We start from the raw sequence: 57,671 nt of genomic DNA on the forward strand, positions 1-57,671 counted from the left end.
ACTAAACTAGGGTATAAGGTTGCTATTTGTGATTTAACAGAGGCGGAGCTTTCATCAAATGGTGATACGTTCATTAGAAGGAAAGAAGCTGAAGCAGCCGACAAAATTTTAGGAGTTTCAAAGCGTTTTAATTTATCATTGCCTGACCGTGGGCTATACTTGTCAGAAGAGGCAATAAAACAAGTAGTTGCATTAATACGAATGACAAAACCTAGTATTGTATTTTCTCCATATGAAGTGGATCGACATCCTGATCATGGAAATTGTACAAAAATTATCGAAGAAGCGGTTTTTTCTTCAGGCATTAGAAAATTTAATGTAAATACGAATCATGATGCTCATAAGGTTAAACACGTTTTCCAATATATGATCAATGGTTTCCATCGTCCGAATTTCATTGTTGATGTTTCCGAAACAATTGAAATAAAAAAAGCAGCACTTGAAGCGTATGAAAGTCAATTTACGCAAGGTCCAGATGGTGTAGTAACACCACTAACAAACGACTATGTAAATAGTGTTATTGCAAGAGAAAAAATTTTTGGTAAAGAAGTAGGCATTCCATATGGAGAAGGTTTTCTAAGTAAGAAACCAATTCTATTAAATGCAGATTGGTTAGTTTAAAAAGAAATGAAGAAGTTTAGGAGAGATAAAATGAAGTTAAAAATTGGGATCACATGTTATCCTACTGTAGGTGGTTCTGGCGTCATCGCGACTGAGCTAGGTAAGTTATTAGCAGAACTAGGACATGAAATTCATTTTATTTCATCAAGTATGCCGTTTCGTTTAAATAAAGTGTATCCTAATATTTATTATCATGCAGTTGAAGTAAATCAATATTCAGTTTTTCAATACCCACCATATGATTTAGCTTTGGCGAGTAAAATGGCTGAAGTTGCAAACCGTGAAAAATTAGATATTTTACATGTACATTACGCGATTCCGCATGCAATATGTGCTGTTCTAGCAAAACAAATGATTCATCATGATATTAAAATTGTAACGACATTACATGGTACTGACATAACCGTTCTAGGCTATGACTCCTCTTTAACAGAGTTAATTAAATTTGGTATTGAAAAATCCGATGTCGTAACAGCTGTATCGAATGATTTAATAAGTCAAACAAAGGAATTAGTGAATCCTGATAAAGAAATACAAACAGTATATAATTTTATTGATGAAAGAGTGTACTATAAAAGAAATTGTCGAGCTTTAAAAGCTGAATACGGAATTCAAGAACATGAGAAAGTAATCATACATATATCTAATTTCCGACAAGTAAAACGAACAAAAGATGTTGTTGATGTATTTAACAAAGTTCGAAAAGAAATTCCTTCCAAGTTACTATTAGTAGGTGACGGTCCAGAAATATCTAGCTTATGTAAATTAGTTAGAGAGCTTGGCATTGAAAAGGATGTTTTATTCCTAGGTAAACAAGAAAATGTTGAAGAATTGCTTTCAATGAGTGACATAAAACTTCTCCTTTCATCAAAAGAAAGCTTTGGTTTAGTATTATTAGAGGCTATGGCTTGTGGTGTACCATGTATCGGAACTCGAGTTGGTGGAATACCCGAAGTAATTGAACACGGTGAAAACGGTTATATTTGTGAACTTGGAGATATTGATCAAATCGCATATTATACACTTAATTTATTACAAGATGAAAAGTTATATAAACAAATTTCAAAACGCGCAGTTGAAATTGTGAAAGAAAGATTTCACTCAAATCAAATCGTATCACAATATTTATCTATTTATAATGAGCTAGTAGGAATGATTTAATATGGAACTATTCGAAAAAGCAAAGCCAATATTAGAGAAACTAATAAAAAATGGTTTTGAAGCTTATTTTGTCGGGGGTTGTGTAAGAGATAAAATAATTCAAAGAAATATAGGGGATATTGATATCGCTACTTCTGCCTTACCAGAAGAAGTTATGTCCATATTTCCAAAAACTGTTCCGACAGGGCTACAGCATGGGACGGTTTTAGTGATTCATAATGGTGAACAATATGAGATTACAACATTCAGAACTGAATCTACTTATCATGATTATCGAAGACCTTCTGAAGTGACATTTGTAAAATCGATTGAAGAAGATTTAAAACGAAGAGATTTTACAATGAATGCAATCGCGATGACATCGAATAACGACATAATCGATCCTTTCAATGGTGCAAATGATATAAACGATGGCTTAATACGTTGTGTCGGGGATGCTAAAGAAAGATTCCAAGAAGATGCTCTTCGAATGTTAAGAGGCATTCGTTTTGTAAGTCAATTAGATTTTCATTTAAATGATGAAACGTTTAATGCTATTCATTCAAATAAAGAATTAATTGAAAATATTGCAATTGAAAGAATTTCAGTTGAAATAGAAAAAATGTTGCTAGGAAAGTCACCTAAAAAAGCAATCGAACTTTTAATAAAAACTAAGTTATTAAATCATCTTCCAAGTTTTCAATATTGCACTACTCAATTTTTAGAACTATTAGAACTTCCAATCCAATCTTTAAAAGATGTCGAAGAATTTTGGGCTTTAATTTTATATAAATGCAATTTTGAAAATCCTGAAAAGATTTTACGAAGTTGGAAGATGTCCAATGGTCGAATTAAACAAATATTAAACATTTATGATCTGCTAATTGAAACGAAAATTGAATGGAGCAATACAAAGTTATATCAAGTTGGATTAACGGATGCAATAAAATATGAGCGTTTACAATTAGTTTTAGACCACTTGAATGCAAATGAACTAGATGACAAACATTTAAAGAATCTATATAATAAATTACCGATTTATTCAAAGTCCGATTTGAGCTTTACAGGTAATGATTTATTAGAATGGTCACAAATAAAAGGCGGACCGTGGTTGAAAGAAGTAATAAGCGAAATAGAATATCTTATTGTTGAGAATCAGCTTGAGAATAACCAACTTGCTGTTAAGGAGTGGTTTGGAAATTGGCTTCAAAAGTAAAAGAAAGAATTTTACAGTTATTTACAGAAAATAGTAATGAATATTTATCAGGACAGTTTTTGAGTGATGAATTAGGAATTTCACGTACTGCAATATGGAAATACATGAAAGAGCTACAGGAAGAGGGAATAGAAGTCGAAGCGGTAAGGAAGGTCGGTTATAAGATAACAGGAAAATCAGATCGATTGACTTCAACTGATATTCAACTTGGTTTAGAAACGAAAAAGTTTGGACGAAACGTAGTCTATCATGAAGAAACAAATTCTACTCAAACGATCGCAAACGAATTGGTTTTAAATGATGCACCAGAAGGTACGATTGTTTTAGCTGAACGTCAATTATTAGGTCGTGGAAGATTGCAGCGAAACTGGTTAACTTCAGATGGAAAAGCAATTGCTATGAGTGTTATTTTAAGGCCAGCTATTTCACCAAGGGTAGCACCGCAATTAACATTATTAACTGCTGTCGTTATTGCCTCAGCAATTGAAAAAGTGACTGGGTTACATCCTAATATAAAATGGCCAAATGATATTCTAATTAATAATAAAAAGGTTTGTGGGATCTTAACCGAAATGCAAGGGGATGCTGATTGCATTAAAAGTGTCGTGATCGGTATAGGGATCAATGTCAATCAAGTTGAAGAAGATTACCCTTTAGAACTATCGGATATCGCAACATCCTTACGCATTGAAAAAGGACAAACCTATATGCGAGCAAATTTAATTCAAGTCATTTTATCTGAATTTGAGAAGTTCTATGAAATATTTTTGGAAAAAGGATTTAAACCGATTAAACTTTTATGGGAAAGCTATGCGATTTCACTAGGGAAACAAATCAAAGCAACTACTTTAAATGAGGAAATCGTCGGTAAAGCCATTGGTATTACGGATGAAGGTCAATTACTAATTGAAGATCATTTAGGAAATGTTCATACAATTTATTCAGCAGATATATCAATTAATAAATAATTGATAAAATTTAACAATGTTTATACAACTCTCTTTCGCCCTAGGAAGAGAGTTATTTGTATACAAAAATTTGTCCCAATTTTATTTGTAAATAATACCAAGTTTTTTCTTTACTAAATTGGTATTCTTACTATAAACTGTATGGGGAGGGTCATGGTTATTTCTTTTGACTCTTCATGGGTGGTATCTGAATAGGGTCAAACAAACTTTAGTATCCTAAGAAGAACTACACCAAGCCTTAAAAAATCTAATTTAAAAATGTGTTCTGCCTTGATCCTATAAGGACTGGGACAGAGGAATGAGCTGGTTTACAATTTTCCTTTGTTCTCTTTTTGAGCAAAGGTTTTTTATTGTAGCCCCCATTTCCTCTTCATTTAAAAGGAGGAAAAAAGATGAAAACAACAAAAGATTTTTTGAAAATGAAAGAGAATAATGAACCAATCGTGATGATTACAGCTTACGATTATCCTTCAGCATTGTTATCTGAGGCAAGCGAAGTAGATATGATCTTAGTCGGTGACTCACTTGGAAATGTTGTCCTTGGGTATGATTCGACAATAAAAGTGACTGTTAATGACATGATTCATCATTCAAAAGCTGTTAAAAGAGGGGCGAAAAATACATTTATCGTTACTGATATGCCGTTCATGTCATACCACTTCTCAAAAGAAGAGGCCTTGCGCAGTGCTTGTCGCATAATGCAAGAAGGAGATGCACACGCTGTAAAGCTTGAAGGTGCAGATGATAATGTATTAGAAGTAATCAAAGCTTTAACGATCGCAGGTGTACCAGTTGTAGCTCACTTAGGATTAACTCCTCAATCAGTTGGTGTACTAGGAGGGTACAAAGTTCAAGCTCGTGATTCCGAAAGTGCGATGAAATTATTTAATGACGCAAAGAAATGTGAAGAAGCAGGAGCATTTGCAATCGTACTTGAATGTGTTCCTAAGCAAATTGCAAAGGATATCACTAAGGACCTTTCAATCCCGACAATAGGAATTGGAGCTGGCGTTGATACTGATGGCCAAGTACTTGTTTATCATGATTTAATAACATATGGTGTCGGTCGCGTGGCGAAATTTGTAAAACAATATGCAAATGTATCTGAGACAATTGAAAATGCAATTGCATCTTATGTACAAGAAGTTAAATCTAGACAATTTCCAGATACGAAACATTCGTTTACAATGAAAGAAGAACAGTTAAAGGCATTATACGGGGGAAGTTCGCAATGAAAGTGTTTAACACAATAAAAGATTTAAGAAATGAACTTAAAAGTCTCAGAAAAGGTGAAAAATCGATTGGATTTGTACCGACAATGGGATTTTTACATGAGGGCCATGTTTCATTATTAGAAGAAGCTAGAAAAAATAATGATATCGTTGTTTTGAGTATTTTTGTTAATCCTACTCAATTTGGTCCAAATGAAGATTTTGATCGATACCCGAGAGACTTTGAACGAGATGAAAAAATTGCACTAAATGCTGGAGTAGATTGCCTCTTTTATCCAACAGTTGAAGAAATGTATCCAAATGATTTAAAATCAACATTGAAAGTTACAAAGCGAGTAGATGTTCTTTGTGGTGAAAAAAGGCCTGGACATTTTGATGGCGTTGCATTAGTTGTATCAAAATTATTGAATATTGTGCAACCAGACCAAGCTTATTTTGGATTAAAAGATGCTCAACAGGTCGCTGTAATTGAGGGACTAGTTGAAGATTTTAATATACCTGTTAAAATTAATCCTGTTCCAACTATTAGGGAAGAAGATGGATTAGCTAAAAGTTCAAGAAATGTATATTTATCAGAAAATGAAAGAAAAGAAGCACCATCTTTATATAAAAGTCTACAAAAAGCAGTTGAGGATATAAATAATGGGAAATTAGATCCTGAACAACTGAAACAAAGTATTATTACTACAATACAAAAAGAAACATCTGGAGAAGTAGATTATGTAAGTATTTATTCTTATCCAGAATTAGAAACGATAAATAAAATAAATGGAAAAATTATTATTGCATTAGCAGTGAAGTTTACAAATGCTCGTCTAATCGATAATATTATTGTTTCTATTTAGCTAGAACAACTAGGGGGAAATGACATGATTCGCACGATGATGAGAGCAAAGCTTCATAGAGCAACTGTAACAGAAGCAAATTTAAATTATGTTGGTAGTATTACGATTGACCAAGATTTAATGGATGCTGTCGATATACTTGAAAATGAAAAAGTACAAATTGTAAATAATAATAACGGTGCTCGTCTTGAGACATACGTAATTCCAGGGAGACGTGGAAGTGGTATAATTTGCCTTAACGGAGCTGCGGCACGATTAGTCCAAGAGGGCGATAAAGTAATCATTATTGCTTATGGTCAAGTTGAAGAGGAGAAGCTTGCTCAACATGAACCAAAAATTGCATTTTTAAATGATACAAATGAGATTGTCGAAATGATTGGTAAAGAAATCGCTGGGACAATTAAGTAATAAAAAAACGGGGCCTTTCGACTAGATTTTTTAGGCTTTAGTAAAGCTTGAAGATGAACATAGTTTACAAAAACGTTTAGTCTGGAATCCCCTTCTTTAGGGTGTGTAGACGAAAGTCTAAAAAAATTGATTTCCAGACTGATTGAAAGCAAGCGTCTGGCAGGCAGTTTTAGAATCCCCTTCTTTAGGGGATTTTTTTGTTATTTGTATTGTTTAATCCATTTTATACAAAATAATCATATACAGAGAACTTGGAGGTGGCAACATATGAATAAGTTTGTGGTCGTTGACCTAGAAACAACTGGAAATAATAATAGAGGTCAAGATCGAATTATTCAAATTGCAGCCTTTTTATTAGAAAGTGGAGAAGTTATAGAACAATTTTCGAGTTTTATTAAACCAAATATGGCCATCCCAGCATTTATTTCAGAATTAACGGGGATATCTGATGAAATGGTTCAACATGCACCTCAATTTGAGCAAATCGCTGATGAACTATATCCAATGTTTCAAGATGCCTATTTCGTTGCCCACAATGTTCATTTTGACTTAACTTTTTTACAAAAAGAATTCGAGCGAATTGGATTACCAAAAATTTCACCATTAGCTCTAGACACAGTAGAGTTAACGAGAATTTTGTTTCCTACATTAACTAGTTATAAATTATCTGATTTAGCGAAAGTATTTAATATTCAACACGAAAATCCTCATCAAGCCGATAGTGATGCTGAGGTTACAGCTGAATTATTAACCATTTTATTAAAAAAACTAGAAAGCTTACCTTATGCTTCTCTAAAAATTTTAGAAAAACTTAGTAATAGCTTTAAAAGTGACATTACATACTATATATCCGATCTACTTCAAAGAAAATCTGAAGCAATTTCAAAAGAAGCGAGTCAGTTTGAAGAATTTAGAAGAATTGCGATTAAAAAAAGAAACTTTAGTTTGCCACAAGAGGAAGAAGATTTCGTAGATTTTGATGAACATCTTAAACGAGAGCTTGCCGATCAAATGGCTGTGGAAATCCCCAATTTTACGAAAAGAAAAGAACAATATGATTATATGCATGATCTATTCAATGCTTTTCAACATAAAAATATCATCCTGGCTGAAGCTGGCACAGGTGTAGGTAAGACACTAGGGTATTTAATTCCATCAGCATTTTTTTCAAAACAAAATGGAAAACAAGTTGTAATCAGCACTAGTACAATTGCATTACAGAAACAGCTATTGAAAAAACATGTAAAAACTCTTGGAAAAATCATACCATTTCAGTTGAAAATTGCATCGATTCAAAGTAAAAGAAATTATCTATGTCTCCAAAAATTTGAATATGTTGTTGGAGAACAATTTGATGATAATTACGATAGCATTTTATCAAAAGCAATGATCACAGTATGGTTAACAGAAACTGAACATGGGGAATTAGATGAATTATCACTTCCATCAGGAGGCCTGCATTTATGGGACCGGGTATGTTGTAATGATGAAAGTGAAAATAAAAGAGCAAATCCATGGTTTCATAAATGTTTTTATCAAAGGGCAAAAAATCAACTAATGTTAGCCGATTTAATTATTACGAATCACGCTTATTTATTGTCGACATTAAAAAATAAAGACCATTTAATTAATTCAGTTAAAACATTTGTTATTGATGAAGCACATGCTCTTGAAGAGACCGCTTCAAAAACCTTTGGTACCACGTTTTCTTGTTTAAAATATTATCAATATTTGAGTCGATTAAGTACAACTGATAGTAATGAGATTGTTCACCGTTTATACAAAATAGATGAAGGTATATCTAATAGGGAAACATGGTGGAAAAAAGTTGATCATTTAGTAAAAGAAATTAAGTATGAATCAGATGAGCTTTTTAGATTATTACGAGATTTTATTTTAACGAAACAAAATGAACTCGATAAAGAAAATATCAGACAATCGATCACACTTAGCAAAAAGAATACATCAAGCCAAAATTGGAAGGTTATTCAAGAATGTGCTAATCGATTAATTCATGCAAATAATACTTTGTTTACGGGTTGTGAGCAGTATTTAGAGCTAATTGATGCGACGAATGGTTCGGCATATCATCGTTCAATCATTTCGGAATTCAAAATGATTTTTGAACAATTAAGAGGCATGAAAAACGGTCTTTATGAAATATTGTTCGATCAAAATGAACAGTATATATGCTGGATGGAAACTGAAGCAAAAGGTTCATTTCACACAACAATGCTTTATAGTGAGAAAGTAGATAATGCTGATTTAATAAAACAATTTTTAATTGAAGGAAGAGAATCAATAGTTCTCACTTCTGCTACGATGTCGATTGATGAATCATTCGCATTTATAAAGTCATCATTAGGAATTGAAAAAAACAATGTAATCGAAAAAATTTATCCAGTTCCAAATGATTTTGCACAAGGAATGAAAGTCTATATTCCAAATGATTTAATGGGAATAAAAGAGATTTCACAAGAAGATTATGCATTGCAAACATCAAATACTATTCGTAAAATTGTTAATCAAGTAAAAGGAAGAACATTAGTTTTATTTACAGCCTTTGATTTATTAAAACAAACATATGATCATTTAATGCATGATTTAGAATATTTGAATTCGTCCGTTTTAGCTCAAGGTTTCTCTCCTGGAGGAAAACAAAAGTTAATAAAACAGTTTTTACAATCTAAACAAACAATTTTGTTGGGGACAAATACTTTTTGGGAAGGAATTGACCTACCTAATGAAGAATTAGATTGTTTAATCATTGTACGATTACCGTTTACAAACCCTGAAAAGCCTATGTTTATTGCTAAATCAAATTTACTAAAAAAATCTGGAGAAAACTCTTTCTCAAGTTTAGCTTTACCGTTAGCGGTATTTAAGTTTAGACAAGGTTATGGCCGTCTAATTCGAAATGAAAAAGATCAAGGTTCATTATTTGTTTTAGATAATCGAATAATAAATACAAATTACGGATCTGAATTTTTAAAGTTAATACCAAATAACAAAATAAGAATTAATACAATCGATGAATTATTAAAAGATTTTTAAAAGTTTTCAACATTTAGCATGAGAATAATAGGGGATTCGGGCTAGACGTATGGTATAATGACATAAATTGTAATGTATTTCATAATACATTTTTAGGAGGAGCAACATGAATTCAAATATTGAAGTATTATCAACAACTAAAATCGAATACACGAAGGATTTATACAAAATTGTTGATAGTTTAAATCGTACTTTAAAAGAAAAAGATCTTATGTTTGGACTAGCATTAGATAAAGAAAATCAAGAATATGCAGTATTTACAATTTATAGAACATAAATGAGGTATATATGAAAAAATGGTTAGTCATCCTTGGATTAAGCATCATTTTACTATCATTATTTTTAGTTTCTACATATCAATCAGCGACCTCTAAGGTAAACGATGATAAAAAAAATGCCGAAGAGCTTGTGGTAAAACAAGGATATTTAAAAACTGTGCAACATTCCGATTATTACCACGGAAAAGAACAGGCGATTGTTGTGAGCGGCAAAGACAATGCAAATAATGAAATGATAGCTTGGATACAGGATGGAAATGTTATTACACGAAAGAAAAGTGAAGGATTGACCCAAAAACAAATCATTGACAAAGTGGTCAATGAGAGAAGCCCAAAAAAAATACATAAAGTAAAGTTAGGAATAGAGAACAAAATACCACTTTGGGAAGTAGTATATATAGACCAAAACGGCCGATATAATTTTTATTACGCTGCTTTCGAAAATGGAGAGCTTTTAAAACGTTATAGTATTTAGGGGGAACGTAAGAAGATGAAACTAGCAAAAAGAGTAAGTGCACTAACACCATCTACAACATTAGCTATTACAGCAAAAGCAAAAGAGATGAAAGACCAAGGAATTGATGTAATCGGTTTAGGTGCAGGTGAACCTGATTTTAATACACCTATTGAAATTATTGAAGAAGCTTATTCAGCAATGCTTAAGGGTCAAACAAAATATACTCCTTCAAACGGCTTACCGGCTTTAAGAAAAGCAATTTGTGATAAATTATTAAATGATCAAGGATTAACCTATTCTCCTGGAGAAGTTGTCGTTACAAATGGTGCTAAACACGCACTTTACACACTTTTCCAAGCGATTTTAGATCCTGGACATGAAGTAATTATTCCGACTCCATACTGGGTAAGTTATCCTGAGCAAGTAATATTAGCAGAGGGTGTGCCAGTATTTATTGAAGGATACGAGCACCAACAATTTAAAGTAACACCTGAACAAATTGAAGCTGCAATTACTGAAAAAACAAAAGCGATCATTATAAATTCACCAAGTAATCCTACTGGTATGATTTATTCTGAGCAAGAGTTAAAAGCAATTGGAGATATTTGTTTAAAACATGATATTTTAATCGTTTCCGATGAGATCTATGAAAAATTAGTATATGATGGTGTAAAGCATGTTTCAATTGCTTCATTAAGCCCTGAACTTAAAGAGCAAACGATCATTATCAATGGTGTATCAAAATCCCACTCAATGACGGGATGGAGAATTGGGTATGCTGTAGGTAATAAAGAAATAATCGACGCAATGACAAATCTAGCTAGTCACTCAACTTCAAATCCTACTACCATGGCACAAATCGCAACGATTAAAGCATATGAATTAGGTGATGGACCAGTTGAAGAAATGAGAGTAGCATTTGAAGATCGTTTAAATAAAACTTTTGAACGCTTAGTTTCAATACCTGGATTTAGCTGCGTTAAACCTAGCGGTGCATTTTATTTATTCCCAAATGTGACTGAAGCTGCTAAAATGGCTGGTTATCAGAATGTAGATGAGTTCTCAACAGAGTTACTTCAAAAAGCTAATGTTGCTGTAATTCCTGGTTCTGGATTCGGTTCACCTGATAATATTCGCTTATCATATGCAACATCACAAGAGCAGTTGGATAAAGCATTAGATCGAATTGAGCAGTTTATGAAAGCAAGTATCCCAAGCTAAACTTTAAATTGTTCGACGATAAATCCATTTTGACTAAACAACTGATCGGTGAAAATGATTATGTTGTGAAGAACATGGACTCTGCTATAAATAAGTGTTGAAAGTGTAATGCATTTACACAATTTATAAACAGACTATCCATAATTAATTAATTTATTAGATGGTTTTTAAATTAATAAATAGTTATACTAAAATAGAGGTGTGATAAGCACGCCTCTATTTATTTTTATTTGGTAAGCTTCTTTTACTGTTTATTTCATGTAATCATGCTATACTATGCTAGAGGTGTTCGAAGTGAATAATAATAGCATTTTAAACTGGATACAACTTGGAAATATAAGTATTCCAAATATACTTCTTAGTAGTTATTCTTCTTTTGGCATTAGTGAAGAAGAACTTGTCATGATTCTACAGCTTTACTCATTTCAGCAGCAGGGTCATACGTTTCCAACACCTACTCAATTAGCACAGATTATGTCAATAAATGAACAAAAATGTATGGAAGTTATACGCGAACTTCTTAAAAAAGGTCTATTAGAAATAACCGAAGAAATTGACGATCACAATTTACGATGTGAAGCATATTCACTTGCACCATTATGGTTAAAGTTAATTAACCATAATGAGAAGAACGATCAACAACCAACAGAAGCGCCTACCTTCCCTTCAATTATTGAACAAGCTGAGGAATCAATTTATTCAGTGTTCGAAAAAGAATTTGGTAGACTTTTATCTCCGTTTGAAATTGAAACGTTAACAATGTGGATGGACCAAGATGATCATAATGAAAAATTAATAAAAACCGCATTAAAAGAAGCTGTTATTAGTGGAAAGTTAAATTTTCGTTATATAGATCGTATTTTATTTGAGTGGAAGAAAAATGGAATAAAACAAGTAGAACAAGCAATTAACTATAGCAAGCATTTTAGAAAAAAAGAAACAAGAGAACCACAAAACGAAACAAAGTATACAGGATCAATTCCTTTTTATAATTGGCTTGAAAAGTAAAGCGAGGACTTGTTCCTCGCTTTTGTTTAGTAAGGAGTGTTTTGAAATGATAAATAAACAACAAATAGGTGAAGCTCTTAAAATAATAGGTGATATGTTCCCTGATGCACATTGTGAATTAAATCATAAAAATCCTTTTGAATTAGTAGTAGCGGTAGCTTTATCTGCGCAATGTACTGATGTTTTAGTAAATAAAGTGACAAAAAATCTTTTTGAAAAGTATAAAGAACCCGAGGACTATTTAAAAGTTCCATTAGAAGAACTTCAAAACGACATTCGTTCAATAGGTCTTTTCAGAAATAAAGCAAAAAATATTCAGAAATTAAGTGAAATGATTATTAATGATTTTAATGGAGAAGTGCCACGTACAAGAGAAGAACTAGTGAAATTGCCTGGTGTCGGTAGAAAGACTGCTAATGTAGTAATGTCTGTCGCATTTAATATACCAGCAATTGCTGTAGATACTCATGTAGAGAGGGTTTCTAAAAGACTAGCAATTTGTCGTTGGAAAGATTCAGTTCTTGAAGTGGAAGAAACACTAATGAAGAAAGTACCAATTGATGATTGGGGAGTAACGCATCATCGATTAATATTTTTTGGAAGATATCATTGCAAGGCGCAAAGACCGAGTTGTGAAGTGTGTCCGTTACTAGAAATGTGTAGAGAAGGAAAAAAACGGATGAAGGTGAAAAAAGAAAATGTCAAATAATATTCATAAGGATTTTAATGTTGCACCATTTTATCGTGAACATACAAATAACCAGATGATCAATGATGAAATTAGAATTAGTAATATACCATTTTTTTATGAAAGTCAGCACGTACTTGGTACGAATAGTTTTAAACCATTCGAAAGCGATGAGATTATAAAGGAAATGTTTGAAGAGTGGAAAACGGAATCTGTCTATATATCTAACTACTTTAAAGAGCGAAATCGTAAATTAGCATATGAGCCAATGGTTAGGGGATTAGCAAATTTTATTTCAATTCTTACTTGGATTAATGGTCAAATCCTATCTAACTTAAATAATATATTACTTGAGTTGGAAAAGCTTGCAGTTAAGCCGATCAATCTCAATGAGCGTATTAGTTTTGTTGTAAATCAGCCAGATCACTATCACTCATTTATACAACTATCAGGGTTGTATACGGAATTAGAAAAACTTTATTATAAGAAAAAAATCACCTCCTCAAAATGAGGAGGTTTCTTTATGCTGTTGAAAAAAGTGCTTCGCTATCAAAAATAGCCATTATTATAGTTTGTTGGTATTCCACAAAAAATTTATGAAAACAAATAAATAACTTCATCAAAATAGATTGCTTAGTAGGATCTTAAATACTGACTTTTATCTATTTTAAACTACGAAAAAACCTCCTCAAATAGAGGAGATTTCTTTTTATTTTATGCAATAATATTACGTTCCAACTTATTAAATCGATTATTAGAATATGAATCGGTATTAAATGAAGTCTGATTCGAACCTGGTTTTGATGGTTTATTTGGGTCCGGAGTTGTCGGAGGTGTTGTTGGATTTGTACTTCCATCACCATTACCACCCGTTCCAGTACCATCTCCGTTACCAGTACCAGTACCATCTCCGTTACCAGTGCCAGTACCAGAGCCATTTCCGTTACCGGTGCCAGTACCAGAGCCATCTCCGTTACCAGTGCCAGTACCAGAGCCATTTCCGTTACCAGTACCATTCCCGTTTCCGTTACCAGTACCATTCCCGTTACCATTCCCGTTACCAGTACCGTTTCCGTTACCAGTACCATTCCCGTTACCAGTACCGTTTCCGTTACCAGAGCCATCTCCGTTACCAGTACCATTTCCGTTATCCGTACCATTTCCATTGTCTGTGCCATTGCCGTTATCTGTACCATTACCATCACCGTTATTATCAGCTGGTGGGGTAGTTTCATCTTTAGTCGTTGTTAAATCGACTGTAACAGTAACTGGGGCACTCTTTGTTTGACCATTTGTTGCGATAATTGTAATTTTTACTGTTTTACCTGGTACGATTCCATTAATTGTTGCTGATGTGCCATTAATTTTTTGAGTTGCACCTTTAACACCATTTATATCATAGCTCACTTCAAAAGTTGTAGAAGCAAGTAAATCAGAAGCATATTGCCAATTTAATGAAATACTGCTTGATTTTTCGTCATATTTTGCAGTAACACTTTTAGCAGGATCTAATGTATCTGGTGTTGGTAAGTCATCCATTTTTTCTCCACGAATGTATAATTCATCTTGAACGTTCACAACTGAACTTGGTTTATGGAACTCAGAAGAACGATCACCAGTAGCGGATAACATATCTCTTGCAATGTATTTAGCAATATTTGTTGAAGTTTTACTTAAATAATGATCTTTTTGATTTTTCTCATATCCAGTCCATACTGCTACAGTAACATCTGGTGTATAACCAACAAACCAACTATCACGAGTAGCGTTTGAAGGGAAGCCATATTTATCTTTTACTTCTTGAGGGTAGTTTGTCGTACCAGTTTTACCTGCCATATCAAGGCCAGGTACGTTTGCTCTACCACCAGTACCTCCTGGAGCTTTAACAACATCACGTAGCATATCAGTAATCATATATGCAGTGTAGTCGCTCATAGCTTGTTTTGGTTCAGGAGCTAACACTTTTTCAGTTTTGTCTTGATAAATTATTTTTGTAACCGCATGTGGCTTTATGTAAACACCACCATTACCAAAGGCTGCATATGCACCAGCCATTTGCATTGCAGATACACCAGTGAATCCACCAATTGCATGAGACTCATAAAAACTATCTTTTTGGAAGTTAAATCCAAGTCCATTACCAAACTCACGAGATTTATCTAAACCAACAGCCTGCATTGTTTTCAGAGCCGGTATATTTCTTGAACCGATTAATGCTTGACGAATTGATAATTTACCTCTATATGATTTATCAGCGTTTCGGATAGGGGTCCCATCTGAATATTGATATGGTTCATCAACTAGCTGATGATTAGTAGACCATTTTAAATCTTGAATTGCAGGTCCGTAATCTAAGATTGGTTTGATCGTAGAACCAGGTTGTCTTTTAATATCTGTTGCAAAGTTTAGTCCGCCAGTTGTTGTGTTTCTACCTGCACCTACAGCTCTAATTTCACCAGTTTTAGTATCAGTTAACACAAAACCAGTTTGAAAAGCATCACTTGGATAAAATTCAGAACCACGATTAATGATTTCATCTGCTTTAGCTTGAGATTTTGGGTCAAGCGTTGTTTCGATTGTTAAACCATCGGTATTTACGTTGGCATCGCCATATTTTTCAACTTCATCGACAACTACATCAATGAATGCCTGATATTTTGTTTGCTCACTTTCATGAAGCTTAACTAATTTTTTCATCGGTATTGCCGTTGCATTCGCGTATTGCTCTTTTGTAATATAACCATATTTCTTCATTTGGCTTAAAACAACATTTCTTCTAGCTTGTGATTGAGCTGGGTGTTTTGCCGGGTTGTAGTTATTTGGACTTTGTACCATACCAGCAAGTGTAGCTGCTTCAGGTAACGTAATTTTTGATAAATCTTTACTAAAATAAGTTTCACTTGCTTTTGCTACACCGTAAACTCCTCGACCTTTTAAACCATTTGAGAAATAAACTTTATTTAAATACATTTCTAAAATTTGCTGCTTAGAATATTTTTGTTCAAGTTGGAATGCTAAGTACCATTCCTGAACTTTTCGTTTAATTGTTTTTTGTGGTGATAAGAATGAATTTTTAACAACTTGTTGTGTAATCGTACTACCACCTTGAGATCCAAATCCACCTGTAATATTTGCTAATACAGCTCCAAGTACACGGCGAATATCAACACCTTTATGCTTATAGAAGCGTACGTCCTCTGTTGCAATAAATGCATCCTCTACTACTTTAGGAATCTCGTTATATGAAACTTTTGTTCTTTGTTCAGTTCCTAATTCAGCAATTACATTCCCATCTCTATCTAAAATCTTTGAAGATAGAGGTACTTTTAATTTTGATTCATCTAGTGCAGGTGCGTCACTTACTAAATAATAAAACGCTCCAACACCTCCAAGTATACAAAGTACTGCTAATGTCAATATTGTTAAAGTAATCTTTTTCCATAAACCTTCACGTTTTTTTGGTTTTTCTGTTGGAGGCTTTTCCATCTGTTTTCGTTCTTGTCGTGAACTATACTCTTTTGCCATTTTTTTTGTTTCTCCTGCCTTTCAATCGAACTTAATGAATATTAAACTTCAAAAAGTTCATCGATACATTTTAAGTAAGGAACGATTATTGGATAACTTGATTTTAGTAATGTTCCAAACTCTTTGCATTCTTCTCTAGAAATTGACTTTCTTCCACCATTTGTTTGCCTTTTCCAAAAGGTAAGAATATCAGTTGCCTTCATAAAATAAATTTCATTATATAATGAAAATTTTAATATGACAAACGAAATTCCACCATGATTTAACACATTTTCCATATGCTCTACTTGGTGTAAATGGAAATTTTGCAAAGGAAAACTAGTCTTATTATTTGTTTCCTTGGCTTCAAAGTCAATGTATTTCCCCTTATAAACGCCATTATAGTCAGTTGTAGACGGTTGCTTAAAATAAGCCTCTCGAATAACTGCTGCGCTTCTTTTTGGATAATCTACTTTAACGATTTGTACAGGTGTTGGTTTCTTATGTATGTTTGCGATGTTATTTGCTAAATAATACGTATTAGAAGCATTTAAATCATCTTCAAGGGACATTCCACGGTTACTATAGGTATTGCTAGATTTTACTTGTGTTTCACTATTTTCTTGGCTTTTTTGAACTACATTATTTCTTCGATTTGGGTACATTATTGTCATAAAACCAACTCCACCTTAAATTACATACAACTCGTATTATAGCACTAAAACAGATGTTCGTGTAAAAAAATACCAGATTGCTTGGGGTGAGTCAATGAATACAAACCATGAAAGCTGGAAGGGTTTTATAAATAATAGACGAGAAGAACACATTTTATCACAAGATGAAGCTAATCTAATTGAATTAATAAAAAAAGAAACAACCAAATTCAATGCAGATAATATCTCGAGAACTAACGCATATCAGGATTACTTTTTTAGACTAAATGAGGTAGAGTGGTCTTTTCTTGCAAGCATGGTATCCCGTAATGCAGGCTATAACATGACGGATCTAGCAAACCCAATTTTTATGAATGGCCTAAGCGAAAAACAAAGAAAACAGCTCTTCATAACGTATGAGAGAGCAAATTGGATTATTTTTTTAGATGCATTTCCACAATTGCTTCTATTTGAATATTCAAAAATGAATAATAAACCTCTATTTTATTTGTTAAAATATTTTTCAGTATCGACCTTTATGGAAATAGAATGGGAGAAATATTGGACAGATCGAGATAAAAAGAGACTCGTCTACTCATTAATTATTAATGAACAAAATATGATTGAAAGACCAGTAATACAAAATAAATTTTTTAAAAATGAAGTTTTTAATACTATCGCATTTAAACTTCAAGAGCAATTGAAATTAAGTTATGTAATCTTCCCAACAAACAGTGGAGAGCTATACGGACTTGCTGTTTACCAATTTGAAGATTTAACAAAACGGATCCAAATTGGAAGACAATTATATTCAATCTTATTTCATCAAGACTTAAATAATGGGTTTATTAATTTTGCTAAACAAACGAATCATACTGGGAGTAGAAGTGATTATGAGAGTCTAGTAGGCATTGCCAACTCAAGCAATCCTAAATTAAGGGATGTCTATCCCATCATTCCACATAAGCGCTCAGTAGAAGATGACTGGTATTCTAATAGTAAAATATTAACCGAGTGGTATGAAAATGAAGAAATAATAAATGGAGATAGTTTTAAAGAATCAATTTTAATAAAACAAGAATTGTTGAGTTCATTATTAAAATTGAAAGGGTTATTCCAATAAATAAAATAAATGGTGGGAAAAGGCAATAATAATAATGAAGAATCCACTTAAATAACCTAATATTCAATGCTAGCTATGGCTGTCGAAAAAGTCGGCAGTCTTTTATTTTGTTTAATTTGTGTAAACGCTTTTCTACTATATTATAGATTTCGAGGATTATCACTTTAAGTAGTCCATTCACACTTTTCTCATTTGAGTCTTTGGTCTATCCGATCAACACAATTCTAATGTGAAAGTCATCATTAAATTATAAAATAGAAGAAGTATTTAGTCTAAAGCTATTATTCATAAAACAACAAGGGATTATAAATAAAAAAGAGTGTAGAGAATTAATATGGATCTCTACACTCTAAACTAACATTTAGTGATAGCTTTTTACGTTAAATCTTGGTTAATAAATTTCACTTTATCAACTGTTTATGTAGCTGGGAAATTAGGACCATCTAATTTTGGATTGCCTGTTTGTTGATTTTTACTTTTTTCTTGCTTTTTCTTTTTTTCATTTTTGTTTTTTGCCATTTGTAACACCTCCATGATATTTACCTTTCCCAATTCTGCGTCTCGTTACAAATTTTTTTGTCGAAATTATAGAAGAAAATAGCTTTATTCACTTTGTTTAGCGAATTAGTTCTAGTTTTGTCAATGAAGAAGGAGGAAGAAGTGTAGCCGTTGAATTTAGTTTATAAAGAAAATTAAGAAAACTTGGAAGAGGAGTTGAACTGTATGGAATTAATTCAAAGAGATGATTTTTTTCGAGCAATTGATGAATTTTTAAATGAGGTTGAGTTTATTGAACACTCTCTGGCGATAAGAATTAATCAAAAATGTGAAGAAGAAAAGAATTTACTTTTAAATAAGGTACAGTCAACAACAGTGCATCTTCATCATTTTGAAAACAAAGTTAGTCAAGCTAAAGAAGGTGGAAGTTGGATTTCTACACCATTATTGGGAAGGCATTTGGCATTTAATATTTAATGGAAACATATATATAAGTATTTACACTTAATAAAATGAATTAACTAGAGGAATTAAATAAAGCGATACACTTTTACGTTTAAGTAGATGTGTATCGCTTTATTTCTTATCTCTATGATTTCAGCTTACTAAATTGGCTTACATGCGCCAAAACGTTCAAGTTCTTTAACTAATTCTCTGTAATGTTGAATAGTAACTTCACCATTAAGGTAATTTTGCTGTAAAAAGTCCATTAATTGATTAAAGTCAGTTGGTTCGAAACTTTTTGATGAAATAAACTTGTTCTTTAATTCTTGTAAAGTCATTGTTACCCCTCCAACATTAAATTTAATTAACTTAACAACCTGCTATTCCTAAATAAAATGTATCATAAATATTTAAAATTTAAATTTTTTTAAAAATTTAAACTTCCGACATAAAGTGACAAAAGCTGCATAAATTTAATAAGTAACAGAATAGGCATTTGTAACATATTAATAAAAAAGAATACTAATAATGGGTGTGAGAATATGAGACAGAAAATGTTTCCTCCAAATCACTCAGATAACAGTTTTGAGTGGTTTAGAAACCAAAATCAAGTAGTTGATGAGAAGTTTAATTATCCAGAAATGAATCAATATACTAATGAAATTCAACGATACTATGGGAATACAATTCAACCGTATTCACAAAATCCTACAATAAATACACAACTAACGCCAGCAGCTCAAGCTCAAACACAAATGCAAGCAACGCCGATGATTGAACCTTTACCATACGGAGGACCATCAACACAACCTGGAAGTTCTGTTCAACAAGGTGAATATTCAGCTCCGCAAAATTTTACAATGCAGCAACCAACTGTACAATATAACCAAGGATATCAATATGATCCAAATTATTATTCAATCATGCAAAATCAATATCCATACATGCCAATGAACCCTTCGCAATTCGGTAATCAAACAAACTATTATATGCACCCTCAAAGTCAACAATATTCAATGCCACCACAGAATGCTCAAATGAATCAACAAGGGCCATTTGCAACTCCCGCAATGTTTGCGCCTAGTACACCTTATCCAACCCAACCAAAAAAGATCAATCAACAGAATAATGGTCAATCTTTTCAATTTTCATCAATCTTAAATCAGTTTAAAAATAATTCGGGTTCATATGATGTACCAAAAATGATGTCAACTGCAGGACAAATGATGAATACGATGAATCAAGTTGGTGGGCTATTTAAACAAATTGGAGTTTTCTTCAAATGAAAAAAGCCAGAAATCCCTGGCTTTTTTATTGTGTTCTTTAGTCATTCCTCGATAAGGAATGTACAAGTTTATACCGATCTGCTCTATATACAGTTAATTCGAATTCTAAAACTTTACCACTTCTTAAAAAAGTTGTACGATAAATTGCTAGTACCGGACAATTTAATGGAATTTCTAATAGTGTTGCTTCCTCGTCAGTAGGCATTCTAGCTTGTATTGATTGATCTGCATATTGAATAGGATCTGGAATATTAGCATGTACATAATCAAAAAATGATTTTTCTAAAACACTTTTGTTTAAGTTTGGTGCAATTTCACAAGATACATATATACTTTCAATAGACATTGGAATTGAATCTGCAGATCGAACTCGTTTAATAAAATAAATTGGATCATTTTCTTTTATTTTTAGATTGTTTGCTAATGCTTTATCTGACTTTAAGATTTCAAATTCAACAATTTTACTACTCGGTTTTAAACCTCTTTCGACCATTTCCTCAGTATAACTATTTAGTCTACTAATTTTTTTTTCAACTTTTTGGCGACTAACAAACGTTCCTTTACCTTTTTGCCTATAAACAATTCCTTCTTGAACTAAATTATTTAAAGCTTGTCGAACTGTCATTCGGGAAATTTGAAATTTTTCAGAAAACTCTCTTTCTGACGGAATCAATTCATCAGCAGGGTATTCTCCTGAAGTAATTTTAGATTTTATGTATTCTAATAATTGATGATAAATTGGTATTGGAGAATTTTTGTTAATCATTTTTTACACCTCGTATTGCATTATCTATATTTTGATTATATTAAAACGGTTTCATTTATCATTTTAAAGGAATATAAAGCATTCGGCAATTATTGTCTAATCTTAAGAAATATCTGAAAATTTAAACTTTTAATCATAATTAATTTTATTGTTGTGAAATATGTTCAAACCTAATAAAATAAAAAAGTTGACATAAAAGTATATTTAAGATATTGGAGAGGATCATTTTGAACAAAATACTTTTTTTATTTTTTTTCACAATAACACTGACTTTAATTATTTTTACTAGTTTTAAACAAGCATTATATGTAATCTTATCATAAGGCGAATTTTTCCAAAAAGAAAAATGTTTCAACAAGCTTATCTATAATAATATTCCTAACATTCTAACTAAATCTAAAGGGAATAAAATATCCTCTAAGATCGTCAATCAAATATTGAAATATTGATCTTAAATGTCTTAATAATTGATTTCCACTAAACTTTGACTACTTGTAGTAAGCAAGATTAATATTAATTCCCTCAATATAATATCTGCATTTGAATAATTTTGAATATTATTTTAAATTAATGATTTTTGCGAGATAATTTATGTGCAAATTAATATTTAAGCAATTTGAATTTAAAAACATGCCTATTTAATCTAATAAAATTTACTCTTGGAAGAACTTTTTTAGTTCTTCCTAATTATTTATTGTGAGGTTATATGAAGATACTACTTATATCTGGTTATAAATCATTTGAATTAGGAATTTTTTCGAATAAACATGATGCAGTGAAGTACATAAAAAAAGCAATTAAAAATAAAATTCTTCTATTTATAGATGAGCTAGAGTGGATTATTATATCAGGCCAAATGGGTACTGAGTTATGGGCTGCTGAGGTAGTTTTTGAAATTCAAGATGATTATCCACATCTAAAATTAGGTATTTTTACACCTTATGAAGACCAAGAAAAAAAATGGAATGAAACTAATCAAGAATATTATAATGAAATCTTAATTGGTGCTGATCATGTAGACTCAATTTCTAGAAAGCCTTACGAATCTCCATTACAATTAAAAGCGAAAAATGAATTTTTAGTAAGCAAAAGTGAAGGTTGTATATTATTTTACGATAATGAAAAAGAAGGAAGTCCTAAATATTTATATGATTTAGCAAATAAGAAAAATGAACTATTCAATTATCCAATTGAAATGATTACTTTTGATGATTTACAAGTGATTGCAGAAGAAACATTTGAGAATGATGACAATAATTATAGGGAAATATAGAATAGATAATTGACAATTTATAAAGACTTTGAAAAAATAGAAGGTAAATATTTCTAAATGTTTTGGGGTGATAATAATGGAATCAACAAAAATTAAGCTAAGTATAAAAGATATCCTAAATAAAGAGTTTAAAGTTTCAATGCGTGGATATAATCAAGAGGAAGTAGATCAATACTTAGACACGGTCATTAAAGATTATGAATCGTTTCAAAATCAAATCGTAGCCCTACAACAAGAAAACGCAAAGTATAAAAAATTATTAGAGGATCAAAAAAACACATCAACACCACCGCCTTCTCCTTTTAATAATACGAATACTGACGTTCTTAAAAGATTATCAAATTTGGAAAAGCATGTTTTTGGTAGTAAACTTTTCGAATAATTTCAACTAAATTTATATTTAAAGAAAACATTGCAATCTCATGTATAATTTACTATACTAATAAATGTTCGTTTCAATATGTTCGGGTAATCGCTGCAACGCTTGACGTTGTTGAGGAAAGTCCATGCTCGCACAGTCCTGCGATGGCTGTAGTGTTCGTGCCTATCGAAGTCATAAGATAGGGTAGCTGTGTTGACAGCTAACGGCAGGGAACGGACCTAAGTCCATTATGGATATGGTTCTACTACCTTTAAAGTGCCACAGTGACGTAGTTCTCGAAGAAATGAGAGGAGTGGAACGCGGTAAACCCCACGAGCGAGAAACCCAAATTATGGTAGGGGAATCCTTTCAAAGGAATTGAACAGAGAAAGGGACAGATTATTCTGTAGATAGATGATTACCACCTTGTAGTACGAGACGAGAGTCGCTTGAAGTACGAAAGGAACAGAACATGGCTTACAGAACATTTGAAATGATGAAACTGTTTAAAAACTCTTCATTTAATGGAGAGTTTTTTGTAATTTTGAAGTTATTTGTCCATAATGAAAATAAAAAGAAAAGTTCATTCTATTTTTGAATGAGATAGGTGATAAAATTGGCGAAATATACATTAATTGCTACTGCTGCAATGGGTATCGAAGCTTTAGTCGCTAGAGAAGTCAAAAGCTTAGGGTTTGAAGATGTAGTAGTTGAAAATGGTCGAGTATTATTTAAAGCAGACGAAAGTGGAATTGTTAAAGCGAATTTATGGCTTAGAACTGCTGACCGAGTTAAAATTCGTATTGGCGAATTTAAGGCAACTTCTTTTGATGAGTTATTTGAAAAAACAAAAGCATTACCATGGCATACATTTATTCCAAGAAATGGTCAATTTCCAGTTACAGGAAAATCTCAAAAATCGAAACTTTTTTCTGTTTCGGACTGTCAAGCAATTGTTAAAAAAGCGATTGTTGATAAATTAAAAGCGATACAAAATGTACAAGGTATGTTAATTGAAGACGGACCTTTATTTAGAGTTGAAGTTTCAATCTTAAAAGATATCGTAACATTAACGCTTGATACGACTGGACGCGAAGGTTTACATAAACGAGGATATCGTGTCGATCAAGGTGAAGCACCATTAAAAGAAACACTAGCAGCTTCGTTAATTTTACTGACGAATTGGAATGCAGATTTACCTTTTGTTGATCCGTTTTGTGGTTCAGGTACAATTCCAATTGAAGCAGCGTTAATTGGTCAAAATATAGCGCCAGGATCGTTTAGAAGCTTTGCATCAGAAGATTGGCATTGGATTGGCAAAAAAAGATGGGATGAAGCAAGACAAGAAGCAGATGACTTAGCAAATTATGATCAAAAGCTTGAAATCATAGGATCAGATATTGACCATCGAATGATTAATGTTTCAAAAGCAAATGCTGATGAAGTTGGATTATCTGACTCGATTTCATTTAAACAAATGCAAGTAAGTGACTTTACAACGAGATTAGAATATGGATATGTTGTAACAAATCCACCTTATGGTGAGCGATTGAATGATCGTCCATATGTTGAAAAGCTTTATTCGGATATGGGGAATGTATTTACGAAATTAGATACATGGTCAACTTATGTATTAACTAGCCATGAAGGATTTGAACAATTTTACGGTAAACCAGCAACAAAAAAACGTAAATTATTTAATGGATTTATTAAAACGGATTATTACCAATACTTTGGTAAAAGACCTCCAAGAAATCGCGAAGAGTAAAACCCGATATCGGTGCTCCTAAAAGTCTAATGCTGACAAATAGGAGCACTTTTTTAATAATAATAATAATAACTCATTTAATTAAAGATATTACGAACACATTTTGAATATGTTGTGAAAAATAATGAGATTGAAACTCATAAATTAATGGCAGGGACAATTCGAAATCCGTGATTTTTTTCAAGTAAATGTGCGACATGCCAATTTGTTTCTGCAGTGCTTTTATACTGGGTGACCAAATCATGAAATTCTTCATTAGAAAAACTTTGTTCATGTTGAAGTAAATAAAGATCCCTTACAATACTGATATCATCATTTGTATCAAAATTGGTCTGAATTAAAGAATACAAATACAATTAACCAGCCTCCAATCTAATTTAAATCTACAACTATTACTTTTTAGAATTCCCGATTAATGGATTGTTATTGCCAAATTAAATTCAATTATTGAATCAATTGTTTTTAAAAGATGAATGAAATTTTGTTATGATAAAGAGAGAAAAATACGAAAGGAATGATCTTATGAAAAAAATTCGTATTGGGATGGTTGGTTTAGGAAATATTGCACAGAAAGCCTATTTACCGATTCTTACAAAAGAGGAAAATTGGGATTTTATCGGAGCATTTTCACCAAATAAGGAAAAGCGTAAATTAATATGCTCTCAGTATCGAATTCCCGATTTTGAAGATTTAAACAAACTGACAGAAAGTAGCGATGCTGTATTTGTACATAGCTCAACTAGTTCACATTTTGAAGTTGTATCATACTTATTAAAAAATGGAAAAGATGTGTATGTTGATAAGCCACTAGCATCTACTAGAACAGAGGCCGAAAGATTAGCTGAATTAAGTATTAAACTAAATCGAAAGCTTATGGTTGGATTCAATCGTCGCTTTTGTCCAATGTATGTACAAGCTAAAGAGCAAGCCAAAAATATAGCTTCTATTAAGTTTGAGAAGCATCGCGAGAATAAGATCGGTCCAAATTCATTTGAATTTACGATGCTTGATGATTATTTACATGTAGTTGACACTGTTAGGTGGTTAGCAAATGGAGAAATTAATCTTCTTAATGGAAAAGTTAAAACAAATACTAATGATCATTTAGAATTTGTTACTCATCATTTTGAATCCACATCAGAAGAAATGATCAGTACAAATATGCATCGCAAAGCAGGAACAAATCTAGAGCAACTCGAATTAATTACAGAAGGTTCGATTATAAGAGTAAAAAATATGAGCAACTTTGAAATAGAGAAAAATAACACGATACATAATTCTTTTTCATCTTCATGGGACACAACATTAAAGCAAAGGGGCTTTGAAGACTGTATTGGCCATTTTATTAATAGTATTTACGCAGATGAAAAACCATCAGTTGACGGAGTAGAAGCTTTAAAATCACAAATTATTGTTGAAGAAATGATCAAACAAGCAAAAAGCTAGGTAAGTGAAATATTTTGGGAAATAGTGGCATGAAAACCTGATAGAGAAACACAATCATTCTTTTATCTATCTTTTTTTAATCCGACCTTATTTCCCTTGCCTTTCCACTTCATTTTTTGTATGATAGCGGATGGAGACAAATTTTTATATAATATTGTTTTGAATAAATTTGCAAAATTAAAGTTCTCACACAGGAGGACTTTTTCTTTTTAAAATACATTTTGGGGGTAGCAATGAGTCAATCAACTAAATTACCTTTTGAGGTTGGAAAACAAGATCAATTCATAGAAAAGTTAGGGGAATGGATTGGTGACGTATTTTACGATTTACTACCAGATGCTGGCTATGAATTAAGAGATGAGCAAATTTTTATGGCTTTTCAAGTCGAAAGAGCTTTTAAAGAGAAGAAAGTGATTTTTGCTGAAGCGGGAGTAGGAACTGGTAAAACTTTTGTATATTTACTTTATTGCTTATGCTATGCAAGATTTACTGGTAAACCTGCGATTATCGCATGTGCTGATGAGTCATTAATTGAGCAATTAGTTAAGAAAAATGGTGACATTGAAAAACTATCAAATGCATTAAATTTATCAATTGATGTGCGTTTAGCTAAATCAACTACTAACTATTTATGTTTAAAAAAATTAGACCAACAACGTACTGAGGATGAAGTTTCTGATGCGGTATTATCGGTTTATGAAAATTTACCGAGTTTTGTAAATGATTATGGTACACTACAAAAATTTACTCCTTATGGAGACCGCACTGAATATAAAGAATTAACGGATGAAGAGTGGGATACAATCTCATACGATTATTTCCAGGATTGTTCTACTTGTGAACAAAGACATAGATGTGGACAAACTCTATCTAGAGAGCATTATCGTAAAGCATCTGACTTAATCGTCTGTTCGCAAGAATTTTATATGGAGCATATTTGGACCGTAGAATCAAGAAAACGAGAAGGGCAATTACCATTACTACCAAACCCAAGCTGCGTTGTATTCGATGAAGGACATTTACTTGAGTTTGCAAGTCAAAAGTCATTAACATACCGTTTACAACAAGAGACTTTAAATATCTTTTTATCATTTTTAATGCAATCGGGAACACGTGAAAGCTTCCAGCAGTTATTAGAAGATACATTAGAAACGTATGATCAATTCTTCTATGAATTAGATATTAATACTCAAGAAGTTGAAGGTTCAAGAAGACATAAACTAAACATGAATGAACGTTTAATAAAATTAGCAAGTAGATTAAAATCTCAAATTAGTAGTATTGGTGACGAATTAGTATTTGAAAGTGAAATGTATACAATCGACGAATATCAATTAAATATCGTTGATGAGCATTTAGATGATGTTGAACGTTGTTTAAATCTGTTTATAAACGAAGTAACTGCTATCCAATGGATTGAGTATAATCAAAATGAATTAACGCTTGTTATCATGCCAAAAGCAGTTAATGAACTTTTACAAGAAAAAGTATTCAATCAAAAAATGCCGATCGTATTCTCGTCTGCGACACTTTCTCAAAATACATCCTTTGATTACATCGCAAATAGTCTTGGAATAAAAGATTATTTATCATTTTCAGTGAATTCTCCTTTCGATTATGAGGTGCAAATGCAAATTGAGTTGAAACAAGTTGATTCAACCGAAATAGAAGCTAAAAATGAGTTGATTATTGAGAAATTAAAGAATAATAACGGTAGTACATTAGTATTATTTAATTCAACTCAAGAAATGAAAAAATTTAAAGAACAGATTGCGAAGGAAAAAATTGATTTTAATTTATTCTTCGAAGGTGAAGAAGAAATTAGCTCAATCGTACAAAAATTCCAAGAAGATATTAATGCATCTTTATGTGCAGTCCATCTATGGGAAGGATTAGATATACAAGGAGAATCATTGAGTCAGGTAATTATTCATTCATTACCATTCCCTCCTAATGATCCGGTATTCCAATCAAAACGACAAAATTCACAAAATCCTTATTTAGAAATTGATGAGCCGTACATGTTATTAAGATTACGCCAAGGTATTGGGCGTCTAATCCGTGGTCATGAAGATAAAGGAAAAATTATTTTATTTATCGATAATGATTTAAACAGTGATACGAAAGATAAAATCTTAAACAGTTTACCTGTTAATCCATAAAAAAAGTAGTGTGAGAGTGTAGAGAAATCCCTAAAATTTCTCTGCACTCTTTTTTATTTGGATTCGTTAAAGTAGATTGTTGATTTTCTTATTTAACTAAACGTTAGGATTATACAAGGAGGAATATGGATTTAAAAGTGGAATTATTAATATCGTTGCATCAAAAGAGTACTTGCAACTATACCAATTGAATGGAAGGAATAGAGCAACATTAGGTAAGGTAAGGAAAAGAAATAGTTAAATTTATCGTTGGATGGGATGTAGAAAAGAGGTTATTTAAGTCAGAATGTCTAAAATATTGGGAAAAGCAGAATGATACACCATAAAATAAACCATTTTCAAATTAGCTAAGGGATAAGATTTTTCGGTTTGCAAAATTTTAAATTATATTTAAAGTCTAAAAGGCTAAATTATCCCAAATTACAAATATCTTTCTATACTATATAATTATTTTTTGTGGGAGTAACTGGAAATTTAATTTGAAAAATAAAAATAGGAGTACATAGTATGAAAACCAATAAACAATTTTTTTCTCTTTTTATATTTATAGTTGTTGTATCTTCAATCCTATTCTATAAGCACAAAACTGATGCTGAAACAGTAAAGGTAAAAATAGGACAATCAAGTCATTTCAGTAAGGACGAAATAAAAGCAGCAGTAAGTACTGTAAAGGAAAAGTTCAAGGGTTATAAAGGGTGCTCACTGACAGAGCTAAAGTATTCAGAAAAAGATTCTCTTGCGATTGCCAAAGATTATATGAATTTTGGCGGTGGTGATGAAACGGTTGTAGGAGATAAAAATGTAATTGTTTTGCTTTCAAACTTTAAAGTCGATTCTTCTGGTGGTGATGGAAGTTGGAAGCCAAATTCAACTCAGACTAGATATACTTGGACCTTAATAAGAAATAGTGAAAAGGGAAAATGGAGAGTTGCACAGGCTGAAGATAATTATACTGATGCTAATAATGTAAAAGTAAGCATAGGACGATCTAAAAAGTTAACGAAGGAAGACATTATCACTGCGTTTGATACCGTCAAGAAAGATTTCAAGAAAGATAAAAATAATGAAGGATGCACAATTACAGAACTACACTATTCAGAGTTTCAAGCAATAGATGCAGATACAATTGAGTCTTATATGGAAGATAAAAATGCCATTGTTGTCTTTTCTACCATTAAAACCGCCCCTACAGCTGTAGGGGGTTGGGATGCAAATAAAACGATGGATAATTTTAGTTGGACGCTAGTAAGAGATAGTAGTAATGGAAAATGGAGAGTTAAAGATGGGGGATATGCATTAGATATAAATTTATTCTTTTTAACTAATGCAATGCTTTAGTTTAACAAGAAAAGACTACCTTGTGTAGTCTTTTTTATTGCACTAAATGGTCGTTTTGAACAAGGATTACCCGAAAATCATGTGGAGAAGGCAGAACATTTCTTTTTACTTGTCCAAACATAAGTTGTTGAGATGAATTTTGCAACTGTAACAATGAAAGAAATAATAGAAATAACGATAGAAACAATGAAAGAAACAAAAGTAATAATAGGATTTTACATTTAATGCGAAAATCACGGTTGATAAAGAGGAATTTTGTCGTGCAGTAGATCGTTGTGACGATGACAGACGTGATAATTCCCGTGGTCGTAGTGACAGATGGTGGAACTGGTAGTTATAATATATAAAAAGAAACTTCAATCAGATTTCTAGTTACAAACAAATTATGAGTTATAGCATTAAGAAAACTAACGTAATAGGTAACTAAACAAGAAAATCGACTTAATAGTCGATTTTTTTTATTGGGCTAAATGATAGTATGGATGCATAAGAAAAATAGAAATGTAGACAAAAAATATAGGAATTTGAATATAATTTGAAGAAATATTGTAAAAGAGGAGGTTGGACAAAGTGAAAAAAATCATTTTAGCAATCTCAATTCTTTTATTAACTGCCTGTACAAATGGGAATAGTGCGCTTGATAAGCTAAAAGAAGACTACCCTAAAACGATAAAAAAAGAGGTAGAAATGTTACCTGAGAATATTCAAAATGAAATCGCTGTACCAAAGAGGTTACCAATCAATGTAAAGAATGTTTCATTGGATGTTCAAAAAAATATTGGAAATGATACGATTAATCTAACTTCAATTAATTATAGGGACGGAAAAGGAGTTATTGTAGAAGTCACGACATATCATCAAAAAAACATCGAGTTCTCAGGTGAAGGACAACAATTAACGACAAAGTTAAAAGATGGAACTAAGGTGATAATAGTAAGAGATGATAAGGATGGTTCAAAGATAATTCGATGGAAAAAAGATGGACTTTATCATGAAATAATGCTAGTCAAATTAACAGATATTGATCAAAATTACACAATTATTGACTTAGTTGAAATAGCTAATTCAATATACGAGTAACTTGCTTCTAAAACGTGATCGACGCTTTGTCGGTCTTTATTATTGAACAAAATTGCAGTTTAGTAAAATAAGAATTTTATAAAACTTGTAGTAAAAATGGGTAAATATGGTATTCTTTAAGAAGGATAATTTGAAGATTTAAGTGTAAATGGAGATAAACATTTTGAAAATAAACAATTACTTAATTAAGTTCGCACTTACGTTAATCGTTATGTTTGGAGGTACTTTCGTTATTCATTATTTTAAAACTGGAGAACTTTTATTAGACCAAATAATAGGTTTTTCAGTGGGCTTACTAATCTTAACTTTTTCATTAATTTGGAGAAAAACTAACAAACTAACCTGAAGCTCATATGTAACTATGGCATGCAAAAATTGAAAAATTAGAAGGCCTCTTTGGTTTGTTTTTTATTGTTTAAGTTTCATTAGGTCATAATTTAAAGTTTTCGAGAGGGGAAATGAAATGAATTCTATTTTATTAGATGTTCCGTTTCAAATAGAAACAGATAGACTAATTCTTCGAGCTCCACTTCAAGCTGGCGCAGGGGATGTAGTAAACCAAGCTATTAAGGATTCGATTAGTGAGTTAAAGCAATGGTTGTCTTTATTCCAGTCAATTCCTACTGTTGAAGAAACAGAAATAATACTGAGAAATGCCCATATAGATTTTTTGAAAAGAGAAAGCTTTCGCTATCTTATCTATAATAAGGATACTAATGATTTTATTGGAACTGCTAGCCTACACAGAATTAATTGGGAGATTTCTAAATGTGAAATTGGATACTGGATTAGCACGCCATTTAGTGGCAATGGATATATGATAGAAACAGTCAGAGAGTTAATAAATCTTGGTTTTCAGCAATTTAAATTTAGAAGGATTGAAATACGATGTGATTCTAATAACACTAAAAGTCGTTCGATCCCTGAAAAACTAGGTTTTGAACTTGAAGGGATATTACGTAATGAGGATCTTTCAGCTGACGGTAAAAAACTAACTGATACTTGTATCTTTGCAAAGATAAATTAGACTCCTAAAGATTGTCTAGTTAGACAATCTTTTTTTAGTTCAAAAATCATCATTAATTAAATGAAAAATGGTGCACTCTTGAATAGAAATTAATGAAGTTCAAATTTACTAGAACTATGTCTTACATAACTAGAAATATTAAAAAGGCTGCCGACTTATTTGACAGCCAAAAGTCTTTTTAATAGGCAATCCCAACTCTACTTTTACTATATTTACAATCGAAAAATTCTTTAAAGGCAAAAAAAGCTGTATCACCAGTTGAAATGCTTTGGCCATCAATAGGCAAAACTTCTTTTTCTATACGAAATTTTTTCGTTATTGGTCCATCTGGTAAGTAAGTCGGGCAAACAATCGTCCAATTTAACTGACTTTGATTTAACAACAAAAAAGCATGTTCATGATCTTTTGCTGCAGTCGTTGATTTCCTTTTTGATTCTGAGCTTAAATAACGTAGGAGCGTCGGTTCCACTCTAGATTGCAAAATACCTGCAGTTCCTATTGACACAAATCGTTTAATTTTTTTCATTTCCAAAAGTGGAATTAACTGTTTCATAGTATTAGATAAAATATTTTCACCCTCAGTATTTAGAGCTGAAATTACCCCATCTACATGTTCCAAAGCTAAACTCAAATCAGTATGATTTAATGTATTTCCTTTAATTATAGTAAGAGAATCATGTTTTACTTTTATTTTTTTTTCATCTCTAACTAAAGCGGTTACTTCAAAATTGGCTTCTAATAATAGATCAACTAAAAACGAACCAACTCTTCCTGTTGCGCCTAATAATAATATTCTCATAGCATCACCTTGGTTGTATTGTACAATATTAAACTAATTTCTGTCTTTAATATAATCTTCTGAATTTGACTAAGTTTTTAACAAAATGAAAATAGAAGATATGATAGAATGAAACTAACAGCTAAATTATAGAAATGAGGGATAAAAATGGAAATTAAAAAAGTTCAAGAAGACTTTATTGAGTATTTAAAGAAGATCGAAAATTATAATGAAGCAATAAATGTGATGTATTGGGACTTAAGAACTGGAGCTCCAAAAAATGGTGCAGAGCAAAGATCAAATGTTATTAGCCAACTTTCAGAAGAAGTTTTTGAAATGACAACTTCAAGTACAATGGAAAACTATTTAAATTTATTAGAAAAAGAAATTGGTACTGGAAATTTAAGTGAAATCATCGAGAAATCAGTAAAAGAATGTAGAAAAAATTACGATTTAAATTGCAAAATTCCTAAAAAGGAATATGCAGAATACGTAAAGCTATGTTCATTAAGCGAAAATGCTTGGGAAGACGCTAAAAATGAAGGCGATTTCAACAAATTCCAGCCATTTTTAGAAAAGATTGTAGCAATGAAAAAACAGTTTATTGAATATTGGGGCTACAAAGATAAGAAATATGATACATTATTGAATCTCTACGAACCAGGAATGACAACACAGAAGCTGGACGAAGTTTTTGGAGAAGTAAGAGAAAGTCTTGTACCTTTAGTAGCGAAAATTTCAAAATCCTCTGTTAGATTACAGCGCGAAGAATTATCACAGCCAATTTCAATTGATATTCAAAAAGAGGTAAGTGAAGATGTACTCGTTAAATTAGGTTATAATTTTGATTCCGGCCGATTAGATGAAACAGTGCATCCTTTTCAGATTACACTAAATCCTGGTGATGTGCGTGTAACAACGAAATATATAGAAGATAACTTTATGAGTGCTCTTTTTGGAACGATTCACGAATGTGGACATGCATTATATGAGCAAAACTTATCTTCAAATTTAATTGGTACTCCATTATGTGAAGGGGCATCTATGGGAATCCATGAGTCGCAATCATTATTTTTTGAGAATATGATTGGGAGAAGTAAAGAGTTTTGGGAAACTCAATATGAAAATTTAATCGCAAAAACTGGCGATTATTTTAAAAATTTGTCCGTTGAGGATTTTTATAAAGCAATAAACCATAGCGAACCTTCATTAATTCGTATTGAAGCGGATGAATGTACATACCCATTACATATAATGGTTAGGTATGAAATTGAAAAAGAGCTATTTGATGGCGATTTACAAGTAAAAGATTTACCAAAAGTTTGGAACGAGAAAATGGAAGAATATTTAGGAATTACTCCAGCTAACGACCGAGAAGGAGTTCTTCAAGATGTACATTGGGCAGGAGGAGATTTTGGTTATTTCCCTTCATATGCATTAGGGGCAATGTATGCAGCTCAGTTTAAACGTAAAATGAAACAGGAATTAACTGATTTTGATCATATTTTAAAAAGTGGAGAAATTCACCAAATTGTAAATTGGCTAACTCGCAATATTCATCAATTTGGAAAACTAAAAGAACCAAAGGAAATTTTAGTCGATGTTACAGGTGAAGATTTAAATGTGAAATATTTTATTGAATACCTTGAAGAAAAGTACTCAGAATTGTACAAATTGGCATGATATAGGTTGAACTAGGGAGGTTATTTAAACCTCCCTTAACTTTACCTATAAATGTATAAATCAATAAAAAAGTGTATAATTAAAACAAAATATTAATAAGTTCAAAGAATAGACACTTTTGGGCTATTAAAAAGATAGTAATGTATAGTATACTTGATAAAAATGAAAGCGCGTTCATCTTAATGGAAATATAAAGATTCTATCTAATAATTAGAACAAGATTAAAAAATATAATCGAAAAAGTAAACGAATACTTAATAAGTTCAAAGAATAGACACTTTTTAATGTTCGAATCATTACTTTTTCATTGTATATTAATAATAAATGAAAGCGTGTTCAAACTTTTGAAAAGGGGGTAATTTGAATGTTTTTTAGGACAGCAAGATCTTTAGAACGAAACATCGAAGAAAAACGAATCAAGTTGCAAGAAGCTCGAAATCAAAATAATGACAATCACCATGAAGTTATTAAGATTCGTCATCAGTTGGACACAGATTTAAGAGAACTTCAGAATTTATTGAAAACGATTGCAGGTAAACAATCTAAAGTAAACGTGAATCTTATATGAAAAAATGTAAATAAAGAGACCACAAACATTTGTTTGTGGTCTTTCTTTTTTACGGACTCGAACGCATTCAAGCATCTAAGATATTTTTTTTATAATTCTCAAAATTCTTTGATAAAAATTATTATTAATCGCTTCAATTAATACGATTGTTAAAACCAATGTAGTTAGTGATTTAGAAGGAATTTCATAAATGGTATAATGCAAAATGATTAAGAGTAACAAGATGCTTATTTTAACGATTCTCGACTTGAAAATTTCCTTTTCTACTGATTGAACAGTATACAAAAATATTACCTTCTTTTTCATTGAATAAAATTATTTTTTATTTTACACCTTAATCGTAACAAAATTTTAAATGGATATATCATGCAAAATTGTAAAGTTTTGTGACAAATTAAAAAGCCCGTGGAATTTATTTTATTAGAAAGAGTAACAACATTTAATAATTGATCGTAGTTAAATAGTCTGTCTTATATCAGAACCTAAAAGATAACAATAATCCTTATTCTTCTATTGAATAGTTAACTGCACATTTCTAAATAATTAATTGATTAAATAGTTAAAAATCATTAATCAAAAATAAAATGTCCAAGTATAATAGTATAAATCTTAAAATATCCATTTTAACAAAATTGTGGAATGAGGTTCATCTAGATGGATTTCGAACTGGCAAGCCGTACAAGAAGATTGTTTGCAGCGTGGATCGATGGGATATTCTATCTTTTATTTTCTAAACTGGGGTTATTGGTAATTGGCATAGAAAGTAAAGACATTTTACATTTATATTTGTACAGTAGTAAGCAGCTATTTCTCTATTCAATCTGGTTACTTTTATGTATTTTCTTATTTTATGTACTAGTTCCTACTTATATATGGAGTGGGCAAACAATTGGAAAAAGATTATTAAGCATTATGGTTGTTAAAGCTACGGAAGACTTAGTTGATTTAAAAACAATGTCTTTGCGCACAATATTTGCTTTTGGTTGTCAATTAAACCTACCAATATTATTACAAGTACTTGGCATTATGTATTTAGTAGATCTACTTTTTATCTTTCGAAAAGATCAAAAAACGTTACATGATTTAATTGCTAAAACAAAAGTCGTTTATTATTAGTAATAAAATACCCTTTTGAGTTTATTTCGGACTCAAAAGGGTATTTTTTATAATGATCTTATAAAGATGTTTTAGCTAAATACTCATCTAATTGGTCAAATGTACCAGTAAAGCCTTGTTGCATAGATTCTTTATTTGCAATAAATGCTGCAACTTCTTCATCAGTTGCATTGATTGGGAATCCTTTTAATGTAATAGTCGTTTTACCGTCAGTTTCTTCTAAAGTTAAAGTGTTTTGAATTTCCAATGGCCACACTTCAAAGAATGGAGCACGAACCATATTGGCTTCTGGATCAGAGAATGAATTAACAAAAACGATTTTTTCAGGTTCAATAATTTCTCCGAAAACAAATAATCCCCACATTTCGAATCCATCAGGTGATTGCATTTTATAGTGGAATTTACCACCAGTTTTAAATTCTAATGTTGTTACATCCATTGTAAATCCTTTAGGACCCCACCAATTTTTAAGATGCTCAGCTTCTGACCAAACTTTAAATACTAATTCACGAGGGGCATCAACAACCCTTGTTAAAACTAGTCCTTGCTCATCAACTTTAAATGTATTTTCACTCATTTTCAATTCCTCCAATTCATTTTGTATGTTTATTTTTTTAATAAATAATCTGCTAGACGACTTAATGTCTGTTTACCAGATGAATAAAAAACTTCAAATTTACTCCTTTCGAAATTTAAACTAATCAAATTAAGTACTGTGAATAAGCTATGTTTATTTACCTTGTAATTTTTTTAAGTAATCGTCCAATTGATCGAATCTCTGTTCCCAGACGTGTCGGAATGACTTTATCCACAAATCCATTTCTTTTAGGGGCTGGGGTCTTAGTTTGTAAATTCTTTTATTGGCGATTGGTTGAACTTCGACAAGCCCAGCTTCACTAAGAACGCGTAGATGTTTTGAAACTTGTGGTTGTTTAAGTCCGAGACTTTCAGCGATTTCACCAACTGATAGTGGACCGTCACGTAAGAGTTCGACAATCTGTAATCGGTTCGGCTCAGAGAGAGCAATTAAAGTCGAATTCATAAATTGAATATACCTCATGAGGAATATTCCTGTCAAGGAATATTCAAAATGTAAAATTTTATATAGTTTGAACAAAGACTGGCGTAGTATGTGCAAAGAGAGGTAATAGTATTCGTTTTGTCGATAAATATTATTTGAAAAATGAGAAAATTCTTCTAAATCTGTTAAATTTATATGGTACTATTTATCTGACTGAAAAATTTGATTTTAAAAGGTGGGTATATTGATGAGCTTGAAAGAGTATGAGGCTTCATTTTTAGAGTATGTAAAGAAAATGCTGAATATTGAAGAAGCAATTGGTGTATTGTACTGGGATCTTCGGACAGGAGCACCTAAAAATGCTGTTAAGCAGCGCTCAAATGTAATTAGTCAATTATCAGCCGATGTGTTTAAAATGAGTATTTCAGATGAGATGGCCCATTATTTAATAACAATGGAAGAAGCGGTTAGCGCAGGGAAATGTTCAGTAGAGCTTGAGAAAACGGTAAATTATTTAAGGAAGCAGTATGATCGAAATACGAAAATACCTGTTGAAGAGTTTGAAGCATTTGTTAAATGCCAAGCAATTTCGGAAAGCGTATGGGCAGAAGCGAAGGAAGAAAACAATTTTGCTAAATTCGAACCATATTTAACTGAAATAATTGGGTATAAACGTAAATTCGTAGAATATTTAGGATATACAGATTGTAAATACGATACATATTTAGATGAATATGAACCAGGTATGACTGTTCAAAAACTGGACGAAGTATTTTCGGCAGTAAGAAACAAAATAGTACCGCTTGTTAAAGCTATATCAACGAGTGGGAAAAACTTTGAAAAAGAAGAAATGAAATCTTTTGTTTCTAAACAAAAACAAAAAGAAATTTGTGAACTATTTTTAACTACTCTTGGTTATAATTTCGATGCTGGCAGACTAGATCCTACTGCACATCCGTTCGCAACTTCCCTTAACTTAGGAGATGTTCGAGTAACGACAAAATATCATGAAAACAATTTCGAAAAAGCTCTTTTTAGTACGATTCATGAATGTGGTCATGCACTTTACGAACAAAACATTTCGAAAGACTTAGAGTGTTTACCAATTGCGCAAGGTGCTTCATTAGGTATCCATGAGTCACAATCACTTTTATATGAAAAAGTCATTGGACAAAGCTATGAATTCTGGAAGTGTAATTTTACAAATTTAAAAGAGCAATTAAACGGTGTATTAGATAATATTTCGTTAGATGAATTTTATAAAGTAGTTAATAATAGTAAACCTTCTTTTATTCGAATTGAAGCAGATGAATTAACTTATCCATTACATGTTATGATTCGTTATGAAATTGAAAAGGATCTTTTAGATGGTAAAATTCAAGTCAATGAGCTTCCTTCTATTTGGAATCAGAAAATGGAAGAGTATCTCGGAATTGTACCAGCAACTGATCGAGAAGGCGTACTACAAGACGTTCATTGGTCGATGGGGCTTTTCGGATATTTCCCAACATATGCTTTAGGAGCTATGTATGCTGCTCAAATTAAAGCTACAATGGAAAAGGAATTACCGAATTATAATGAATTAATTGAAACGAATGATTTTCAAACAGTACTTGATTGGTTAAGAGTGAATATTCATCAATATGGTGCAACTAAGAAACCGCAAGAAATATTGAAGGATGTTACAGGAGAAGAATTGAATGTAAATTATTATATTGATTACTTAGAAACAAAATACTCAAGCCTTTATGAGTTAGAAGAAGTAAATAAATCGATCTAAATAGAGCCATATAAACAAATCGTTTTAATGGAAATAATTGCAAATGTACAATCATATAAAATGAGATATACTAAAACTGCACAACTAGAGAGAAAACTCCTTTGAAACGCTTAGGCAATTCTAATTATTTGTTCATGAACAATGAGCAGATAGTGAATTGTCTTTTTTTTATGGACTTTATTGATTTTCTATTGTTGTCTCATAGTTTTTAATTCGTAATTGATTAAACCACAATTGAGCTAAAACAATTGTTTTCAGATCTTCTATCCAATTTGAAGAATAATTTTCCATTTTTATACAAAAGTTAATCTCTATAAGGAGTGGGAAATTATGCCTTTAATTTTATCAGTTGGAAAGTCAGTGCCTAAAAATAAAATTAATCAAGAAAATGTCGTGCCTTTTATTAGAGAACTTTTTATGAAAAAGTACCCATCTATTGATCGGTTATTATCTGTATTTCAAAATGGGGAAATTCAAAACCGCTACATATCAAAAGAGCTCTCTTGGTATAGCGAGGAACATAGCTTCGAACAAAAAAATCAAGCTTATACTGAAATTTCGATTGAATTATCAATAGAAGCTATAAAAAATTGTGTAACAAGCAATGAATTTCTATCTTCGGAAATTAAATATGAAGAAATTCAAGGAATAATTTTCGTATCATCTACTGGTATTTCGACCCCGACTATTGATGCCCATATTGCCAACATCCTACCTTTTAATAACTCAATTAAAAGAATACCGATCTGGGGTTTGGGTTGCGCTGGTGGAGCTAGCGGAATTTCTAGAGCCTTTGATTATTGCAGGGCACATCCTAAGTCAAATATTTTACTAGTTGCTGTTGAATTGTGTAGTTTGACCTTCCAAAAAGAAGATCTATCAAAAAGTAATATAATTGGAACTTCATTGTTTGCGGATGGAGCAGCGGCTGTACTTGTTGTCGGTGATGAAAGTGAGTTAAAAAATAGAACAATACATAAAGCTTTACCGACAATCGTACAAACAAATTCGAATCTAATGCCGAATTCTTTAGATGTAATGGGATGGGATATTCGCAACGATGGACTATTTGTAATTTTCTCAAGAGATATACCTTCCATTGTTAAGAATTGGTTACAGCCAGTTGTTTCTAATTTCTTATTTGAAAATGAGCTGACCATTGAAGATATTACTCATTTTATCGCTCATCCAGGTGGGAAAAAAGTGTTAGATGCATACGTAGAATCACTTGATATTTGCGAAGAGAAATTAGCAACTTCATTACAGATTTTAAAGTCATTTGGTAATATGTCGTCCTGTACAGTTTTATTTGTGTTATGCGAATTTATGAAAAAAGGAAAAGTGGATGAATTAGGCCTTCTTTGTGCCCTAGGACCGGGCTTTAGTTCTGAGCTTTCTCTGTTAAAGTGGGTAGAATGCTAATGTTAAAGATTATTTTTTTGTTTATTATTATCCAAAGAGTAGTTGAACTTGGTATAGCAAAAAATAATGAAAAAAAACTAAAACAACGTGGTGCTATTGAATTTGGCCAAGCGCATTATAAATATTTTATTATTTTACATAGTATGTTTTTTTTATCGATTTTAATTGAAAATTACTTTGTTCAGTATGTAGAAATTGAGTTTTTTACTTTCCTTTTAATTTTATTTATCATTTTACAGTTAGCGAGAGTATGGGTTATTTCGACATTAGGAGAAAGATGGAATACAAAAATCATTATTCTACCTAATGAAAAATTAGTAAAAGATGGACTTTATAAATATATAAAACATCCGAATTACATCATTGTTACGATTGAATTATTGGTAATTCCAATTATGTTTCATGCATATATTACAACCGTAATCTTTTCTATTTGTAATTTAATGCTATTAAAAGTAAGAATCCGAGAAGAAAATAAAGCGCTTTTACAATCCATCGAATAGTTATTGACAAATGGAAAATAACTGATTATGATTAATGTAGAATGAAAATCATTATCAACTTCGAAAGGTTGTGCGTCAAATGGTTCTTGGATTTGTGTCGGCTACAATACTTTTATACTTTTTATTAACTAAATATGTACTTAAACAAGTTCAAAACTAGGTGATGTTGCCTAGTTTTTTTTTGTACTTTTATCAATTAAATTTGAAGTAAGGAAGAATAATTAGAACATAGTCACCTAATTAAGGAATAATAAGTACATTTTTGGCTCTTCTTTACATAAAATACTCGTCAGGTAACAAGTTTTATTAATTTTCTATTCATTTGCCTATACATTCTTCTTCCAAATTAATATATATGGGGATAAAATAATGCTAGGGAAAATATTTGAGTTTGAAATGAAATGGGGAAATCACGTTGCAAAATACTAAGATCAACAGAGGGGAATTACTGAATAAGGTTTCTTCAGGAATCAATTTACTTTCTGAACAAGGAAATTCCAAGGAATTATTTCAATTAAAAAAATTAGCATACAAAATACAAAATAAGGAAAGTTATTACGTATTTTGTGGGCATTTTTCTGCTGGTAAGTCATCATTATTAAATGATCTTTTACAAGTAGATAAACTACCTACAAGCCCAATTCCAACAAGTGCTAACGTCGTAAAATTAAAAAGCGGCGAAAGTAAGATGTTAATCACTCTTAAAGACGGTGAAATGTATCAGATTCAAGAGGATATTCAAGTAGATGAATTAAAAAAATTAGCTTCAGATAGTGGTTCGATTATTGAACTCGAATGGGCACAAGAAATTTTTAAAATTCCAAGTGGATCTGTCTTAATCGATACGCCAGGAATTGATTCAACTGACATGGATCATTTAGAGGCGACAAACTCAGTGATCCATCTTGCGGACAGTATTTTCTATTTGATGGACTATCAGCATGTTCATTCGAAAACAAATATTGATTTTATTAATAGTTTAGTTGAAAAAAATACTAAAGTTTGTTTAGTCATTACATGCATTGATAAGCATGATGAAACGGAATTAACGTTTGATCAGTTTAAACATGGTGTAATCGGAAACATGAAAAAACAAGGATTAAATAATCTACAAGTTTTTTATTTATCTACAAGAGATAAAACGGTAAAAAATAATGAATATAATCAATTTATTAATTATTTAAATGATTTATACAACAATCAAGATGTAGTTCAAATTGAAAATGATTACGCAAGCTTTTTAACAATCATGAATGAACAATTACTACAACTTGAGAACGATTACATTGATATCGATCAAAATGCTGACGAAATTAAAGCGGAATATACTGACTTGAATAATGAAATCGAAACTATCGAAAAGTCAGTTTCTTCATTTGAGGAAAATTGTTTGCAGTCTACTCAACAAGTACTGAATAATTCAAATATTACACCTTTTGAAATGAGAGAATTAGCTTCAAATTATTTAGAATCTGAAAAAGCATTGCAAAATAAAGGACTTTTCCAATCAAGGAAAAAACTTGAAAATAATTTACTTGAATCAAAAACTCAATTTATTAGTAAAGTAAAAGAATTAACGAATAAACAGATTGAGTACTTCGTAAAAGAAGCTGCAGTTCGTACTGTGAAACAAATCGAAAATAATAAAATTGATAGCAGTGACTTTGATAAAATTCTTGAACCGAATTTGAGTGAAGAGGTAATTTGTCCGAAGCCATCACACTTAATTAATATAAGTGGAAACTATTTATTACAGTATACGAAGGAAGTAAGTGAAGGAATTAAAGGGGTTTACCGTAAAAGTATTTCAGAATTTATTTACAGTCTTTCAAAAGAATTAAAGCTACAAAATGAAACAGCATTGGTTAAATTAACGAATCAAAAGAACGAACTCCAATCTAAAATTGATGGGTTTAATGAATTAGAATTCAATAATCATAAAATTTCACATATGGTTTCAGAAATTAAGGCGATTTTAAATAATATTCAAGAATTAAATCATGAATTGCCAGAAATAAAACCTACGTTAATTTCCGTAAGTGAATTAATTACTCATAAAATATTAACGGTTCAAGCACCAGAAATAAAGAAAGAACTTATTACAGAAATTGAAAAAAATAACACAAATAAATACTCAAATGAAGAAATTAAAGCAAAGTATGAAATTGCTGACATTCTATTAAATGAATTATCTTCAAACAAGTTTGTTAATAGTAAAATCACACTTTTAAAAGAAAAAAGAGAACAGATTAAATCTAATGAATACACAATTGCATTATTTGGAGCATTTAGTTCTGGAAAAACATCCTATATTAATACATTATTAGGTGATCGTGTACTTCCAGTTTCACCACACCCAACTACAGCAGCAATTTGTAAGATAAAACGATCAACGGTTGATTCCGGGAATAAAAAAGCTGATGTAAGTTATAAATCAGAGGAATCATTAAAAGAAGAGTTCTTAGATTTCTTCAAAAAATGGGGCGTGGATGTAAACGAGAAAGAATGGTTTAGTACGCTTCAAAATTTAATTAAGAAACAAAAGGATAAAATCCCTACGGATGCTTTCGTTTATGCTGAAAGCGTATGTCAAAATTATGAAGAAATGAGAAGTCTGCTCGGAACAATAACACGCTATGACTTAGATGAGTATGTAAGCGTAATTAGTGAAGAAAATCGAGCATGCTTTGTAAAAGAAAGCACTGTCTATTTTGATTGTGAGATAACATTAAGTGGTATTGTTTTAGTTGATACACCGGGTGGGAATAGTATCCATTCAAGACATACTGAGCTAGCGTTCGATTATTTGAAAAAAGCTGATTTAATTTTATATGTTGCACATTATCAGCACGCTTTTACACGTCAAGATGAGTCTTTCTTAATGCAAATCGGAAGAATGAGAGAAAGCTTTGATAGTGACAAGGTTTACTTTGTTTTAAATGCATCGGATTTAGCAAAGGATCAAAATGAAATCGAAATCGTACAAAATTTCTTTATTAACCAATTAACGAAACTTGGCGTACGGTTCCCATCAGTTTTTGCTATTTCAAGTATGCTTGAGATGAAGGGCTATAATGATTCAGATCTAAATTTAGAAATTCAAAATAATTATAAGAAATTAAATACGAAAATTCAAAATTTCTTCCAATTCGAAATTGCTAATGAGGTATTTAAAACTTTTATCAATGACCTATTTACAATCGAAAAAATCTTACATGATACAATTAATCGTTTTGAACGAATTAAACGTGAAAAAGATCAATTCTTTAGCGAGCTTGAGCAAATTCAAATAAAAGTTAAAGAAACGATACAAAATGCTAAACCAGCCAATTTACCGAGAGCATTTATGAAAGAAAATGAACAATTAATTTTCTTTATCGAAAAGCGAATCGAATTAAGAATGAGAGATTTATTTCCTTATTTCTTTAACCCGAGTATTTTCAATAGTACAACAAAAAATATTAAACAATTATTTGTTACGAAAATTCGAGAATTTATATATGAGGTTCTAGAAGAGATATTAAAGGAATTAAGGGTAACAGGATATAGGTTAGAGAAGTTTTTAATTAATGAAATTCTATTGTCACAGGAACGAGTAATTGATGAAATACATTCAATTCAAACTGAATTTATCGTTCAAAAAAGTGATGTGAACGAGATTTCGCCTGTTTCGATAAAAAATCCGGATCAATTTATTAATGTTGATCAATTTGAAAATTTAAAATCGCATTTTAAAAATCCAAAAAGCTTTTTTGTTGATAATTTGAAAGAAAATATGATTGATGATTGTATAAATGAACTGAGAACGCCATTAAAAGAGTATTTATCAAATATGAATAGTTTATTTGCTGAACATTATCACACTCAATATGTTGACTCATTAAATTTGGTATTACAAAACTGTAGTACTCAAATCGAAAATGATGTTCAACAAACAATTAAAGCTACTGAAAATTTAAATGAAGTAGTAGTAGAGGATCAAGTATTAAACTTATTTAAAAAACTAATTTAATATGAAGGTGGACAATTAAAATTGAAAAATATAATTGATGTAAACATTGCAAATAAACTACGTTTAAACAAAAATGTTGTTTTCTTAGATTGTCGTTTTCAATTGTCAGATCCTGGGTACGGTTATAATGAGTATCAGAAAGGTCATATACCGCTTTCACGTTATGTTGATTTAAATAAAGATCTATCGAGTTCAGTACAAAAACATGGAGGCAGACATCCGTTTCCAGATTTAAATGATTTTGGTCATTTATTAGGGGAGCTTGGCATAGATCAGGATTCAATTGTTATTTGTTATGACGATGGAACACTAGATAATGCTGCTAGATGCTGGTTTTTATGTAACTTAGTTGGGCATAATTTTACTTTTGTATTAAACGGTGGATATAAAAAATGGGTAGAAAATGATTTTGAAGTCACAACTGAAACTGTGGAAGTTTTACCTAAAAAATTCAAGGTTAAAAATCAAGAAGACATGATTAGTTCGATGGAAGAAGTTAAACGAAATAGCAAAAATGAAGAATTTAATTTAATTGATTCTAGGGAGTCTATTCGATACAATGGCGAATTCGAACCAATTGACAGAGTAGCAGGTCATATACCTGGAGCAAAAAATTCTTTTTGGAAAGATGTTTTAAATGAATCAGGAGAATTTAGAACAACGGAAGAATTACTAAATCTCTTTAAACCATTCAAAGCTCATAATGAAACAGTGGTTTATTGTGGTTCGGGTGTAACTGGTTGTGTAAATTATTTAGGATTAATTGAAGCAGGCTATTCAAATGTCAAGCTTTATCCTGGAAGTTTTAGTGACTGGATATCATACGAAGAAAATATTGTAGAAAAGAAAAATTTATAAGTTGCAAAATAGTTATAGTTGGTATAGAATGAGAATACAAATTAACAAAAACCTGCTGTGTGCGTTGTCAGTTTATGTCTTAAACCAATGATTTAATACAGGAAGACCGATATTTAAGTAACAACATCGTGCCTATTTATAGGAGGATGAAAGTTACTTGTGAGGACATCCACCTTGGAGTTCGGTTTACTTAGGCATAAAAGGAATAACGGCATTGGCGGGAAAAAAAACCATTCACATCTTGTGAATGGTTTTTTCTTCTTTATATGTTTGTTTTTTATTTTTCTTCTTTCTGATTTGAGTAACAATCGTAGAAATTAAAATTAAGCTACAACCGATTAATCCGATTTTCTGAAGTCTTTCTCCACCAAAATAATAACCAGTAATCGCTGCAAAAACAGGTTCAGTTGCAAGTATAATCCCAACTTCCGTTGCACTTATTGTGCGTTGAGCAAACATTTGAATAATATAAGCTGCAGCGGTACAAAAAATTGCCGTAAACAAGATCGAAAGTATAAAATATTTATTTGTCCATAATTCTTGATTGTATATAACTTGCCAGTCTTCGAAAATTAAAGCACACGTCCAAGAGGCTAAGCCTACAAAAGTAATTTGTACAGTTGCAAGTTGCAGTGAACTATAACTTGGAGAATATTTAGTTGAATAGATTATGTGTAACGCAAATGCAATCGCACTAAAAAAGGAAATAATATCGCCAGAATTAAATTTGGAATTTGTAGAAAGCGTTAATAAAAATAAACCGATAATTGCAATAATAGCACATAAATTTTCTCGCAAAGTAGGTTTTTTCTTATACTTAAAAAATAATAATAAAGGAACAATTGCTACACTGATTCCAATAATAAAACCCGATTTTGATATTGATGTATAATGTAATCCAAAAGTTTGGAATACAAAACCTAGAAATAAAAATAAGCCTATTATGATTCCAGGAGTAATAAAACCGGCTTTACCACGAAATCTTATTTTATTTTTTCGATTTAAAAAAGTTTGAACGGTAAATAATACGATTGCTGCAACAATAAAGCGTAATGCATTGAAGGTAAAAGGTTGGACAAAATTAAGTGTTTCCTTAACAATGAATAGCGAAGAACCCCAGATGAAGGACACAATGAGTAGAGAAGAAAAAGCAAATAATTTATTTTTCATATCGTCCAGTCCTTTTTATTTAATGGCTTTTCGAGCAAGTTCATCTGCAACCTTATTGGCGCTTGAGGGAATCCATTTAATAAAGAAAAGATCAAGTTGATTTATTAAATTTAGTGATTTCTCTAATAAAGGAATAAACAAATCATTTTTAGAATATTTCTTATCAATACTTTCTTCAACGATTTTTGAATCTGTTCGGAAAGAAACAATAGAATAATTATTTTTAATACAATAATCTAGTGCAATTAATAATGCGTGAAATTCGGCTTCATGATTAGACATAGAATCTAATGGAATACTTAAAAAAACAGGTTCTTTAATTCCTTTTATGAAAATACCTGCACCAGATGGACCAGGATTTCCTTTGGAAGCTCCGTCAGTATAAACTTCAATCATAGTAAACCTCCAACACTTATATATGTTCATTTTAGTATATATTCTAAAAAATTAAAACTTAAATTATGAAATGAAATATGATTATTAAAATATTGAATTATTTTATAAACTATAAGTTAGAAGTTGACAACCTTTTATAAATAAAAATGGAAAAGGTGTGACGTATGAAGCTAAAAATAATATGGAAGTATCAAACTAAAAAGAAATACCAAATTACACTTGATACAGATTGGCTAGAGATAAAGGAAGCTTTACTTTTAGCGGAAGACTTTGAAAGTACGGGTCGGACAAAAGAAATTATTTTTCTAGATCAATTTGATTCTAGTTGGACAAAAAAACAAGTAATAAAATATTTAAAAGAACTTGAAGAAGAACCGCACAATATAACTGTATTTTTTGATGGTGGATTTGATCAGTCTACAAATCGTTCTGGAATAGGTGTGTGTATATACTTTAGTCAAAACGGTAAAGAATATCGAAAACGATTTAATGAAAAATTAGATGGACTTTTAACAAATAATGAGGCAGAATTTGCAGCATTAGAAAATGCAATCTTACTATTAGAAGAAATGAATATTACCGGACAAACAATTATCATAAAAGGTGATTCTCAAGTAGTTTTAAATCAAATAAGTGGAGACTGGCCATGCTTTGAAGAGCAACATGAAAGATTTATTAATCGAATTGAAACAAAATGTAAAAACTTAAAAATAACCTTACAATTAGATCTAATTAAACGAAATGATAATAAAGAAGCTCATAGTCTAGCAACGCAAGCACTTAAAGGGAATAAGATAATGAGTACGATTGAAGTTACATGAAGAGGTGAGCACAGATGGAACGCAAAGAAATTTTAGAAGAAATAGATACATTATTAAAAACTTATTGCGATGGTTGTTTTGTTTATAAGCATTTTAGAAAAGACCATAGTCAGAAATTCGCTCAATCATTTTGTATAAACAAATGTACGATTGGAGAAAAAATCAAAACGATTGGTAAGCAATTACATCAGACTGCTGAATAATGAAAGAGGTACTAATTATGTACCTTTTTTTTGTTGAGAAATAACTTGTCAATTATTTACCAAATTTCCGTAAAGGAAGCCCTGTGAGGTTGATTTCCACTACAGTTTGATCGCTTTCCATGGGGCGAGACCTGAGCCTCCTCGGCTTTGCCTGTGGGGTCTTTAGCCTTCCCGCATCTCCCATAGGAGTCGAGAACCCCTCCATTCCAATCAACTACTTTTAAAAAAATATGTAATAAAAAACCTTATTAATCATACTTACTTAGAGAAATATAAAAATCGTCTACTTATATACTAATAATTGATTTTCTTCTTCAAACAATTAACATCTAAATAATTTATATTCTGAAAAAGATTCATTTACTCATGACTCCTATATGAGTAACTATTTTTCATATTTCTGCTTACTCATGAGCCTTACCTGAGTAAGTAATGAGCATATTCACAGTAATTTACGATCACGTGAATTCAATCATTAGTAATTACAATTCTTTTTTCATTTTTGTCTATTCATTATTTCAACACGATGAAGGTACTAATTAAGTACTTTTTTTATTGTTGAGAAATAACTTGTCAATTAATCAGCAATTTTTTCAATGTAAAAGAAGCATTATGATGTTGATTTCCACTACAGTTTGATCGCTTTCCATGGGGCGAGACCTGAGCCTCCTCGGCGCGCCTGTGGGGTCTTTAGCCTTCCCACTATTCCCATAGGAGTCGATCAACCTTCCGTTCCAATCAACTTAGTCAAACAATAAAAGTCTACATCAAAATTCTAATCTACTTTACTTTACTTTGAGAAATATATCGACGAAGTACTTATTTAAGTAGAATTTATAGAAGTAGAAAAAATAAAAAGGCCGTCGATTGTTCCGACAGCCTAAAGAATGTACTAAAATATTTGAGCTTCTCGTAATTGTTGCTCGACTTGCGTTAAATCTTCTTCTTGTTTCACTAAAAACTCTTCATCTAAATCAGTAGCAAGGCCTTTCATTTTTTCAAGCTGTTCTCTTGCTTGAGTGATTGCAGTTGTTGCATCAGTTAATTGTTGCTCGTCCATGCTCATTGTTGCATAACCTACAAGCTTTTGCGCTGCTTTAACTTTCATTTCTACATCTTCAAAATTATTAAAGTTTGACATATTCACCCTCCTTATTTCACTTCGTAGTATTCCCAAATAAATAGGAAAAATGAAGAAGAGGTGTTTTTTTATTAAGTTTTTTTTGAAATTTTTTCATAGTAAGAAAATAAAAAAGGGTAAAATAAAAAGGACTGAATAAATCAGTCCTCTATGTAGTCAAGTATTATTTATATCTTTACTACGTTAGCAGCTTGAGGTCCACGGTTACCTTCAACAATGTCAAAAGAAACTTCTGCACCTTCTTCTAATGATTTGAATCCTTCAGTTTGAATAGCTGAGAAATGTACGAATACGTCTTCTCCGCCTTCAACTTCGATGAATCCGAAACCTTTTTCATTGTTGAACCATTTTACTTTTCCTTGCATATTTCTTTTCCTCCTAAAACATTGCACATAAAGCGCGAAAAAATTTCCACTTATTAATACTTAATTAATAAATGTTGAAATTAATATACAACTATTAGGTTTATAAGTCAAGTAAGCGCTTAATCACGAAATATACAATCAATTGACATAAATAATTCATAAATAAAAAAAAGCTTAAAATAAATTTGTGAAATAAATCACAAACATAAAAACTCATGCTATACTTCAACTGTAGTAAGCAGTACAAAATAATTTTAAAGCTAAAAACATGTTTTCACTTTATAAAGAGATGGAGAGATGGAAATGATACATTGCGAATGGATTGAATTTCAAATTGAACATGATTTAATAACAGAAGAAAAATTTGAAGAAATGATGAATGATACATTTCAGGCTATGATGGTCGATGAAAATAACTTTCCTCAATATATATGGACAGCAAATTATGTTGTAATTGTAACGAAGCGAATTAGAATTTTAGAAGAAGTAGAGTTTATACAAATTCCTCGTAACCCCGCGTGTGAGTAGTAGCTAAATGAAGAAACGGTAAAAGGGGCTGTCTCATATTGAACTGACATATGGGACCCTCTTTTTAACTTGCTTATTGAATCTAGAATGGACAGTTTCTTCAAGTGTAAAGTTGATCAATCTAATTTGCGATTTTATTTTAATTTGCTGAATATTGAAACTTCCCTTACCCAAATCACCATTAGAATTACCTATTCTTAAATAATCCTCCTTAATACCCTAAGATCGAGCATTTCCTTCCTTTAAATTCTTTTCCTGTTTTTACATTAGTTATATAATAACTGTATGTACTTAATGAGTTATATAAAAATCAGTTAAATTGTGAGGAATAAAATGAAATTAATAATTGCTGAGAAGCCTGATCAAGGGTTGAAGCTTGCTGCTCCTTTTAATTTTCAGAAGAAAAAGGGGTTTTTAATCATTCAACCAAATGAGTTTTTTCCAAAAGGCGCTTATTTAACTTGGGCTATTGGGCATTTATGTGAGTTATTATCACCTGAAGAATATGATGAGAAGTGGAAAAAATGGTCTTTAAATACATTACCTATTGTACCTGAGCGTTTTAAGCATAAAGTATCAAAGGGAAAATGGGATCAATTTTCGATTATAAAGAATTTAGTCCATTTAGATGAAGTGAATGAAATTATACTCGCAGGAGACTGTGAGAGAGAAGGAGAACATATTGTTCGCCTAATATTAAATTTAGCTGGAAATCGAAAACCGATGAAAAGGCTTTGGATTTCTTCTTTAACTGAAAATGCGGTTAGAAAAGGGTTTAGCCAATTATTGGATGAAAATGAAACAAAAAGCTTATTTTTTGAGGCGTATAGTAGAGCTTGTGCCGATTGGTTAGTGGGGATGAATGCATCAAGAGTGTATTCACTACATTTACAAAAAAAGGGAATTCAAGATGTATTTTCTTTAGGGAGAGTTCAAACACCTACTCTCGCACTTATAGTGAAAAGAGAGCTTGAAATTGAAAAGTTTAAATCTGAACCTTACTGGGAGGTATATGCTACATTTCAGTTTGATAAGAAAAAGTTTTTTGGAAAGTGGCATAAAGAATCAGATTCTAAAATCTCATCTAGTGAATTAGCTACTAAAATCGCTAGTTTTTGTGAAAATAAAATGGCAAAGATTACTGATATTGAACAAGAAAGAAAGGAATATCATCCTCCTTTTCTTTATAATTTATCAACGCTACAAGCTGATGCAAATGCTAAATATAAGTTTTCTCCACAAAAAACTTTAGAAATTGCTCAAAAGCTTTATGTTAAAGGGAATATATCATATCCGCGTTCCGATTCAAGTTTTATTACAAAGGAAGAGGCGATGATGATCCCCGATATATTAAAAAAACTCGAAAACATTGAGCAATTTTCACAATTTTTCCCTCTTCCAAACGACTCTATTTTAAATAATAGTCGTTTTGTTAACGAGAAAAAGGTTACCGATCACTATGCAATCATTCCAACTGAACAAGTGCCAGCTATTCATAAATTGAATGATGAAGAATTGAAAATATATGAATTAATTGTAAATAGATTAATAAGTGCACATTATCCTAGTTCGATTTTTGACTATACAACAATTCATACGATAGTAGACGATCGAGCGACTTTTATTTCAAAAGGGAAAATAATGGTTCAAGAAGGCTGGCGTAAAGTTATTTTTGAAAAAGCAAAAGAAAAAAATAATGAAGAACAAAATTTGCCCATTGTTGAAATTGGACAAGAAGGAATCGTTAAAAAGGCTGAAGTAAAAGAAAAGAAAACACAAGCTCCTAAAAGATATACAGAGGGACAATTAATAACATTAATGAAATCAGCCGGGAAACATATCGATAATCCTGAATTAACGAAAATCTTAAATAAAACTGAAGGACTTGGTACAGAAGCAACTAGGGCTGGAATTATCGGTACGTTAAAAAATAGAAAATATATTGATGTTAAGAAAAATCAGGTTTTTGCAACTGATAAAGGAAAACTTATTATTTATGCTCTTGGAGAAAATATTTTAACTTCACCTGAAATGACAGCTAAATGGGAGCAACGATTAAGTGAAATAGGGGATGGGAAAGCAAGTAGTCTAGATTTTATGGAGCAAACAAAAAAGTTAACAGAGAAAATAATATTGGATGCTTATGAAAATGAGAAAATATGGAATTTTTCAGAGTTTCGCATTGAAGATATGCAGAATACAAAGTTTGGTCCGAAGAAAAAATCAGCTAGTATTGGAAAATGTTTTAAATGTGAAGGAAAAATGGTTGATAAAGGGTCTTTTTATGGCTGTGATCAATTCCAAAAGACAAAATGTGATGTGACGATTTCAAAAAAGATATTAGGAAAGTCAATTACAAAATCAGCCATGAAGCAATTGCTTAGTGGAGAAACTACTGAAACTATAAAAGGTTTTTCAAAAGATGGTAAAGAATTTGAGGCATCATTAAAATTTAATGAAGCAGGTAAAATCATGTTTATTCAAAATTCTATAAAATAAAATGAACGATAATATAAATTAACTAGTCAATTCTATTTTATATTGCATATACTTATATACAATATAAATAGGAGGATTAGAGTGAAGGAATTCTATAGCAATGAACAAGTTTTTTTAACTGGTGGAATTGTTCCTTCCGTTTATTCGTTATGCATAGATTGTAATCGGAAAATTGTACATGTCCTTGATTTAGATCGAGTAGGCACAAGACCGGTATTTGTATCGTTTTCCGACAGTTTTGCCAAAAAAATTTTTGAGCAAATAAGCTTATCGTCACTTGGAAGTTACTTAGAATACCAATATTTGATTTATACAACAGAAGGTATAGTAACAAAATGGAAAAATAGCGAACTTGTTGCTTTAACTAATTTAGACGATTGTAAACCAGAATTTCTTAGCTTGATGAAAGAAAGAAGGAATGCATGGTCTAAATACAAAGCTTTATATAATCGAAAATAAAAGAAGGATTACTCTTGATTAAAATCAAAGAGTAATCCTTTTTCTATAGACTCTGCATATTCCTGTCTTTTCATGTTTTAATTTGTTAAACTATCATCATATCTTAAAATAGAAGGTGACAAAATGATTTGCTTTTTAGAAAATACCTTTCAAATAAAATTAGAAAAAAATGAAAAAGGTGATTTTCCAATTATTGTGACGGACGATGGCATTTTTAGTGAAATTAATCTTAAGGACAAACCAAGTACATACGTTAAGTTTATCATTAATGAGTATGATGAATTAACGATTGATTGGTATGTTGAAAATGAAAATCGATTCTCCGTAAAGAGTTTACAAGTTCATCAAATGATTTTAATTAATGATCATGAGGAAAATTCAATTCAATTTGTTTTAGAACGTTGGCAATCAAGAATGTTTAAGATTCAATGGAAACCTAAATTGCACATCGAATTTGGATTGTATTATGAAGTATGTGATGATTGTGATTAAGATGATTTTTTAGGTTTAAGTAAAGTAAGAATGACAAGAAAGCTAATCCATCCGATTAATGGATAAAGAAACGTTAAAAGTGGGCCATAACCAATTATGCTAATAAATAGACAGCATATTAATAATAAAATAACGAGTACATTTGCATTTATTGGGATGTATGAATTAATTTGTCTAGACATCCCATATATATTACCAACTAAAGTAGTGAAAATTTCAGCTAATATAACCATTAAGAAAAAGTAATAGAAAATTGGATGGATTTTTTTGATTACTTCAACCATAGGTATTTCATATTGTTGAAAATTAGGCACTCCAGAAACGTTAAGGTGAATTAGTAATAAAATTGTGCCTAATATAAGCCCTCCTAAAATCCCACCGTGTATAATAGAAGATTTTTCTTTACACTCTGATCCAATTGGAACTAAGACTGCTTGTGCTAGTGCCATATTTAAACAAACATAAGTGATTGGTTTCGTAAATACTGAAATATTAAGCGTATTGATGGAAGGCAATAGATTATCTAAATTAATTTCGCGCATTGTAAATGGTAAGTGTGAATTAATGAAAACTGCAGCAATAAAAGCACACATAATTGGGACTACCGTATTATTTAAGCTGAATAAACCACTTGTCCCTTTTCTTAAAACGATAAATGTTAAGATAATAAAAATAAACGAACCGATCAATGAATTGAAATGTAAGTAATTTTTAAATACAGCACCAGCACCTGACAGCATAACGCTTGTAACGCCAATTAGTACAAAGAAAAGAAGCGCATTAATGATATTTCCTCCGAGTTCTCCAAATAAAAGTACATTAAATTCTTGTGCTGACTTCAATTTATATGTATGTGCAATGGTCATAATTTTACTTCCAAACCAACAAAATAAAATGGTCGCAAATAAAATTCCCAAAGCACCATATACTCCGTTTATAGAGAAGAACTCTACGATTTCCTTTCCCGTGGCGAATCCTGCCCCAATTACAGTTCCAACATATGTAAATGCTATATTTCGAACTTCTTTACTAAAGTTAAATTTCATAGGAAGTCCTCCTAAATGTAGTACTAAATTGTATGATACATTTTAGGAAATTAGACATGCTCTAAAGGAAAAGTTTATAAACATTTCAATTGAGAAAATTTTATTGGACGAAAATTTTAAAAGAAAGAAGGATAAATTAAAATTTAAATTTACGCTCATTTTTAATTATGTTACAGTGAGTAGGTTAGGGAGGCGGACAACATGAATATACTTAAGTGGAATTTTAATATGAAAGTAAGGCTTGTAGCTGAGTTTTTCTTCGGCTTATTTTTTTGGATGTATTTACCTTTTCTAGCGATTTACTTTGCTGAAGAATTAGGTAAAGTTACTTCGGGGATTTTACTAATGTGCTCACAGGCTGTTGGAGTATTTGCAAATTTAATCGGCGGATATTTAGCTGATACGTATGGTCGAAAGAAAATGATGGTAATATCGGCCTTTATTCAAGCTGGTGGTATGATCTTATTAACGATTGCAAATTCACCAATTTTAACTTCTCCTTGGTTAACTTTTGTAGGATTTGCAATTATTAGTGTTACCGGAATGCTTTATAATCCAGCTAGTTCTGCAATGGTAGCAGATACAGTTGAGGACAAAGATGAGCGAAACTTGGTATTTGCAGTATTTTATACGATGATAAATATAAATGTAGTAATTGGACCAATAATTGGAGGAATCTTATTTTTTAAAGCAAGGTTTTTATTATTTGCAACATCTTCACTTATATTTTTAATTGTTTCAATTATGATTGCTTTATTAATAAAGGAGTCCTTGCCAGATTCAATAAAGCAAGAAAAAGAAGCTTCAATTTCTAAAGTCTTTATTCAACAAGTGAAGAATTATCGCATTATTTTTACTGATAAAGTATTTTTCTTATTTGTTGCTGCCGGAATATTAATCTCTCAAACTTTTACTCAATTAGATTTATTGTTAGCAGTATTTATAAAAGAGAAAATACCTGTTCAAACATTAATTAGCTTCGGCGATTTTACTTTAAAAACAAAGAGTGAAACATTATTTAGCTGGACAATTGCAGAAAACGGTTTAATAGTAGCTTTATTAACTGTTTTAATCACGAAGTTCGCGAATAAATTTAATGAAAGATTTTTATTTTTTGCATCTTCCGTTTGTTATGCTTTCTCTATGTTATTGTTCGGGTTTACACTTTCAGCCTACGTAATTTTTATTGCTATGGCAATTTTTACTTTAGGAGAAATATTAGTTGTAGGGAATCAGAACTCATTTATTGCAAAAATCGCTCCAGAAAGTCAACGAGGGCAGTATTTTGCTGCTTCAGGTTTAAGATGGTCATTAGGACGAACAATCGCACCATTAACCATTCCACTCGCAGGTATAATTGGATATAAATGGACTTTTATTTTAATCGCATTTTTAGCATTATGCGGAGCGTATTTATATGAAATTATGTTTAAAGAGATGAAGAAAAAATCAATAGAAATACGTAATGATATGAAAGTAGTATAATGATATAAAAAAAGGACCCCGGGGGTCCTTTTTTAGCGGTTATTTAAAGCCTTATCGAGTGTGTCGACATTTTCTTGCATTAAATCAAAATAATCCTTATGGTTTTTTACATCATCTTCGGAAATAGTGGCTAAGTGATTAAGTCTCAAAATTTCAGCATGAGTTTCATCTTTTACGACTGAAGCAACTTTAGGTGTTGCAAACGTTTCAAATAAAATATATTTAACATGATGTTTATTAACAAAGTCTACAACATTTTTTAATTCCTTTTGAGAAGGTTCTTGAGAAGGAGATAGCCCTGTAATTGGAATTTGTTTAATTCCATAATGTTGTTCTAAATAACCATAAGCTGCATGAGAAACAACGATATCTTTACGCTTGGAATGTAAAACTAAATTTCGTAACTCGCTATCAAGTTCATCAAATTGACCGTCGATTTTATCATAATTCGCTTCGAAGTATTCTTTATTTTTTGGCATTAATTTGATCAATTCATCTTTAATATTTTCTGCCTCAATTTTTGCTCTAGAAGGATCTAACCAAACATGTGGATCAACATCATGTTGATCTTCTTCGTGAACTTCTTCTTCATTTGATTTAATTAATTCAATATTTTTTGTAGCTTCTAATGATGCCACATTATTGTTTTTTAGTGCATCCTTAATTTTATCAGCAAAAGGTTCCATACCTGCACCATTATAAACAAATAAATCAGAGTTTGCGATTTTAACAATTTGTTTGGATGTCGGTTCAAAATCGTGAGTATCGACTCCGGTAGGGTAAATTGAATGTACATCAACATATTTACCACCAATTTTTTCAGCAAAATCCTGTAATGGATAGATTGTAGTATAGATCGTAAGCTTATTTTTATCTTTTGTACTTTGTTGCTTCGTATCCTTATTACAAGCTGATAGAATTGTTCCTGTTAATAGCAAAGTTGTGATTGCTAATTTTCTAAATTTCATATTCATGCTCTCCCTATCATTTTAATCGTCTTAGTATTTTGTATTGAGGCTATTAATAAACGAAAATGATTAAATTATTTTAATTAATTCGTAATCATTCCTTTTTATATTTTAAAAAAAATGTAAGATAAATTTTTTATCATACAAAAAGTAAACTTAAATAAAAACCTCAAAATCGTACTTATTACGATTTAACACTTAGTCATTATAAATCAGTAATTTTTATTGTGCAAGAAAAATGATAACTAGAAAGATCTAATATGCAAAAAAAGTATGTTTTGATGTAGAGCTAATCGATCAAAACATACTTTTTATTAAGATTTTCGCTTTAAGCGGAATTTCCGAGGTTTTTGACTTTCATTATTACTTTGCTTCTTTTTACTTTTGAAAAATTGAAAGAAAATAAAGAAGATGTATAGTGGAATCGCAATATAAATAAAAAATGGCCACTGTTCTTTTTTTGCATGCCATACAAGGTATAAAGCGTATCCT

At 31.2% G+C, this 57,671-nt stretch carries 55 protein-coding genes and 2 other RNA genes (2 of these 57 cut by a window edge); 42 read left to right on the forward strand and 15 right to left on the reverse strand.

The window, feature by feature from the left end; all coding sequences use genetic code 11:
* The 14 genes from bshB1 to CN692_RS21010 all read left to right on the forward strand — a co-directional run.
* On the forward strand, positions 1 to 621 hold the 3' portion of the coding sequence (gene bshB1, locus CN692_RS20945; RefSeq protein ID WP_142317560.1) for a bacillithiol biosynthesis deacetylase BshB1. It extends 81 nt beyond the left edge of the window; only the last 621 of its 702 coding nucleotides appear in the window; its start codon lies beyond the left edge, outside the window; it ends in the stop codon at positions 619 to 621.
* A 30-nt stretch (positions 622 to 651) separates the two neighbouring features.
* Entirely contained in the window at positions 652 to 1,782 is a 1,131-nt protein-coding gene (gene bshA / locus CN692_RS20950; protein ID WP_098121057.1) for an N-acetyl-alpha-D-glucosaminyl L-malate synthase BshA, read from the forward strand.
* Between the two features lies 1 nt (position 1,783).
* On the forward strand, positions 1,784 to 2,977 hold the full coding sequence (locus tag CN692_RS20955) for a CCA tRNA nucleotidyltransferase (protein WP_098121058.1): 1,194 nt from the start codon (positions 1,784 to 1,786) through the stop codon (positions 2,975 to 2,977).
* On the forward strand, positions 2,962 to 3,945 hold the full coding sequence (locus CN692_RS20960) for a biotin--[acetyl-CoA-carboxylase] ligase (protein WP_098121059.1): 984 nt from the start codon (positions 2,962 to 2,964) through the stop codon (positions 3,943 to 3,945). The genes CN692_RS20955 and CN692_RS20960 overlap by 16 nt, the downstream gene beginning before the upstream one ends.
* Before the next feature lie 392 nt (positions 3,946 to 4,337).
* Entirely contained in the window at positions 4,338 to 5,180 is an 843-nt protein-coding gene (panB, locus tag CN692_RS20965; RefSeq protein ID WP_098121060.1) for a 3-methyl-2-oxobutanoate hydroxymethyltransferase, read from the forward strand.
* The gene (panC, locus tag CN692_RS20970; RefSeq protein WP_098121061.1) at positions 5,177 to 6,022 is read left to right on the forward strand and encodes a pantoate--beta-alanine ligase; all 846 of its coding nucleotides are present in this window, start codon (positions 5,177 to 5,179) and stop codon (positions 6,020 to 6,022) included. The genes panB and panC overlap by 4 nt, the downstream gene beginning before the upstream one ends.
* Positions 6,023 to 6,046: 24 nt before the next feature.
* Positions 6,047 to 6,430 carry an aspartate 1-decarboxylase gene (gene panD / locus CN692_RS20975; protein WP_098121062.1) on the forward strand — a complete coding sequence of 128 codons (384 nt, stop codon included), beginning with the start codon at positions 6,047 to 6,049 and terminating at the stop codon, positions 6,428 to 6,430.
* A 267-nt stretch (positions 6,431 to 6,697) separates the two neighbouring features.
* Positions 6,698 to 9,484 (forward strand): ATP-dependent DNA helicase DinG, encoded by a 2,787-nt coding sequence (dinG, locus tag CN692_RS20980; protein ID WP_098121063.1) that lies wholly within the window; start codon positions 6,698 to 6,700, stop codon positions 9,482 to 9,484.
* 106 nt (positions 9,485 to 9,590) lie between these two features.
* Positions 9,591 to 9,761: a YpmA family protein gene (locus CN692_RS20985; RefSeq protein ID WP_098121064.1), complete on the forward strand. Its 171-nt coding sequence runs from the start codon at positions 9,591 to 9,593 to the stop codon at positions 9,759 to 9,761.
* Between the two features lie 11 nt (positions 9,762 to 9,772).
* Positions 9,773 to 10,237 carry a cell wall elongation regulator TseB-like domain-containing protein gene (locus CN692_RS20990; protein WP_098121065.1) on the forward strand — a complete coding sequence of 155 codons (465 nt, stop codon included), beginning with the start codon at positions 9,773 to 9,775 and terminating at the stop codon, positions 10,235 to 10,237.
* A gap of 15 nt (positions 10,238 to 10,252) precedes the next feature.
* Complete coding sequence (locus CN692_RS20995) at positions 10,253 to 11,440, forward strand: pyridoxal phosphate-dependent aminotransferase (RefSeq protein ID WP_098121066.1); 1,188 nt, start codon at positions 10,253 to 10,255, stop codon at positions 11,438 to 11,440.
* 276 nt (positions 11,441 to 11,716) lie between these two features.
* Positions 11,717 to 12,448, forward strand: coding sequence for a DnaD domain-containing protein (locus tag CN692_RS21000; RefSeq protein WP_098121067.1), 732 nt, complete (start codon positions 11,717 to 11,719; stop codon positions 12,446 to 12,448).
* Between the two features lie 46 nt (positions 12,449 to 12,494).
* Complete coding sequence (gene nth, locus CN692_RS21005) at positions 12,495 to 13,157, forward strand: endonuclease III (RefSeq protein ID WP_098121068.1); 663 nt, start codon at positions 12,495 to 12,497, stop codon at positions 13,155 to 13,157.
* Positions 13,147 to 13,647 (forward strand): YpoC family protein, encoded by a 501-nt coding sequence (locus CN692_RS21010; RefSeq protein ID WP_098121069.1) that lies wholly within the window; start codon positions 13,147 to 13,149, stop codon positions 13,645 to 13,647. Before nth ends, CN692_RS21010 begins: the two co-directional genes overlap by 11 nt.
* Before the next feature lie 203 nt (positions 13,648 to 13,850).
* Here CN692_RS21010 and CN692_RS21015 read toward each other — a convergent pair whose 3' ends face one another.
* Entirely contained in the window at positions 13,851 to 16,661 is a 2,811-nt protein-coding gene (locus CN692_RS21015) for a PBP1A family penicillin-binding protein (RefSeq protein ID WP_098121070.1), read from the reverse strand.
* A gap of 41 nt (positions 16,662 to 16,702) precedes the next feature.
* Positions 16,703 to 17,314, reverse strand: a complete 612-nt coding sequence (recU, locus tag CN692_RS21020; RefSeq protein ID WP_098121071.1) for a Holliday junction resolvase RecU — start codon at positions 17,312 to 17,314, stop codon at positions 16,703 to 16,705.
* A gap of 94 nt (positions 17,315 to 17,408) precedes the next feature.
* Here recU and CN692_RS21025 point away from each other — a divergent pair, with 94 nt between their 5' ends.
* Both CN692_RS21025 and CN692_RS21030 read left to right on the forward strand, forming a co-directional pair.
* Positions 17,409 to 18,416 carry a DUF2515 family protein gene (locus CN692_RS21025; protein ID WP_098121072.1) on the forward strand — a complete coding sequence of 336 codons (1,008 nt, stop codon included), beginning with the start codon at positions 17,409 to 17,411 and terminating at the stop codon, positions 18,414 to 18,416.
* A gap of 723 nt (positions 18,417 to 19,139) precedes the next feature.
* On the forward strand, positions 19,140 to 19,391 hold the full coding sequence (locus CN692_RS21030) for a hypothetical protein (RefSeq protein WP_098121073.1): 252 nt from the start codon (positions 19,140 to 19,142) through the stop codon (positions 19,389 to 19,391).
* A gap of 128 nt (positions 19,392 to 19,519) precedes the next feature.
* Here CN692_RS21030 and yppF read toward each other — a convergent pair whose 3' ends face one another.
* Positions 19,520 to 19,696: a YppF family protein gene (gene yppF, locus CN692_RS21035; protein ID WP_098121074.1), complete on the reverse strand. Its 177-nt coding sequence runs from the start codon at positions 19,694 to 19,696 to the stop codon at positions 19,520 to 19,522.
* Positions 19,697 to 19,900: 204 nt separating this feature from the next.
* Here yppF and CN692_RS26835 point away from each other — a divergent pair, with 204 nt between their 5' ends.
* The gene (locus CN692_RS26835; RefSeq protein ID WP_257144088.1) at positions 19,901 to 20,644 is read left to right on the forward strand and encodes a YppG family protein; all 744 of its coding nucleotides are present in this window, start codon (positions 19,901 to 19,903) and stop codon (positions 20,642 to 20,644) included.
* Positions 20,645 to 20,681: 37 nt separating this feature from the next.
* On the opposite strand, the gene CN692_RS21045 is transcribed toward CN692_RS26835, so the two are convergent.
* Positions 20,682 to 21,410 (reverse strand): GntR family transcriptional regulator, encoded by a 729-nt coding sequence (locus CN692_RS21045; protein WP_098121075.1) that lies wholly within the window; start codon positions 21,408 to 21,410, stop codon positions 20,682 to 20,684.
* 706 nt (positions 21,411 to 22,116) lie between these two features.
* On the opposite strand from CN692_RS21045, the gene CN692_RS21050 reads away from it, so the two are divergent.
* The 4 genes from CN692_RS21050 to CN692_RS21065 all read left to right on the forward strand — a co-directional run bounded on the left by CN692_RS21050 (position 22,117) and on the right by CN692_RS21065 (position 24,812).
* Entirely contained in the window at positions 22,117 to 22,683 is a 567-nt protein-coding gene (locus CN692_RS21050) for a DUF1273 domain-containing protein (protein ID WP_098121076.1), read from the forward strand.
* 76 nt (positions 22,684 to 22,759) lie between these two features.
* Positions 22,760 to 23,065 (forward strand): cell division regulator GpsB, encoded by a 306-nt coding sequence (gene gpsB / locus CN692_RS21055; protein WP_098121077.1) that lies wholly within the window; start codon positions 22,760 to 22,762, stop codon positions 23,063 to 23,065.
* Between the two features lie 78 nt (positions 23,066 to 23,143).
* Positions 23,144 to 23,529, forward strand: an RNA gene (gene rnpB, locus CN692_RS21060) — RNase P RNA component class B.
* A 131-nt stretch (positions 23,530 to 23,660) separates the two neighbouring features.
* A complete protein-coding gene (locus CN692_RS21065) occupies positions 23,661 to 24,812 on the forward strand; it encodes a THUMP domain-containing class I SAM-dependent RNA methyltransferase (protein ID WP_098121078.1) in 1,152 nt (383 codons plus the stop codon).
* Between the two features lie 137 nt (positions 24,813 to 24,949).
* Here the strand turns inward: CN692_RS21065 and CN692_RS21070 are convergent, their stop codons facing one another.
* Positions 24,950 to 25,168 (reverse strand): hypothetical protein, encoded by a 219-nt coding sequence (locus CN692_RS21070; protein ID WP_098121079.1) that lies wholly within the window; start codon positions 25,166 to 25,168, stop codon positions 24,950 to 24,952.
* A 166-nt stretch (positions 25,169 to 25,334) separates the two neighbouring features.
* Here CN692_RS21070 and CN692_RS21075 point away from each other — a divergent pair, with 166 nt between their 5' ends.
* The 5 genes from CN692_RS21075 (at position 25,335) to CN692_RS21100 (ending at position 31,865) form a co-directional block, all read left to right on the forward strand.
* A complete protein-coding gene (locus tag CN692_RS21075; RefSeq protein ID WP_098121080.1) occupies positions 25,335 to 26,258 on the forward strand; it encodes a Gfo/Idh/MocA family protein in 924 nt (307 codons plus the stop codon).
* A gap of 233 nt (positions 26,259 to 26,491) precedes the next feature.
* Complete coding sequence (locus CN692_RS21080; protein ID WP_098121081.1) at positions 26,492 to 28,420, forward strand: ATP-dependent DNA helicase; 1,929 nt, start codon at positions 26,492 to 26,494, stop codon at positions 28,418 to 28,420.
* A gap of 507 nt (positions 28,421 to 28,927) precedes the next feature.
* The gene (locus CN692_RS21085) at positions 28,928 to 29,758 is read left to right on the forward strand and encodes a hypothetical protein (RefSeq protein ID WP_098121082.1); all 831 of its coding nucleotides are present in this window, start codon (positions 28,928 to 28,930) and stop codon (positions 29,756 to 29,758) included.
* Positions 29,759 to 30,328: 570 nt separating this feature from the next.
* Positions 30,329 to 30,838: a hypothetical protein gene (locus CN692_RS21090; protein WP_098121083.1), complete on the forward strand. Its 510-nt coding sequence runs from the start codon at positions 30,329 to 30,331 to the stop codon at positions 30,836 to 30,838.
* Between the two features lie 463 nt (positions 30,839 to 31,301).
* A complete protein-coding gene (locus CN692_RS21100; protein ID WP_098121085.1) occupies positions 31,302 to 31,865 on the forward strand; it encodes a GNAT family N-acetyltransferase in 564 nt (187 codons plus the stop codon).
* 178 nt (positions 31,866 to 32,043) lie between these two features.
* Here the strand turns inward: CN692_RS21100 and CN692_RS21105 are convergent, their stop codons facing one another.
* Positions 32,044 to 32,664, reverse strand: a complete 621-nt coding sequence (locus CN692_RS21105; RefSeq protein WP_098121086.1) for an NAD(P)-dependent oxidoreductase — start codon at positions 32,662 to 32,664, stop codon at positions 32,044 to 32,046.
* Positions 32,665 to 32,805: 141 nt separating this feature from the next.
* Between CN692_RS21105 and CN692_RS21110 the strand changes: the two genes are divergently transcribed.
* From CN692_RS21110 to CN692_RS21120, 3 genes are all read left to right on the forward strand, one after another.
* A complete protein-coding gene (locus CN692_RS21110) occupies positions 32,806 to 34,326 on the forward strand; it encodes a carboxypeptidase M32 (protein ID WP_373604967.1) in 1,521 nt (506 codons plus the stop codon).
* 364 nt (positions 34,327 to 34,690) lie between these two features.
* Positions 34,691 to 34,894: an aspartyl-phosphate phosphatase Spo0E family protein gene (locus CN692_RS21115; protein ID WP_098121088.1), complete on the forward strand. Its 204-nt coding sequence runs from the start codon at positions 34,691 to 34,693 to the stop codon at positions 34,892 to 34,894.
* 654 nt (positions 34,895 to 35,548) lie between these two features.
* Positions 35,549 to 36,010 carry an RDD family protein gene (locus tag CN692_RS21120; RefSeq protein WP_098121089.1) on the forward strand — a complete coding sequence of 154 codons (462 nt, stop codon included), beginning with the start codon at positions 35,549 to 35,551 and terminating at the stop codon, positions 36,008 to 36,010.
* 58 nt (positions 36,011 to 36,068) lie between these two features.
* Here CN692_RS21120 and CN692_RS21125 read toward each other — a convergent pair whose 3' ends face one another.
* Positions 36,069 to 36,587, reverse strand: a complete 519-nt coding sequence (locus tag CN692_RS21125; RefSeq protein WP_098121090.1) for an SRPBCC family protein — start codon at positions 36,585 to 36,587, stop codon at positions 36,069 to 36,071.
* Between the two features lie 153 nt (positions 36,588 to 36,740).
* Positions 36,741 to 37,052, reverse strand: coding sequence for an ArsR/SmtB family transcription factor (locus tag CN692_RS21130; RefSeq protein WP_098121120.1), 312 nt, complete (start codon positions 37,050 to 37,052; stop codon positions 36,741 to 36,743).
* A gap of 220 nt (positions 37,053 to 37,272) precedes the next feature.
* Here CN692_RS21130 and CN692_RS21135 point away from each other — a divergent pair, with 220 nt between their 5' ends.
* The 6 genes from CN692_RS21135 (at position 37,273) to ssrS (ending at position 45,834) form a co-directional block, all read left to right on the forward strand.
* Complete coding sequence (locus CN692_RS21135; RefSeq protein WP_373604968.1) at positions 37,273 to 38,811, forward strand: carboxypeptidase M32; 1,539 nt, start codon at positions 37,273 to 37,275, stop codon at positions 38,809 to 38,811.
* 330 nt (positions 38,812 to 39,141) lie between these two features.
* The gene (locus tag CN692_RS21140) at positions 39,142 to 40,233 is read left to right on the forward strand and encodes a type III polyketide synthase (protein WP_098121092.1); all 1,092 of its coding nucleotides are present in this window, start codon (positions 39,142 to 39,144) and stop codon (positions 40,231 to 40,233) included.
* Positions 40,233 to 40,736 carry an isoprenylcysteine carboxyl methyltransferase family protein gene (locus CN692_RS21145; RefSeq protein ID WP_257144089.1) on the forward strand — a complete coding sequence of 168 codons (504 nt, stop codon included), beginning with the start codon at positions 40,233 to 40,235 and terminating at the stop codon, positions 40,734 to 40,736. Before CN692_RS21140 ends, CN692_RS21145 begins: the two co-directional genes overlap by 1 nt.
* A 415-nt stretch (positions 40,737 to 41,151) precedes the next feature.
* Complete coding sequence (locus CN692_RS21150) at positions 41,152 to 44,748, forward strand: dynamin family protein (protein ID WP_098121094.1); 3,597 nt, start codon at positions 41,152 to 41,154, stop codon at positions 44,746 to 44,748.
* Positions 44,749 to 44,769: 21 nt separating this feature from the next.
* Positions 44,770 to 45,606: a sulfurtransferase gene (locus tag CN692_RS21155; protein ID WP_098121095.1), complete on the forward strand. Its 837-nt coding sequence runs from the start codon at positions 44,770 to 44,772 to the stop codon at positions 45,604 to 45,606.
* A 46-nt stretch (positions 45,607 to 45,652) separates the two neighbouring features.
* Positions 45,653 to 45,834: non-coding RNA, 6S RNA (ssrS, locus tag CN692_RS21160), on the forward strand.
* A gap of 6 nt (positions 45,835 to 45,840) precedes the next feature.
* Here the strand turns inward: ssrS and CN692_RS21165 are convergent.
* Positions 45,841 to 46,776 carry a DMT family transporter gene (locus tag CN692_RS21165; protein WP_098121096.1) on the reverse strand — a complete coding sequence of 312 codons (936 nt, stop codon included), beginning with the start codon at positions 46,774 to 46,776 and terminating at the stop codon, positions 45,841 to 45,843.
* Positions 46,777 to 46,791: 15 nt separating this feature from the next.
* Complete coding sequence (locus CN692_RS21170) at positions 46,792 to 47,172, reverse strand: reverse transcriptase-like protein (protein WP_098121097.1); 381 nt, start codon at positions 47,170 to 47,172, stop codon at positions 46,792 to 46,794.
* A 164-nt stretch (positions 47,173 to 47,336) separates the two neighbouring features.
* On the opposite strand from CN692_RS21170, the gene CN692_RS21175 reads away from it, so the two are divergent.
* Both CN692_RS21175 and CN692_RS21180 read left to right on the forward strand, forming a co-directional pair.
* Positions 47,337 to 47,993: a reverse transcriptase-like protein gene (locus CN692_RS21175; RefSeq protein ID WP_098121098.1), complete on the forward strand. Its 657-nt coding sequence runs from the start codon at positions 47,337 to 47,339 to the stop codon at positions 47,991 to 47,993.
* A 14-nt stretch (positions 47,994 to 48,007) separates the two neighbouring features.
* Positions 48,008 to 48,196, forward strand: a complete 189-nt coding sequence (locus CN692_RS21180) for a zinc-finger domain-containing protein (RefSeq protein WP_098121099.1) — start codon at positions 48,008 to 48,010, stop codon at positions 48,194 to 48,196.
* Between the two features lie 892 nt (positions 48,197 to 49,088).
* Here the strand turns inward: CN692_RS21180 and CN692_RS21185 are convergent.
* Both CN692_RS21185 and cspD read right to left on the reverse strand, forming a co-directional pair.
* A complete protein-coding gene (locus CN692_RS21185) occupies positions 49,089 to 49,337 on the reverse strand; it encodes a DUF2564 family protein (RefSeq protein ID WP_098121100.1) in 249 nt (82 codons plus the stop codon).
* A 167-nt stretch (positions 49,338 to 49,504) separates the two neighbouring features.
* A complete protein-coding gene (gene cspD / locus CN692_RS21190) occupies positions 49,505 to 49,702 on the reverse strand; it encodes a cold-shock protein CspD (protein WP_098121101.1) in 198 nt (65 codons plus the stop codon).
* 303 nt (positions 49,703 to 50,005) lie between these two features.
* On the opposite strand from cspD, the gene CN692_RS21195 reads away from it, so the two are divergent.
* From CN692_RS21195 to CN692_RS21210, 4 genes are all read left to right on the forward strand, one after another.
* Positions 50,006 to 50,230 (forward strand): hypothetical protein, encoded by a 225-nt coding sequence (locus tag CN692_RS21195; RefSeq protein ID WP_098121102.1) that lies wholly within the window; start codon positions 50,006 to 50,008, stop codon positions 50,228 to 50,230.
* A 333-nt stretch (positions 50,231 to 50,563) separates the two neighbouring features.
* Entirely contained in the window at positions 50,564 to 52,729 is a 2,166-nt protein-coding gene (locus CN692_RS21200; protein WP_098121103.1) for a DNA topoisomerase III, read from the forward strand.
* Positions 52,730 to 52,810: 81 nt separating this feature from the next.
* Entirely contained in the window at positions 52,811 to 53,188 is a 378-nt protein-coding gene (locus tag CN692_RS21205) for a hypothetical protein (RefSeq protein WP_098121104.1), read from the forward strand.
* A 123-nt stretch (positions 53,189 to 53,311) separates the two neighbouring features.
* A complete protein-coding gene (locus tag CN692_RS21210; RefSeq protein ID WP_098121105.1) occupies positions 53,312 to 53,680 on the forward strand; it encodes a DUF3979 family protein in 369 nt (122 codons plus the stop codon).
* Here the strand turns inward: CN692_RS21210 and CN692_RS21215 are convergent.
* Complete coding sequence (locus CN692_RS21215; RefSeq protein ID WP_098121106.1) at positions 53,677 to 54,726, reverse strand: YkvI family membrane protein; 1,050 nt, start codon at positions 54,724 to 54,726, stop codon at positions 53,677 to 53,679. The two genes, CN692_RS21210 and CN692_RS21215, sit on opposite strands and share 4 nt — an antisense overlap.
* Positions 54,727 to 54,927: 201 nt before the next feature.
* Between CN692_RS21215 and CN692_RS21220 the strand changes: the two genes are divergently transcribed.
* Positions 54,928 to 56,211: an MDR family MFS transporter gene (locus tag CN692_RS21220; RefSeq protein WP_098121107.1), complete on the forward strand. Its 1,284-nt coding sequence runs from the start codon at positions 54,928 to 54,930 to the stop codon at positions 56,209 to 56,211.
* A gap of 32 nt (positions 56,212 to 56,243) precedes the next feature.
* Here CN692_RS21220 and CN692_RS21225 read toward each other — a convergent pair whose 3' ends face one another.
* Both CN692_RS21225 and pssA read right to left on the reverse strand, forming a co-directional pair.
* Complete coding sequence (locus tag CN692_RS21225; RefSeq protein WP_098121108.1) at positions 56,244 to 57,179, reverse strand: metal ABC transporter substrate-binding protein; 936 nt, start codon at positions 57,177 to 57,179, stop codon at positions 56,244 to 56,246.
* A gap of 314 nt (positions 57,180 to 57,493) precedes the next feature.
* Positions 57,494 to 57,671, reverse strand: partial view of a CDP-diacylglycerol--serine O-phosphatidyltransferase gene (pssA, locus tag CN692_RS21230; protein WP_098121109.1) — the 3' end only. The gene runs 557 nt beyond the window's last position; the window shows 178 of its 735 coding nt (coding positions 558-735); its start codon lies off the right edge, out of view — the gene reads right to left on this strand; the stop codon is at positions 57,494 to 57,496.

Source organism: Bacillus sp. AFS002410, assembly GCF_002556365.1.
Taxonomy (GTDB): Bacteria; Bacillota; Bacilli; order Bacillales; family Bacillaceae_G; genus Gottfriedia.

Coding starts and splice junctions, on each gene's coding strand:
- CN692_RS21195 (WP_098121102.1), top strand. CDS start 50,006: ATGATACATTGCGAATGGATTGAATTTCAAATTGAACATGATTTAATA.
- CN692_RS21170 (WP_098121097.1), bottom strand. CDS start 47,172: ATGATTGAAGTTTATACTGACGGAGCTTCCAAAGGAAATCCTGGTCCA.
- CN692_RS20955 (WP_098121058.1), top strand. CDS start 1,784: ATGGAACTATTCGAAAAAGCAAAGCCAATATTAGAGAAACTAATAAAA.
- CN692_RS21105 (WP_098121086.1), bottom strand. CDS start 32,664: ATGAGAATATTATTATTAGGCGCAACAGGAAGAGTTGGTTCGTTTTTA.
- CN692_RS20990 (WP_098121065.1), top strand. CDS start 9,773: ATGAAAAAATGGTTAGTCATCCTTGGATTAAGCATCATTTTACTATCA.
- recU (WP_098121071.1), bottom strand. CDS start 17,314: ATGACAATAATGTACCCAAATCGAAGAAATAATGTAGTTCAAAAAAGC.
- CN692_RS21080 (WP_098121081.1), top strand. CDS start 26,492: ATGAGTCAATCAACTAAATTACCTTTTGAGGTTGGAAAACAAGATCAA.
- CN692_RS21175 (WP_098121098.1), top strand. CDS start 47,337: ATGAAGCTAAAAATAATATGGAAGTATCAAACTAAAAAGAAATACCAA.
- CN692_RS21165 (WP_098121096.1), bottom strand. CDS start 46,776: ATGAAAAATAAATTATTTGCTTTTTCTTCTCTACTCATTGTGTCCTTC.
- panC (WP_098121061.1), top strand. CDS start 5,177: ATGAAAGTGTTTAACACAATAAAAGATTTAAGAAATGAACTTAAAAGT.
- CN692_RS21130 (WP_098121120.1), bottom strand. CDS start 37,052: ATGAATTCGACTTTAATTGCTCTCTCTGAGCCGAACCGATTACAGATT.
- panB (WP_098121060.1), top strand. CDS start 4,338: ATGAAAACAACAAAAGATTTTTTGAAAATGAAAGAGAATAATGAACCA.
- CN692_RS21125 (WP_098121090.1), bottom strand. CDS start 36,587: ATGAGTGAAAATACATTTAAAGTTGATGAGCAAGGACTAGTTTTAACA.
- nth (WP_098121068.1), top strand. CDS start 12,495: ATGATAAATAAACAACAAATAGGTGAAGCTCTTAAAATAATAGGTGAT.
- CN692_RS21140 (WP_098121092.1), top strand. CDS start 39,142: ATGCCTTTAATTTTATCAGTTGGAAAGTCAGTGCCTAAAAATAAAATT.
- CN692_RS21085 (WP_098121082.1), top strand. CDS start 28,928: ATGAAAACCAATAAACAATTTTTTTCTCTTTTTATATTTATAGTTGTT.
- CN692_RS21180 (WP_098121099.1), top strand. CDS start 48,008: ATGGAACGCAAAGAAATTTTAGAAGAAATAGATACATTATTAAAAACT.
- CN692_RS21025 (WP_098121072.1), top strand. CDS start 17,409: ATGAATACAAACCATGAAAGCTGGAAGGGTTTTATAAATAATAGACGA.
- CN692_RS26835 (WP_257144088.1), top strand. CDS start 19,901: ATGAGACAGAAAATGTTTCCTCCAAATCACTCAGATAACAGTTTTGAG.
- CN692_RS21185 (WP_098121100.1), bottom strand. CDS start 49,337: ATGTCAAACTTTAATAATTTTGAAGATGTAGAAATGAAAGTTAAAGCA.
- CN692_RS21220 (WP_098121107.1), top strand. CDS start 54,928: ATGAATATACTTAAGTGGAATTTTAATATGAAAGTAAGGCTTGTAGCT.
- CN692_RS21010 (WP_098121069.1), top strand. CDS start 13,147: ATGTCAAATAATATTCATAAGGATTTTAATGTTGCACCATTTTATCGT.
- CN692_RS21115 (WP_098121088.1), top strand. CDS start 34,691: ATGTTTTTTAGGACAGCAAGATCTTTAGAACGAAACATCGAAGAAAAA.
- CN692_RS21050 (WP_098121076.1), top strand. CDS start 22,117: ATGAAGATACTACTTATATCTGGTTATAAATCATTTGAATTAGGAATT.
- CN692_RS20995 (WP_098121066.1), top strand. CDS start 10,253: ATGAAACTAGCAAAAAGAGTAAGTGCACTAACACCATCTACAACATTA.
- CN692_RS21015 (WP_098121070.1), bottom strand. CDS start 16,661: ATGGCAAAAGAGTATAGTTCACGACAAGAACGAAAACAGATGGAAAAG.
- CN692_RS21215 (WP_098121106.1), bottom strand. CDS start 54,726: ATGAAATTTAACTTTAGTAAAGAAGTTCGAAATATAGCATTTACATAT.
- panD (WP_098121062.1), top strand. CDS start 6,047: ATGATTCGCACGATGATGAGAGCAAAGCTTCATAGAGCAACTGTAACA.
- gpsB (WP_098121077.1), top strand. CDS start 22,760: ATGGAATCAACAAAAATTAAGCTAAGTATAAAAGATATCCTAAATAAA.
- CN692_RS21225 (WP_098121108.1), bottom strand. CDS start 57,179: ATGAAATTTAGAAAATTAGCAATCACAACTTTGCTATTAACAGGAACA.
- dinG (WP_098121063.1), top strand. CDS start 6,698: ATGAATAAGTTTGTGGTCGTTGACCTAGAAACAACTGGAAATAATAAT.
- CN692_RS21210 (WP_098121105.1), top strand. CDS start 53,312: ATGATTTGCTTTTTAGAAAATACCTTTCAAATAAAATTAGAAAAAAAT.
- CN692_RS21045 (WP_098121075.1), bottom strand. CDS start 21,410: ATGATTAACAAAAATTCTCCAATACCAATTTATCATCAATTATTAGAA.
- CN692_RS21030 (WP_098121073.1), top strand. CDS start 19,140: ATGGAATTAATTCAAAGAGATGATTTTTTTCGAGCAATTGATGAATTT.
- CN692_RS21200 (WP_098121103.1), top strand. CDS start 50,564: ATGAAATTAATAATTGCTGAGAAGCCTGATCAAGGGTTGAAGCTTGCT.
- CN692_RS21000 (WP_098121067.1), top strand. CDS start 11,717: ATGCTAGAGGTGTTCGAAGTGAATAATAATAGCATTTTAAACTGGATA.
- CN692_RS21120 (WP_098121089.1), top strand. CDS start 35,549: ATGGATTTCGAACTGGCAAGCCGTACAAGAAGATTGTTTGCAGCGTGG.
- bshA (WP_098121057.1), top strand. CDS start 652: ATGAAGTTAAAAATTGGGATCACATGTTATCCTACTGTAGGTGGTTCT.
- CN692_RS20985 (WP_098121064.1), top strand. CDS start 9,591: ATGAATTCAAATATTGAAGTATTATCAACAACTAAAATCGAATACACG.
- CN692_RS21075 (WP_098121080.1), top strand. CDS start 25,335: ATGAAAAAAATTCGTATTGGGATGGTTGGTTTAGGAAATATTGCACAG.
- yppF (WP_098121074.1), bottom strand. CDS start 19,696: ATGACTTTACAAGAATTAAAGAACAAGTTTATTTCATCAAAAAGTTTC.
- CN692_RS21145 (WP_257144089.1), top strand. CDS start 40,233: ATGTTAAAGATTATTTTTTTGTTTATTATTATCCAAAGAGTAGTTGAA.
- CN692_RS21100 (WP_098121085.1), top strand. CDS start 31,302: ATGAATTCTATTTTATTAGATGTTCCGTTTCAAATAGAAACAGATAGA.
- cspD (WP_098121101.1), bottom strand. CDS start 49,702: ATGCAAGGAAAAGTAAAATGGTTCAACAATGAAAAAGGTTTCGGATTC.